Here is a 57,671-nt window from a genome sequence, read left to right as displayed (position 1 = left end):
TGGGCATATCATGAGCACAATAGTGCCATTCAAACCCCCAAAATTATTGAGATGATTCAACAAGGCTATTCCGTGGCACTCATTAGTGATGCCGGAACGCCATTAGTTAGTGACCCGGGCTATCAATTGGTACAAGCCGCGCATGCCGCTGGCGTCACTGTATCACCGATTGCTGGCGTGTCTGCTGCGATTGCCGCATTGTCAGTAGCTGGCTTGCCCTCTGACCGCTTTAGCTTTATTGGCTTTTTACCGGCAAAAAGCCATGGTCGCCAAAAGCAACTGACGGCATTGCAGGCACGTACCGAAACGCTGATATTTTATGAAGCGCCGCATCGCATTATTACCAGTTTAGAAGATATGGCAGCGATATTTGGGGCTGCGCGCAGTGTGACGTTTTGCCGTGAGTTGACCAAGACCTTTGAGACAGTACAGAAATCAACCCTTGGTGAATTGGTTGAATTTGTAAAAGCCGATGACAATCAACAACGTGGCGAGATGGTAGTGGTAGTCGCTGGCAATCATTCCGCACAGGATGATGACGATATCAGCGTACACGATACGTTATTGCAGCGTTTATTATTAGATTTGTCTGTTAAAAAAGCCGCCGCACTCGCCGCTGATATCACTGGTGTAAAGAAAAACGCTTTATATCAGCGTTTACTTGAGCTACAAGCGGCTCAGTAAACGCTACTGGCAATTTTTTTTTAACGTTATAGTTTTTTAATGTCACGCACTTTCAAGGTTACGTGTTTTTAAAATTACTGACTTTATAAATTGGTTTATTAATAGTGGTTTCATTTTTTTATAATAAAGCTGAGGGAAATAAGCAATGTACGATGTGATGGCAATAGGTAATGCGCTAGTCGACCATGAATATGTGTTAAGCGATGCGGCGTTAGATGAGACTGAACTGACCAAAGGTAATATGACGTTGGCAGCGATTGAAGAGCAGCAGCAGCTCTTGGCTTATTTTCAATTGGCAAATATTAAACCGACGAAACAAGCGGGCGGTGGCTCAGCAGCTAATACTATGTTTACCTTTGCCAGCTTGGGTGGTAAGCCATTTTATGCGTGCCGTGTGGGCGATGATAAACAAGGTACTTTTTATCTGCAAGATTTGCATAATGCTGGCGTGGCAACCTCAGAAAAGTCTATTCATACAGGTGGTGTGACTGGCTCTTGCGTGGTGGCGGTGACGGAAGACGGCGAGCGTACCATGCAAACTTATCTTGGCACCTCAAGTGATATCACCGCTGAAAACGTAAATTTTGATGCCTTAGTGAGTGCTGAGTGGCTGTATTTAGAAGGTTACTTGGCAATGTCTGAAAGCATTCAACCTGCGATGACCCAGCTGCGCCAACAAGCAGGCATTCATGGCACCAAAATCGCGGTGAGCTTTGCTGACCCAGCCGTCGTAAAATTTGCCAAAGACGGTTTGCTTAATATGCTTGGCAATAAAGTTGCGGTTATTTTCTGCAATAGCGAAGAGGCACGACTGTTCACGGACAAAAAACAATTGAAGGCTGCCGCACGTGCCTTACTTGAGCACTGTCAAATTGCCGTAGTCACCGATGGCGCAAATGGTGCTGTAATCGTGCAAAAGCCAGTGCAAGAAGATGGCGACATTATTATTCATGAAGTTGCGACACCAGCCGTTAGCGATGTGATTGATACCAATGGCGCAGGCGATAACTATGCTGGCGCGTTCTTATATGCGCTATCACAGCATTATAGCTTGCCAGAATGTGGGCGACTTGCCAGCGAAGTATCTGCGCAAGTGATTCAGCAGTTCGGTCCACGCTTGGCACCGCAAGACTATCAAGATATTGCGCGCCGCGTGTTAACCGTTTGACCGTTTAACCGTTTGAAAACTTAAACATCTAAGATTTAAATCATTAAAAACCCATATCAGATTGATATGGGTTTTTTTAGTGCTCACTTTTAAATTTTGTCTAAAACTAAGCAGCGGCTAATGCTTGTTCCAAGTCCGCCTTAATATCGTCAATATGCTCAATGCCGATAGATAGGCGTACCATATCTTTACTAACCCCAGCTTGTGCCAATTCTTGCTCGTTTAGCTGACGATGGGTGGTGGTTGCTGGATGGCAAGCCAATGATTTTGCATCACCGATATTAACCAGTCTGGTAAACAGCTGCAATGCATCAATAAAGCGCGCCCCTGCATCTCGATCTCCTTTGACGCCAAAAGTCAAAATCGCCGACGGCGTACCTTTCATATAACGCTGCGCCAATTCGTAATCTGGGTGCTCAGGCAAACCGGCATATTTTACCCATGCGACTTTTTCATGGTCACGTAGATATTCAGCAACCGCTTGCGCATTTTGTACATGACGCTCCATGCGTAAACTAAGCGTTTCCATCCCTTGCATGATACTAAAGGCATTTAACGGGCTAAGTGCCGCGCCTGTATTACGAAGGGGTGCAACACGTGCACGCGCGATAAATGCTGCAGCGCCAATATCTTTGACGAAATTCACGCCATGATAACTGGCATCGGGCGTATTCAGAATTGGAAAACGCTCCGGATAATCACCCCAAGGGAACGTGCCACTATCAATAATTGCCCCGCCAATGGACGTACCCGTGCCACTCATATATTTGGTTAATGAATGCACCACAATATCAGCACCAAAATCAAACGGGCGGCAAATCGCAGGTGTGGCAACCGTATTATCAATCACTAATGGCACACCGTATTCATGGGCAATATCACTGAGCGCTTGAATATCAACAATATTACCCAGTGGATTGCCGATACTTTCTGCAAAAACCATCTTGGTTTTATCGTCAATTAAAGCGCGGATAGACTCAGGATTACGGTGGTCAAAAAAGCGCACTTCAATCCCTTGACGCGGCAAGGCATGGGCAAATAAATTATAAGTACCGCCATATAATGTCGATACCGTAACAATATTATCGCCCACTTCACAAATGGTCTGAATGGTATAAGTAATCGCCGCCATACCTGACGCCACAGCAAGTCCTCCAATCCCGCCCTCAAGCGCCGCCACACGCTCCTCTAATACCGCATTGGTTGGATTCATAATACGCGTATAAATATTACCGGCTACTTTTAAATCAAACAAATCCGCTCCATGCTGCGTATCATCAAACGCATACGAGCTGGTATGATAAATGGGCACGGCAACCGCTTTGGTCGTCGGCTCTACTGTATATCCAGCATGAATGGCAAGAGTTTCTAAATGCTGAGAATTTGTTTTCGGATTTGTTTTTGGAATATCTGGTTGTCCATCACTCATTATCATTTCCTTATTATTAATAGAAAGCACTCAGTAAAGTGAGTCATTAAAAATATTGACTATCAATCATCTTTGAAAGATCAATTACCCAAACAATAGTCATAAAAAAAAGCTGAGTTAATCATAACCCAGCTCTCTTATGAAAGTAATAGCGAAAACCTAATCTATTAATGAATAATATTCATAAGTAGTAAGAAACATAATATTTCTCAGGACACCCTTAATCTTTATTTATAGTAGGCATTTTCAGTACGCGTATGATCCGTCTCATCAATAACTTGCGTAAGCTCCGGTATTTGCTGTTTTAGCTGAACCTCAACCCCTTGACGCAAAGTCATGTCGACCGCTGAACAACCTTGACAACCGCCGCCGAATTTTAATACCGCTGTTAAGCCAATACCTTCTTCATTAATCAGCTCAAGCAACTGCACATCACCACCATGCGCGGCTAATCCTGGATTAATTTCGGACTGCAAGACATAGTTGATACGCTCTTCAACACTGGCATCAGCACCCACTTTAGGCACTTTAGAGTTTGGTGCACGGAAGGTCAGCTGACCACCAAAACGGTCTTTATTATAATCAATCACGGCATCTTCTAAATATGGCACAGACGCGGCATCGATAAAGGCAGAAAAATGCTCATAGCTAAATTGTAAATCGGCACTGTCTTCTTCGCCCGGCTGATTATAAGCCATACAGCATTCGGCACGTGGTGTACCCGGATGCTCAACAAAAATACGCACGCCGATACCATCGGTATCTTGCTTGGAGAGCAAATCAGCCAAATAACCTTGGGCTGATTCGGTAATTGTAATACTACTTTTAATATCAGTTTGCTCAACATCTAATGCCGATTCATAATCAGTAGGCGCAGTAGCGGTTGGATTATTCTCACTCATATTGTGCTCACTCATAAGAGTTCCTTATTTATTTGGAGTAGACGTGATGACAGTCCATTTATGCTGGTTATTATAACGCACTCAGCGCTTAATTCCGACTGCGCTACTGTGAATTAAAGTTATCTTCTATCTATAGACAGATTTGGTTTTTCTGATGATAAGATAAAATGTATAGCTTCTATCTTAAGGCGGACATCGCGATTATCAAGCAGAGGATAAATAGCTACCAGATAAGAATGATACCGTCATTAACTTCAGCGGTCGTTACGTTTAACAATTGACAATACCCCTCATACTCCGCCACTATCTATAAATATTTTTTAACCTGAATACATCATTAACGCCAGCTACTTTCACCCTTACAACCCTCATAATTAATAATGAATACGATAATAACGTCAAAGGAGATTGCGTGAGTACTTCATCAAGCCCCAATTCAGAGAGCATCCTTAATCCAGAATCAGCTGTGATAACTGAAGATACGGCACAAAATATCGAACAAGATAGCAAGCATTATCAGTATCTAGTCTTTATCGGGCGTTTTCAGCCTTTTCATCGCGGGCATAAAGCGGTGATTGATGAGGCATTAAAACGCGCAGATAACGTCATTATGCTGATTGGTTCGGCGAATTTACCGCGCAGCTTACGCAATCCCTTTACTGTATCAGAACGCGCTGAGATGATTAAAGGCGCTTATTCACAAGATGACGCGGCGCGGATACACTGCGTGGGTCTAGACGATGCGCTTTATAATGACACGCGCTGGCTCCAATATGTGCAAGCGGCAATCAAAACAGTGACGGGCGACTTGACTGCCGATATTGGTTTAATTGGACATTCTAAAGACAGCTCTTCTTATTATTTGTCATTATTCCCCAACTGGGCATCGGTTTCTGTACCCAATTATCATAACCTCTCCGCCACGCCCATTCGTGATGGCTACTTGATGGGCGCATTGCCAATTCCTGAGCGTACCCCTGAATCAACCCGTCAAGTACTTAAAGCATTCAAAAAAACAGCCGACTATGCCTCCTTGCATGAAGAAGCAGGCTTTATTGATAAATATAAAAAGAAGTGGAACTCTGCCCCTTATCCACCAATCTTTATGACCGCTGATGCGCTGGTTGTACAATCAGGACATATCCTATTAATTGAGCGTCGTAGCATGCCCGGACGCGGACTATGGGCATTGCCGGGCGGATTTTTGGATGCCAAAGAGACTTTATTTGACGCCTGTATTCGTGAGCTGCGTGAAGAAACCTGCCTTAATATTCCTGAGCCCATATTGCGCGGCTCTTGTCACAGCCAACATACTTTTGATGACCCATACCGCTCGGCTCGTGGGCGCACCATTACCCAAGCCTTTTATTTTCAGCTAAAAAATGATGCCAATGGTCTACCTCAAGTGCAAGGTGGTGATGATGCGGCAAAAGCATTTTGGTTGCCGCTTGCAGAGCTAGATGCCACCATGATGTTTGAAGATCATTACGCCATCATTACCAAAATGGTCGGGCTATAGTATTAGCTATAAAACGGGCTATAAATTGTATTTTATTCACCTTGGCAATATCAATCAGTGCGGCAAATCAGTGGTAGCAAGAAATATCATTAATAAGTTAATAATTAGCCATTAATAAAACGACTATGAATAAATAATAAGCCGTACCTTTGTCACAATAAGCCATAAATAAATGGAGGAGTTTTTGGATGTATACCAGCAATCTTAATAATTTAATCCTCAATAGTGACAGCTATAAGACCTCGCATTGGGTGCAATATCCAGCGGGCAGTGAGTATTTATCAAGCTATATTGAAGCGCGCGGCGGTGACTATGATGTGGTGTTTTTTGGCTTACAAGCCTTTATTAAAGAATATCTCAGCACGCCCATTACTCATCAAGATATTGATGAAGCGGAAACCATTATTCAGGCGCATGGCTTAACGTTTAACCGCGCTGGTTGGGAGCTTTTGGTCGATAAGCATCATGGGTTTTTACCATTACGTATTGAAGCAATACCCGAAGGCAGTATCGTGCCAGTGTCCAATGTGGTGTGCCAAGTGGTGAATACGGATCCAGAATTTTATTGGCTGCCCAGTTATATTGAGACGGCATTGCTGCGCGCGATTTGGTATCCCTCCACCGTTGCCAGCGTGTCGCATTACTGCAAAGGCATTATTCGAGATGCGCTGGAAAAATCAGCTGATAATGTCGACTCATTAATATTCCGCTTGCATGATTTTGGGTCGCGTGGCGCGTCAAGTCATGAATCAGTAGCGCTCGGTAGCTTGGCGCACTTGGTCAATTTTGCTGGCACCGACTCTATGGCTGCTTTAGTTGCAGCAAGTCGTTGGTATCAAATGACCAATGACATGCCAGCGTTTTCGATTCCAGCGGCTGAACACAGCACCATGACCGCATGGGGACGCGAGGGTGAAACCGCGGCATTTGCTAATATGATTACGCAATTTGGTGGCGACGGTAAAGCCTTTTCTGTGGTATCTGACAGCTATGACTTATGGAATGCCATTGATAATATTTGGGGCGATAGCTTAAAAGAAGACGTCAAAAATATGGGCGGCACGCTCGTCATTCGACCTGATAGTGGCGAGCCAACCAAGGTAGTACGCGAAGCATTAGAGCGCTTAGCCGTAAAATTTGGCACGACTGTCAATAGTAAAGGCTATAAAGTATTGCCCGATTACGTGCGCATTATTCAAGGTGATGGTATCAGCCCGCAAAGCTTGGGTAAAATCATTGACGTGGTGTTGGCAGCTGGTTTTAGCGCGGAAAATATCACCTTTGGTATGGGCGGCGGCTTATTGCAACAAGTCAATCGCGACACCATGAGCTGGGCGATGAAAGCCAGCGCCATCTCTATTAATGGCGTGTGGAAAGATATTTATAAAGATCCAATTACCAGCCATTCTAAACGCTCCAAAAAAGGGCGCTTGGCATTAGTTAAAGATACTAGCGACAATGTATCCACTATCAAAGCAGATGAGTTAAATAATAAACAAGACAATTTATTACGCGACATCTATGTTGATGGTCAATTATTAATTGATGACAGTCTGACTACGATTCGTGAGCGTGCCGGATGGTAGGCGCATTAGCTCGTAAACTGACCGCTAACAAATCGGCTAAAACAGCACAGCAGCCAGCAGATAAACCGGCAGATACTATAGAAGGTCAAAAAGCCACCAAAATAACGGTTCATGCAAAACATGCCGTTCTTGCCCCACTTTACCTCTATCAAGGGCGCAAAGTGAAGCGAAATACAGTACGCTTGCCTGAGCCAGAAGGCGCGAGATGTGGCTATATTGAGTTGCGTGCTACTAAAGATGCCGTTATAGACAGCTCGCCTACTTCTAATTTGCCTGCTAATTTACCTACATTAAATATCATGATTGTTGGTGATTCAGCTGCCGCCGGCGTTGGTAGTGCGACTCAGCAGCAAGCATTATCTGGTCATCTGCTACCTGCTTTGCAGCAGCAGCAAACTATCTATAACCAATTTCAAGCACTAAACTGATGCCTACAAGCGACCACTGGGCATACCAGCTTTGATATTTCGCGAAGGCTTTATATCCTTGCCCCGCCTAGCCAACCTGTTGATGTGATGGTCATCAGCGTTGGGGTAAATGACACCACGGCTAATATTTCAGCCGCCAAATGGCAACAGCAATTAGCAGAGATTATTACCATTGCTCAGCGTAAATTCGGTGTGCGTCAGCTGATATTTTGTAGCCTACCACCAATGGCACAAATGCCTGCCTTGCCCGCCCCGCTGAGTCATTTTATAGGGGCAAAAGCCACCCAGCTTGATGCCGTGTTACAGCACGTTTGTCGTCAGCACATTAGTCAGCAGAATAAGAGCGTGCACTATATGGCAGCAGATTTTGCTCAAATGGCAGCAAACCATGCTCATGCGATTAATGCCCATCCTGACGCGCCACTTGATAAGGCAGCCATGTTTGCTAGTGACGGCTTTCATCCCAGCAGCATTGCCTATCGCTATTGGGCAGAACAGCTTGCTGAGCTGATTGGCACCTTACTTGATAACCCATCTCATAGCGCTGAAACAATATAACGTAAGATACGTCAGCTACAACGCAAAAAAACCGCTGATCACTCAGCGGTTTTTTTTCATTCAGCAAAATACATTTATACGATAAGTATAAATTATTCAGCAGAATCAGTATCAGCTTTCTTGTTACGACCACCAAAAGCGCCGAAACGTTTGTTAAAGCTGGCAACACGACCTTCAGTAGACGTTTTGCGTTGTTCGCCAGTATAGAATGGATGCGACGCACTTGAAATATCAAGTGGGTAGTATGGATATTCTGACCCTTCGTATTCACGAGTGGTTTTGGTTTTAACTGTTGAACGGGTTAAGAAAAACACGTCAGCGTTAGTGTCATGAAATAAAACGTCATGGTAATCAGGATGGATATCTTTACGCATAATAAACTCTCTATGTCCGATGTATATACAAGACAGTAACCCATTGGCTATCAGGCTGCACATACGTAACTGAGGCACCAAGGACATCTACTAGTCTGGCAGCTGCGTCACTGGCTTATTCCAGCACCCAACACCACACCTCTGCTCACTTAGCCTTTCCCCAGCGGGAAAATCAAACCGCGATTTTAACGGTTTTTAGCAGTGGATGCAAGCGTAGTAAGCGTTACGACATTATAAATACTAAGTAAAAGCCATATAAAACTATTCAATCAATAACTCAAAATCTACTACTACTCACCTATCAAATTTGCTTAATCAGCTACTATTGTTAAGTTGCCTTTCATAAAGCTACTGACTTTTGCTAATAAATACGTTATAAAAGATAAGCACAGTTTGCCCAATATTATTAAAAAAGTACCAATGATACTGACTCACTATTTTTCTAACGACTTATAAAGGACACTTTTTATGACTAACTTTATGACTAAATATCTGTCTAACGCCCTACTGTCTAACAATCTGCTACCTAAAACCCTGCTACTTAGCTCAGCGTTGATAGTGACGAGCATGGCAAGTGCCGTTTTGCCAACCAACTGGCAGCTGGATAACTCGCATACGCGCGTCGGTTTTTCTGTTGAGCATTTAGGCTTTTCTACCACTATGGGGCATTTTGATAAAGTAGATGGCGCGCTGACTTATAATATAAAAGCGCCCAATAAGACTCAAATGAACTTTGTGATTGATACCAATAGTATTAATACCGCATGGGCGGCACGTGATGAACATTTAAGAAAAGACGAATTCTTTAACGTGGCGAAATATCCAACCATGACCTTTAAATCTACTAAAGTTGATTTTTATAATCCGCAGCAAGCTAAGGTTACTGGTGACTTTACCTTGCTGGGTAAAACCATGCCACTTACCTTAAATGTGACGCTTAAAAAGATTGGCAAAAGCCCAATGACTAAAGAGCCAGTGATTGGCTTTCGTGCCACAGGCAATATCGACCGTGCTGCTTATGGTATGACAGCATTTGCCCAAGGCATCACTACCAATGTACCGATTCAAATCGATGGCGAATTGATAGAGAAAAAAGCGAAATAAAAGTAAGTGATAAGAACAGCAACCATTAAAAAAGCAGCCTTTATATAGGCTGCTTTTTTTTGATGACATATTATTTTATCTAACGGATTAGCATCGAGCTGGTTATTATCTAACTGGCACTACATGCCAGACGCCGCCTTTATTATCGCCGTGCTTATCACCCATTTCTTTATCATTAGCGTAGAAATATAACGGTTTACCATTCATCGCCCATTGATATTTACCATCTTCACGTTTAAAGGCGGCAAATTGACCAGAGGCTTTAGCATTACTCGGTGCCATAAATGCAGGCCAAGCTACCATACAAACCGAACCACAGTCAGACTTATTCATTGAATCTTTGTCAAAGGTATATAATGTCATATGCTTGACTGAATCGACTAACATGCCATTTTTACTGGTCACTGGTGCCATATTGTTATTGGTACTATGAACATCGTGCATACCTGATGTGTCATTGCCTACCACATTTTTTAAAGTTGAACAGCCTGTTACTGCCAAAACACCTGTTAGAGCTGATAATAGCAAAATACGTTTCATGGTAATGTCCTTATAATTAGAAATAATAGCTCAGTTTTCAAAGGCAATCAGTACATCGCTTGCCTGCTATTGAAGGTGAATACTTCAGGATAAAATATAGCATAACCCTAAAAGATTCTGCTTTTATCATTGTCCTAACTTACAAAAGTTTATAAATATTACAAACCTTATAAGCAATGTAGATATCTTTATATCTCTAAAGTTGTATTCAAAAAATACAGGAAAAATCTATGGTGTTTTTCAGGTCTTTCTCTTCTCAAATTCAGCGTTAATGAACATTTTTTATAATTGATTATGATTACCTAAGCTTAAGTATCTGGCGCTGCCACTCACTGACAAAACTCACTCACCTTTTTACGTATTTACTGCGATACAACCATTTAGTTTTTATACAATGGTTTTGCTAATAGCAATTAGCACATTCCCTCCTGTTAATCTGCTGCTATTAATAAGTACACCTACACACATGATAATTAGATTAATACCTATATCAATAACTACCAATTTGGCATAGGTATAGGATGACAAGCAATATCAGCGTCCTATTGAAGTCTATAACAATCGCACTCATATCAATGCCAAGCTAATAACATATCAAACTTTAGAGAGTAGTGATAATAAAAATAATAAACACTTTGTCTTAAATCATTCGTGCGCAACCTACACTTAACACTATGATAACAATGGGTTGAGCGCACTATCTTTTTAGCACACTGGCTTTTTAGCAGACTTTGTACAGCAATATAGAAATACAGAATGTAAAAGCACTGAACATATAAGTACTTTTATATTTTGCACTAAGCTAATGCTTAAAATATCAAGGATATCACCCTAATATGACCCACTTGACTACCACGCTGCCATTAGAAGGCGATTATACAAACAGCTCAATTGCTGCCAACGCTATTAACCAGCCAGTCAAACGGGTTGGTATTTTGGGTGGCGGTACGGCGGGCTCGACGATTGCGATTCGCCTTGCTGCATTAGGAATTGAGACTTATTTGTTTGAGAAGCAAAGCTCTCTTATTAATGGTCCACCGATGTGCCATTTGCATGCTGGTGGTAATTTGTACCGTGAAATTCCTGATGAGGATTGTGTGGCGCTGCTGGAGCAATGTATCGATATTTTGCGACTTTATCCGCATACCATTGATGTGCGTCCGACAGTTTTTGCCGTACCCACGCGTGATGCTGGTTTGCCTGAAGATTTATTGCCGCGTCTTGATATTTTAACCGCAGCCTATCGCAAACTTATAGAACAAGACGCAGACAATAAAGTGTTGGGCGAGCCTGAAGATTATTATCAGTTATACAGTCATGCGCAATTGCTTGAGTTGTCTACACGTGAGCAAGTCGCCAAGCCAAGCTGCATTAACGAATGGATGATTCCAGTTGCCAAATATTTGGATTTAAACAAAGTAAAATTCCCGCTAATTGTGGTACAAGAATACGGCTGGAATATTTTTCGCTTAGCTGCTTCGGCACAATTGGCATTAGCGGAATACGACCATGCCCATGTGTTCACCAATACGGAAGTCAAACAAGTGGTAGCCGTTGATTGTACGGACTGTACCACAGCCGATCATCATGTGAGTAAATGGCGTATTGAGTATCAGCGGAATACATCCCAAGATAAAGACGCCAAAACCACTATCCATAGTCCTGAGTCTATCGAAGTCGATTATCTGATTAATGCCTGCGGTTTTCGTACTGGTATTATTGACGATATGGTAGGTATTGACGTCACACGGATGGTTGAGTTTAAATCTTCTTATATCACTCATTGGGGTGAGAGTGGTGGGCAGTTACCGGAGATTATCATTTATGGTGAGCGCGGTACGCCTGAAGGTATGGCGCAGCTAACGCCATATCCTGATGGCTATTTTCAGATTCATGGCATGAGTAAATTTATCACCTTATTTAATGATGGACTGGTTGCCTCAACTAAAGACAGTGCACAACCTGAGCTGCCAGCCCAATACGTGCATTATATTGAGGACGGTTGGGACAAAGCGCCATTACAAGCGCGTAGCCAACAGTCGATTGATTATGTGGCTGAGTTTGTGCCTACTTTTCATAGTGCGCGCACGGTTGGCAATGCGTTATATGGCGGTCAGCAAATCCCCGGTGAAGACGATACTTTACGGGTCGCGGATGTCAGCTTGTACGCGCATTTGCATTATGCACGCGCGGAGAATGTTAAAGCGTCCTCTACCCTAATTGCGGCAGATGAAATTGTGAATGAGCTCATAGATATGGGCATCATTAATGATAACGTGCCTGCCAATCGAGCGCGCTATGCTCATCAGTGGGCATATCTACTTAATACTAATCGGGCAACGGTTGATCAGGTTGCGCAAGATTTAGCGGAAGCACGCGGCTTTCCTATTGCTATGGCAAAAGTTAATAACAGTATTTGCGACGCCCTTATTAACCAGCCTCGTATTGGTCAATCGCCAATAAATGATATTAACAAAGCTAAAGGCTAGCGTCATTCCATAGCTAATTATCATTTTATATATGGTAGATATCGTTCTTTTTAACAACAGCAAACTATTTGCTAAAAATAAAAAACCGGTATAAAAGCGCTTTATTAGCCTTTATACCGGTTTTGTTACATGATGCAGTTAGAGTAATAAGATTAAGAATTACCCGCCATTTTTACCGTATCAACCGCGTCATCAATCTCAACGATTACTTGTAATAATTCAATCGCCTCTGCAATCGTATTGCAAACCACCAAACGATCAAGGTCTTGCTGCTTCATAAATCCTTGCTCAGCAGTATATTGCAAATGGTCAATCAAGCGGTCGTAAAAGCCATTAATATTTAAGATAATCATTGGCTTTTCATGCTGATATAGCTGTCGCCAAGTAGCAATTTCCATGATTTCTTCTAGCGTGCCAAGTCCACCCGGTAAGGTAATAAAGGCGTCGGCATACTCTGCCATAACCGTCTTACGGGTATGCATGGTATCGGTCAGATGCAAGCGCGTTAGGTCTTGATGGGCAATTTCATGCTTGAGCATAAAGGTTGGAATCACGCCCACTGCCTGCGCACCGCCTTTAATCACGCCATCTGCCACCGCGCCCATTAATCCAATACTAGCACCGCCATACACCAAACCCATACCATTTTCAGCTAAGGCATATCCCAAGTCACGGGCAGCTTGTTCATAAATCTCACTACCGCCCAAGCGCGAGCCACAGTAAACAGCGACCAATGGCATAGTAAGGCTTGCTTTATCCACAGCTCTTTCAATATGGCTAATATCTTGGCTAGTAATAACGTCATAATGGTGATTGTTGATTTTCATTTGCATATAATGACCTTAATTTATTATGAATTTTCGATAATTTTATAATGGTTGTGCGATAACCAATATTCTAACTAATGATAGAGCGTAAACAGTTCTCTTTTTTTACTTATACCCTGCTTTTACATATAAAAAACCCTGCATAAACTAATATTTTCTAAGCATTAACCATTATTGTTAGTACTGCTTATACTCATTTTTACATCGTTACGTCATGATTATCCTCGACATTTATCTTACCACAAGCCTTATGTTCTCATGTGACTAGCAATTTATTTCTACGCAATTACTACATTTTTTATTCATTGATTGCCAATAATAACGCTGGTATGTATGGCGATTAGATATATTTGATTATTTATTAAAAGGTTCATTATGCTACCGCCTACACCACGAACAGAAAGCTTGCTCAGTCAGTTGCTCAAAGCCATTATCATTATGGCGTGTTTATTAGCCATACCTTTATTTATTATGCCTCTGCTTAATAAGTCACCGTCTATCGTGATGGCGACGTGGCAAAAAATCACGTTATTACAAGAAGCATTACCAGCAGAGAATAGTTTGCCAAGCCCACTACCTGATAGGCATTTGGTAGATACGTGGGGCGGCGCGCGCAGTGAGGGGCGCTCACATGAGGGCATTGATATTTTTGCGCCGCGCGGTACGCCGATTCAGGCAACGACAAAAGGCGTGGTCAATAAAGTTGGCGACGATCGTCTGGGTGGTCGGGTGATTTTTATCATTGGTCCAGGAGGTGCGGCACATTATTATGCGCATCTGGAATCTTATGCCGATATCAGCCCTAATGACTGGGTCGATGCTGGTGATGTCATCGGTTACGTGGGTGACAGCGGTAACGCTAAAGGTACGCCGCCGCATGTCCATTATGGTGTCTATATCAATGGCAGCGCGGTCAATCCTTATCCGTTATTGGCAAGAAATAGCCAATAACTTGCTAAAATCAAGCTAAAACTGGGCGTAATATAGTCATCGTCCCTGATTCTATTACAACTAAACGACATGTTATGTTTTAAGCTTTACTTAAATTTTTAGGCAGTGTGTTTGTTATCGGTGCTGCACGTACATGTTTTAGAGGAAATAAGGCGCTAAAGGTTGCGCCTTCGCCTTCTACTGACGCAATATGTAAGTTCACATCATATTGATACAACACGTGTTTGACAATCGCCAGTCCTAACCCTGTACCGCCCGTTGCCCGACTACGACCACTATCAACCCGATAAAAGCGCTCCGTTAAACGGTCGATATGGTGCTGAGCAATCCCAATGCCATCATCAGTGACGGCAAATAGGCAACCTTCTGCTGTTTTGCTCCAGTTAATAGCAATATTACCGCCCTTTGGCGTGTATTTGATGGCATTAATGACAAGGTTCGATAAGGCACTATTTAGATACATCTCTGAGCCATATAAACCGTCACTAGTATTTATCTCTAAGTGAATCGTATGCCCATATTCTTGATTATAAACCATGGCATCATCGTAGATATGTTTGAGCATCTTAGTCATATCGATATCACGCAATTCGTGCGTTTCCTCGATTTCGATACGGGATAGCAGCAGCAAATCATTGACGATACGGTTCATACGCGCGGTCTGCTGGGTCATCAGTTGCATGCCACGTTGCCACTGAACTGGCATATCTAGCTGGTCAGAAAAATTCTCGAGATAACCCATTAATACCGTTAAAGGAGTACGCAGCTCGTGCGAGACATTTGCCACAAAGTCGCGGCGCATTTGCTCTAAATTCTGCAAACGTGTCACATCATAGATAATCAGCAGCTTTTCACTACCAAAATGGGTCAGCTCACATTTAAGATAACGCTTGGAATCGCGCCATGAGACGATATGTACGCCATCGTTTGGGGTGGTCAGGTTCTGATAGTAGCGCCGAAATTCAGGGGCTGTAATAAAATCAAAAATACTTGTGCCTTGATGACGGGGGTCTAGTACCAACAAGTCCTCTGCAGCCTTATTCCACCACTCCAAACCATCATTATCATTTAATAAAATCACCGCATCTTGTAGCGCCGTAAGCGAACTTCTGATTTTTTTGACCAGTCCCATGACTTTTTGTTGTGTCAACCGATTCTGCTTGCGGTTTTGATATAACTGATGCGCCACGATGCTTAGACCACCTAATTTATCAGGTGGCAGGGTATCTTGAGGCTGATTTAACCACGTATTAAAGCGATGCAAAGTATACATACGCCACCAGCTATAGAGTAATAATGCGCCAATGATACTTTCTAATAAGTGCGCCGTCGCTAAACCCAATAGCACACCTGCAATTACCCATAGTAGCAGCCAGCGGACATCTGCCCATAACAGAGCATATCGGGGTACCGTATGGAGATTAGTAGGTTCAGGCGTCATCATAGTCATATACCATATGTTATTGGGCAGCAGTAGGCATCAGCCGATTACTGTTGCTGATGTGACATTTTTTGTATTGTACGTGGCGATAAAATCGCGGGCTGTCTTACTCTGCTGCCATAACGTTAGAAAAACGATAGCCAGTACCGCGTACCGTTTGTATCAAGGTGTCACAGTCGTAAGGGTGCAGCAGCTTACGCAAACGGCGAATGTGCACATCAATGGTACGATCTTCAATATACACATGACTGCCCCACACCTGATCTAATATCTGCGCGCGCGTATAAACGCGCTCCGGATGACTCATAAAAAATGCCAACAGACGATATTCTGTAGGTCCGATATCGATAGGTTTATTATCCGCCGTCAAACGCTGGCTCTTGGCATCCAAGCTTAATTTACCAATCTCAATCGGTTTGTCAGCGCTTAATAAACTACTACGGCGCAGCACGGCTTTGATTCTAGACACCAGCTCACGTGTGGAGAATGGCTTGGTAATATAATCATCAACGCCAGCATCAAGCCCAAATACTTTATTATCTTCTTCACTTTTTGCGGTCAACATAATAACGGGGATTTCGGACAGTAGCTCATCCTTTTTAAGCATCCGGCAAAAATCAATGCCGCTTTTATCACCCGGTAGCATCCAGTCTAATAAAATCAATGCTGGTCTATGGTCAACCACTTGCTGATGTGCCTCTGGAATATCCGCTGCTTGCAAACACTCAAACCCTGCCATCTCTAACGTCATGACAATCATCTCACTAATCGCCGGTTCATCTTCAACGATTAAAATCAGCTCATTATTCATAGGACAGCCTTGTTGTTAACATCAAAAATTATTAAATTAAAAGTTATTGACCTAAAAAACTATTAAAACTCAAATGATTAATTTAAAAAGCTATCACTCTAAAAAATTATTAATAATAAAATTATAATGATAGACATCACGATTATAACCAATATTAGCAGCCAAAAAATTCATAGCAACGCGCCACTATCCTCTTATTAAACGACTTCTATATGACGGCTTGATGACAATTTGATGTTAACTTACTTCCAATAAAAAATTCAGTGGTCCATTATTGATACTCTCAACATCCATATCTGCGCCAAACTCACCGCTTGCCACATTGGGGTGCTGTGTTTTTGCGTAAGCGATGAGCTCGGCAAATAGCTCCTGCGCGGAATCAGGATGCATTGCCCCACCAAAGTCAGGGCGTCGACCATTATTGGTATTTGCCATTAAGGTAAATTGTGACACCAATAACAATCCACCGTTAACTTGCTGGACATTTTGGTCAAGCTTGCCCGCTTTAGCAAGATCATCCCTATTTTCAAAAATACGATAGGTAAGGATTTTATCAATCATCCGCTGCGCAGTTTGCAAATTATCTTCATGCCCAAGCCCAATATATGCCAATATACCATGCTCAATCGCGCCAACGCAGTGTGTATCGACAGTCACACTGGCACCGCTCACCCGTTGAATCAAAGCCTTCATCGATTGTCTCCTTAGTAAATTATGTTTCTAAGTTATGGTCATACAGACAGGCACCGACCATGATAAAATGTCACTATTCACCGCTTATTTTAAGCCACCCTTTATTTTATTCTAAAAATTATTTTGGTAGCCTTGATATGAATTTATTTACCACTATTCAGCAATTTGTACCGCAGCAGCAGCTGAGTGAAGTCGCTGGGCGTTTGGCAGCCAGCCGTCATCCGCTGGTCAAACGTGCTTTTATTCGCGGCTTTGCCAAAGCGTATGATGTTAAGCTAGATGAATATGAGCGTCAAAGCTTAAATGCTTATGAGAGCTTTAATGACTTTTTTACCCGTGAGCTAAAAGACGACGCGCGCGTCATTGACAGTACTGAATATGGCATTGTAAGCCCCGCTGATGGCGTCATATCACAACTTGGACAGCTGCGTCATCATAAGCTATTGCAAGCGAAAGGTCGCGATTATGATATCGGGCAACTGCTCGCCGATAAGGACGATGGCAGCTATTTTGCAGATGGGAGCTTTGCGACCGTTTATCTGGCACCAAGCAATTACCACCGCGTGCACATGCCGTTTGCGGGAACATTGACCAAAACGCGCTATGTGCCCGGCACCTTATTTTCGGTAAATAATACCACCGCTGCTAATGTACCGGATTTATTTGCCCGCAATGAGCGTTTGGTCTGTATGTTTGATACTGAATATGGCAAGGCAGCCGTCGTTATGGTTGGCGCGATGATTGTGGCTGGCATTGAGACGGCAGCGACTGGCAAAATTACCCGCACTGATGAGATTCAAGAAGCTGAGCATGATATGGAATTTGCACAAGGCGCTGAGCTTGGACGTTTTTACTTAGGTTCAACCGCGATTGTCGTATTACCAAAATCGGCAAATACAGCTTGGCAAGACAGCATGACTGCCAATATTACGGTAAAAATGGGTCAATTATTAGGCGTGGCAAACGCTGAATAAATGCTCATCATGAATAAAAAAACACCAAAAATACAGCCGCTGATATTAAGTGATTAGCGGCTGTTTTATAATGCTAGCATTTACGACATCAATATTCAAAAAATCAATAGTTTTACTGCTATTTAATCAAATTGCTAATAGTTTTAAAGGCAGGGTCTGCGCTACTGCGGCATAGCTCGAATAATATGGTCTCAACCGTTGTAATCACGCCGCCAGCACGGCGGATACGGCGCAGGGCAAGCTTTTTATCATACGGAAAACGTGAACCAACCGCATCGGCAATAATGACCGGCTGCATGCCATTGTCTAGTAAATCAAGCGCAGTTTGGAGCACGCAAACATGAGTCTCAACACCGAAAAGCAAAACAGTACCGCGATTCTGCTGCGCAAGATAGTGCCATGATTCGTCGGTATCACAAGCACTAAAGGTGACTTTCTCAAAGCTTTTGGCATTATCGCCTTCCAGCACTTCGCGCAGTTCAGGCAGAGTATCGCCCAAGCCTTTTTTATATTGCTCATTAAGCATAATCGGCACATCAAGTGCTTGTAGACCTTTTACCAAAGTAATGATTTTCTTGACGATACTTTCGTGGTCATAAATGTGTGGAGTCAGACGTTCTTGGACGTCAATAATCATCGCTTGGGTGTTCTCGCGGGCAATACGGTAGGTTTTATCAGAAATTACATTAGACATAGCACACTCCTTGTACGGCTGCCAAATTGGCAATCCAAAACTGTCTTTTATTAGACGTTATATGTTAGCAACACGCTTTTTCATCATTGGTATTCTAATAGATTACGCCACCTTATTTAGTCATATTTTGTTCAGTGCGTCAACGCCCATCTTGTCTCTTCCCTATTTATATGGTTTGTTCTTATTACGTGTCTCTTAATTGAATACCTATAAAGCAGCCATAAAAAAACCTCAGCCATGATAACTGAGATTTTTTTATGAATAATATTATGACTATAGTATTAAATTATCGAGTGATTGAATTTTTACACGCGCTCAATAATGGTGGCGATACCTTGACCGAGACCAATACACATGGTAGCTAGACCAATTTCAGTATCCATCTGTTCCATGGCATTAAGCAAGGTGACGGTGATACGTGCGCCAGAACAACCAAGCGGATGACCGAGCGCAATCGCGCCACCATTGATATTAATTATATCTTGCTTATCACTTAGTCCCAAGGTTTTGATAACTGCTAAGCTTTGTGCCGCAAAGGCTTCATTAAGCTCAATGGTTTGGATATCATCAAGGCTCATGCCAGCACGTTTCAGGGCTTTTTGGGTGGCAGGTACAGGACCGTAACCCATGATGGCGGCGTCACAACCGGCTATTGCCATACTGCGAATACGGGCGCGTGGTTTTAGACCCAATTCTTTGGCTTTTTGCGCGCTCATGATAAGCATTGCTGACGCGCCATCAGAGAGTGCCGATGAAGTTGCTGCGGTAACGGTGCCGTTGACTGGATCAAATGCTGGACGCAATTTTTGCATTTGTTCCATCGTGGCATCCGGACGAATCACTTCATCAACGGTACACAATTGCAAGCGACCGGCTTCGTCGTGACCTTCGATACCGATGATTTCATTCTTAAAACGACCTTCTAATGTCGCAGCCCATGCGCGGCGATGCGACTCAAGACCAAAGGCGTCTTGCTCTTCGCGGCTGATATTATTCATACGACCGAGCATTTCAGCGGTTAAGCCCATCATATTTGAGGCTTTGGCATAGTGCTTAGAGGCTTCAGGATTGAGGTCGACGCCATGCATCATGCCGACGTGACCCATGTGCTCAACACCACCAATAATAAAGGTGTCGCCTTGATTGGTCATGATTTGCGCGGCTGCCGTGTGTAGCGCCTGCATCGATGAACCACACAGACGATTGACTGTTTGACCGCCCGTGGTCTTTGGAATATCAGCCAATAAACCGATATTACGACCGATATTCAACCCTTGCTCAAGAGTCTGATTGACACAACCCCAGATGATATCTTCAACATCACGTGGGTCAAAGTCGTTACGCTCAACAAGCGCGCGCACCAAGTCAGCCGACATGCTATCCGCACGCACATGACGGAACATACCGTTTTTAGATTTGCCCATTGCTGAGCGCACGCCATCGACGATGACCACATCTTTTGGACTTAAAATTGTCATATTACATTCCTTTCAATTTTTTATTATCAGTGGCAGTACAGCGATATTTATCAGGATTTATGCATCATTAAATAACTAAGTAATTAAATAATCAGCAACCGTTAATAGATAGGCGTACTGCGCTTCATCCTATTAATGACAGCTCATTACACAGTTGGGTAAAAGGTCTCGCCTGCCGCAGCCATATCACGAATCTTTTGCGGGGCTTCATAAGCTTTACCAAGGTCTGCATATTTTTCACATAGTGCCAAATAGTTATCTAGACCCATTTGGTCGATATAGCGACATGGACCGCCACGGAACGGTGGGAAACCAACGCCCATAATCATCGCCATATCCGCTTCTGACGGCGTACTAACAATGTTATCTTCTAGGCAACGTACGGTCTCGTTACAGAACGCGAGCATCATACGGTCGATAATCGCTTGGTCATCGAAGGTCTGTGCATCATTATCAGTGGTGTCTTTTAACAGCGCATAAGTTGCGTCATCAGCTACTTTTTGTGGCTTACCACGTTTGTCCGTTTCATACTTATAGAAGCCTACACCATTTTTTTGACCTAAGCGTTTATTGTCATATAAATGCTCAATCGCGCCTTTATAATCAGGCTTCATGCGATCAGGATAGCCTTCTGCCATCACTTCTGCGCCATGTACACCGGTATCTAAACCGACGACGTCAATTAGATATGCCGGACCCATTGGCCAGCCGAATTTTTCCATAACTTTATCAATATGGACAAAATCAGCGCCTTGCTTAAGGAGTAAATCAAAGGCGCCAAAGTATGGGAACAAGACGCGATTGACCAAGAAACCGGGGCAATCATTAACTACAACCGGCACTTTGCCCATTTTAGAGGCTAAGGCAACGGTGGTCGCAATCGCTTGTTCAGAGGATTTTTTACCGCGAATCACTTCAACCAATGGCATTTTGTGCACAGGGTTAAAGAAATGCATGCCAACAAAGTTTTCTGGGCGTGCCAGCGCTTCGGCTAAATAAGTAATCGAAATCGTCGAGGTATTCGATGCCAAAATACAATCATCTTTAACCAAGCCTTCGACCTCGGCAAGTACCGCACGTTTAACATTTGGATTTTCAACCACCGCTTCGATTACAATATCAGTTTCACCAAAGTCACCATAGTTCAAAGTCGGACGAATACGGCTTAAGGTTTCGCCCATTTGAGTTGGAGTCATTTTGCCACGGTCAACCATTTTACCCAGTAGCTTACTCGCCTCTCCCATACCAAGGTCTAATTGCTCAGACTTGATATCTTTCATGATAATCGGCAAGCCTTTACTGGCTGCTTGATAAGCGATACCACCACCCATAATACCCGCGCCCAGTACTGCCGCTTCATCAATATCATGTGCTAATTTACTATGGGTTTTCGCTAACTTTTTAACCAATTGGTCATTTAAGAACAGACCAACCAAGCTTTCTGCTTGTGGGGTTTTAGCTGCTTTAGCAAAACCGGAAGCTTCGACTTCAATGGCTTTATCACGTGGCAAATTAACGTGTTTTTCCATCGCTGCAATTGCTAAGGCTGGCGCAGGATATTGCTTAGGATTGGCTTTAGCGAAAATCATCGCTTTAGCACTACTAAATGCCATGGTTTGCTCAAGTGGATTTAGCTTCACAGGATTGAGTTTTTCTTGACGCTTGGCTTGCCAATCAAGCTCACCTGAGATACATTTTTTGACCAAATCAATCGCGGCATCTTGCAATTCTTCAGGCGCAACTGTCGCATCAACCAAGCCTAGTTTAAGTGCATCGAGGGCTTTTTTAGGTGTGCCCGTGGCAATCAGCTCAAGCGCATTATCAATACCAATCACGCGTGTGGTGCGTACCGTACCACCAAACCCGGGGAAAATACCCAGCTGGGTTTCTGGCAACCCAATAATCGCTTTGTCGCTCATGACGCGGTATTCACACACCAAGGTCATCTCACAACCACCGCCGAGCGCTGCACCATTAATGGCGGCAACTTTAGGAAACGGCAAGTCTTCAAAACGGTTAAAGACGTCATTGATACCAATCAGCCACTCTTTAATCTCATCTTCAGGCTGCTTAAAAGAAGCAACAAATTCAGTAATGTCCGCGCCAGCGATAAACACGCCTTTACTTGAGGTAACAATCAAGCCTTTCACATCGTCGGCTTGCTCTAAGGCACTTACCGCTTCATCAAATTGTTTATTAGTCTCGCTATCAAACTTATTCACGCTCTCGTTTTCGGCGTTGTATTGCATATTGGCGATGCCGTCTTCTAGCATGCTCACCGTAATGCGATTTCCTTGATATATCATTTGAAACTCCTTTCTGTGTTTTAAAGATTGCATTTAAAATGCAACGTTTTAAAGATTGCGTTTAAAGTTGTAAGAATTATTTTAATAACGATATTTTAAAAACTGTGTTTAAAAATTTATGTCATAAAAGCCATATGTTAAAAGTAAAGTGAGTCATAACACTGCCAGTCAGTGTAGGCGGTTATGCCCCTAACTGTCACAAGCTAAAGCCAGACTCATAAGTCACTATTAATCTGACCGCAAGCATTTACCTTGCTGCCATTGTGCGTTACGAGACATCTATCCTTTTTCATCATACCCTTTCAGTATTTATCTTTAATTTCTATAAAAATCGACCCTATTCATCAAACCATATTCAGATGACAAGTTAAATCATCAATACGTAACCAAAACAAATGGCGCGTTAAGTGTGTCTATAAGCCCTATCCGCTATCATGTTACACTAGCACTATTTTTATTATTCACCTGATAACTGGTTGGGTTATGACTGTTTCTTCTGCACCGCGATTCGTTCCTTTTACTACTTTTGAGCATTTTCATAACACGCTGCGTTCGCAATTGGCGCAAGATATTGAGACCCTATTTGTTTATGCTGATTTGCCAAGTCCATTGGTCGATGCTTGTCGTTATGTGATGACGGGTCAAGGAAAAGCGGTGCGTCCATTATTGGTTGCCAGTAGTTTTATCAGTGTCAGCGCCAGTAATGAATGGATTACCGATATAGATCTGGAAGCAGAAGCTAGCACCGGAAACATACCAGGTAATTTGGATAAATTAGATAAGCTGGATAAATTGCTAGATGCTGATATCCATTACGATATGTGTCGACGTGCCGCGTTAGCGGTTGAGCTATTGCATACTTATTCATTGGTGCATGACGACTTGCCGTGTATGGACGATGACGAGCTGCGACGCGGACAGCCAACGGCGCATATTGTGTTCGATGAAGCAACGGCGTTATTGGCAGGGGATGTATTGCAGACGCTTGCGTTTGAAGTCTTAAGCGCAGAAATTCCGACGTTTGCGTCCTATGATGAGCAGATAACCAGTCAGCTATTAGCCGTATTTGCACCGCGCGCACGGCGGATGGTGGCAGGGCAAATGCTCGATATCAATGCCGAAGCCACAAGCAACATTACTCAAAATGAGTTAGAAGCCATCCACCGTGATAAAACAGGCGCGTTGATTGAAGCAGCAATGTTAATGGGCGGCATCTGCGCGCAAGCGACTGCACCACAACGCATGGCATTGCAAGACTGTGCGCAACATATTGGGCTAGCATTCCAAGTTCAAGATGACATTTTAGATGTCACTGCCAGCACTAACGACTTGGGTAAGCCTGCCGGTAGCGATGAAAAACTAGATAAATCGACTTACGTCAAATTAATGGGCGTTGATGTGGCAAGCGATTATGCGCAGTTATTATTTAATCAGGGACGCGCAGCCGTGATTCGTGAGCTAATTAATAATAGCGATAAAGTGGATAGCGATATAAATGACATCAATAATTCAAAAAGTAACGCGCTCCTTGAGCTGATTGACTGGCTATGGTCACGGAAAAAATAAACTATTAGCCAAAATTTTTACTGAATGATGGTAGTGATATAAAAAGATAAAGCTTTAAAAATAGCCGTATAAAGGAATAAAAAAAGACCAAAAAAGGACTTCTGCAAGGAGGCAGCGATGACTCAAGTTCGGGAACCGACACAAACCGATACTCAACGGATTTATCTCGGCACAGGTGGCTATAGCGATACCGATTTATTAGGCACGTTATACCCAACCGGCACCAAAAAAACTGATTTCTTACGTGAATACGCCAAACAATACGGTGCGGTAGAGATTAATAGTACTTTTTATGCGCCTATTGGACAAAAAGCCTTTGCGGGAATGGTCGATAAAGCCCACGTACAAGCTGAGAGTGAATTGCAGTTTGCCGTCAAACTCCATCAAGACTTTACTCATGCGCGTCGCGGCACACCTGAACACGCCAAGTCGTTTCTCACTGCCCTAACCCCGCTTATCGAAGCCAACGCTCTAGCGCCTTTATTATTACAATTCCCGCACGGCTTTGATCGTACTCGCGACAATCGGCTGTATTTAGCCAATCTCGTCAGTTGGTTTAAAAACTATCCTTTAGCAGTAGAGTTCCGGCATGCCAGCTGGCACACGCCGCAAGTGGTCGATAGCTTCAGCGAGCAAGGCTTGATTTGGTGCAGCGTTGATTATCCTAAAGTACATGGTCTACCGCCATCACGATTGCTATTTACTCAGCGTACTGGCTATTTGCGTATGCATGGTAACAATCTAAACTGGTGGGATGCGATGAGTGCTGCCGACCGCCATGATTATCGCTATAGTGAAGCGGAGATGCAGGACTGGGCGCAAGCGATTGCCAATCATCGTCAGCATTTTGATACGCTGTATATCTTCTTTCAAAACACGGTTAATGCCCATGCTTATTATAATATTGCGATGTTAAGGGAAGCGTTGGGGAAGTTTGAGTTTGAGGTGTTGTAATTTCAAGTATATTAAACAAATTTGAGGTCAAAAAATGAATTCTGATGAAGATAAGGAATATGACGCAATCCTAGTAGATACGTCTATTTTTGATAGATATGGTTTAAAATTGGAAAAAGGTTTAATAGGGAAATTAAAACAGTTTAAAGATAGCGATATAGATTACCTTTTGCCTGATGTCATAAAAGGTGAAATTGAAAGTCACTTGAAAAAGAAAGTTAAAAGTTCTCGTGCATCTTTGGAGAAAGCTCTTAACGATGCTGAAGACCATCTGTTTTTTGATTGTAGTAAACTTAATAGTGCAAAATCAACTTTAATCGATAGTAGAGAGGTTGAGGATATTGTTTTAAATCGTCTCGATAATTTTATAGCAAATACAGGGGCTATCGTTCTAGAATGTGGCAATTATATTTCAATAACAAATTTACTAAATCAGTACTTCCAAAATGAGCCACCTTTCGCAGAAACAGGTAACAAGAAAAGTGAGTTTCCCGATGCTATAGTACTATTAGCTACAGAAGCATGGGCAAAAGAAGAAGATATTCAAGTATTAGCAGTTGCCAGCGATAAGGATTGGAAAAATTACTGTGACACATCAGCCAATATTGACTACATTGAAGACTTAGCTGATGCTCTAAGCAAATTCAATAAAGCAACAGCACCTTTTGCCTTTTTATCTTTTTTAACATCAAAAATAGACAGCTCTGATGATGAAGCCGTAGTTTTTATTAATAAAATTTATGATGAAGTTAGGTTCTATTTTTATGATTTTATACCAGAAATAGAGGCATACTCTTCTCATTACTGGGAACAAGATTGCTCTCATGGATGGTTAACTGACTTTGAATTAACTGATCATAATTTTAAAATCGTAGATCACGATAAAGATTATGTGGTTTTAGAGGTAAGCGCAAACATTACAGTAAAAGTTGAAGTTGATTTTTCTCTTTCTCATTATGACTCTATAGATCGAGATTATGTATTTCTTAAAAATATTACTAGAGTAGTTGATAAGCAATTTACTTCTGAAATATTAATTACTATATGTGGTGACTTAACAGGCAGCTTATCTGACTTAGATATTGAACAGGTTGAAGTTGTAAATCCTATTACTTCAGTAGACTTCGGTACATTAGAAATAGATTACGGCAAGGAAGATTAGTGGTATATAAAAACCAAAAAAAAGGACGCCTCTCAGCGTCCTTTTTCAAATCAAATACTTGAGCTAAAGATTACGCTTCAACGCCAGCATCTTGACCTTGATATTTTGCGTTTGCGTAGTCCCAGTTCACTAGTTTGTCTAGGAACGTATCAACATACTCAGGACGACGGTTACGATAGTCGATATAGTACGCATGTTCCCACACGTCACAAGTCAATACCGCTACTTGACCATGCGCTAATGGGGTATCAGCGTTAGCTGTTTTAGCGATTGATAGAGTACCGCCAACTTTATCAGCAACCAACCATGCCCAACCAGAACCAAACTGCGTCATTGCCGCGTTTTTGAACTCTTCACGGAATTTATCATAGCTACCAAAGGCTTCTTCGATTTTGCCTTTTAGATCGCCAGTAGGTTCGCCGCCGCCATTGGTAGGCGTCATGCAGTTCCAATAGAACGTGTGGTTCCATACTTGCGCTGCTTGGTTGAACATACCTTGTTTGCTGTCATCTTTAGCAGTCGCTACGATGATTTCTGACAACGTTTTGTCTTCTAGACCAGAACCAGGTAGCAATTCATTTAGCTTGTTTACATAGGCAGCATGATGCTTATCATGGTGAAATTCTAACGTTTCAGCACTGATGTACGGCTCAAGTGCGTTTTTTGCATACGGTAATTCTGGTAGAGTAATCTGTGACATATTATTTTATCCTTGCTAGGTTAGCCGTTGATATTCTTTTTGAGTCGCGCAGCAGTCGTTTATTTCTTAACTGCATAACTTACAGACAACGCAAATGTGAACGCGATACCTCTAAGTATTATTGACACTTATGACCGCAAGTTATTCGGCTAAATTGGCTGAGTTTATTGTTAATGAAGGTTATCGCTCGATGCGCTATCGCACAAGGTCATGTATTTATAAAGCAATCGAATAACTGTTTTTAAGTTATTGTTAATTTTAAATAAACAACTTATAAGCTATAATTCACTGTAGCTTGCCGCCTATTATAGCAAAAATTATATACAAAATCAGTTACTGAATGTTATAAGGCCGATTAGTTTGCAATTAGCTGTTCAAAAAAGATGGCTTATACTTTATTAGTAACTTTCTAATCAAACATAACCTTTACAATACAGCCTTTATATCATGGACTTATCTTATGAGTAACTCGCAAGTTGAAAGTACTTCAAATAAAACGACTCAGAATAATTTAAACCAAAATGAATGGATACTTGCCAGCAATAATAAAGGCAAATTGACAGAGTTTAAAAGGCTATTTGCGGAAGCTAACTTGGATGTGATTATTATTCCTCAAGGTCAGCTAGGCATTGAAGACGCGATTGAAGATGGGTTAAGCTTTATTGAAAATGCCATTATCAAAGCCCGTCATGCCAGTCGTATCAGTGGCAAGCCTGCTATTGCTGACGATTCAGGGCTGTGCGTACCCGTATTAGGTAATGCGCCTGGCATTTACTCAGCACGCTATGCCGGTGACCATGGCAATGATGCTTTGAATAATGCCAAGTTGATAACTGACTTACAGCCTATCCGCGCACAGCAGCTCGGTAAGCCAATCGAAGGGTTATTTGTTTGTGTATTGGCAATGGTGTGCCATGCTGATGATCCTTTGCCGATTATCGCGCAAGGCTTATGGCACGGTGAAATCTTGGAGCAGCCGCATGGCGATGGTGGCTTTGGTTATGATCCGCTGTTTTGGTTGCCAGATTTGCAAGCCAGTGCCGCAAGTTTAAGCGCAGCTGATAAAAATCGCAACAGTCATCGCGGACAAGCCATTCAATCGTTACTGGCACAATTATCATCATAAAGCCAAATATATGCCGAACTTTGTGTCTATTGATGTGCCATTTGCCTAAAACAGATAATTTTTACTTTAATTAAGAGATAGATTATACTGGCATACTTTTAAAATTTTATTAAAATACCCTATTCATTCCATGGCAATCGGCTGACCGCCCACGTTTGCGCGCTTGATTGCCAGCCATTTCAATCCTAAAGGTGTAATCAACATGGCTACAGATTTACAGATCACAACCAACAAGCTGTCTAATAAAGAGACTCAGTTGACGGTTAAAGTTCCAGTCGAAAAGATTCAAAATAAAGTTGAAGGTCGTATCCGCCAAGTGGCAAAAACGGCGAAAATTGATGGTTTCCGTAAAGGTAACGTACCAATGTCGCATATCCGCTCTCAGTACGGTGCTGGCATTCAACAAGAAGTTATCAACGATGTGATTCGTGATACCGTTTTTGAAGCGATTAAAGCTGAAGACATCCGCGCTGTTGGTATGCCAAACATCGATGATGTTAAACTTGAAGACGACTTTTTAGTGTATCAAGCGACTGTTGAAATCTTCCCAGAAATCGACGTCCAAGGTATCGATGAGATTGAAGTTGAGCGTCACACCGCGCAAGTGAGCGAAGAAGACGTTGACACCATGATTGAAAACCTACAAAAGCAACGTGAAGAATTCGTTGAGAAAAAAGGTAAAGCTGATAAAGGCAATCAGGTTATTTTTGACTTTGAAGGCTCAATCGACGGCGAAAAATTTGAAGGCGGCTCAAGCGAAGACTTCAAATTGGTTATCGGTAGCAACCAGATGATTCCTGGTTTTGAAGATGGCATCAAAGGCATGAAAGCGGGCGAAGAAAAAGTCATCGAAGTGACCTTCCCTGAAGAGTACCAAGCTGAAGAGTTGGCTGGTAAAGCGGCACAATTCAAAATCAACGTGAAGAAAGTTGAAAAATCACAGTTGCCTGAAATCAATGAAGAATTCTTAGAATTGTTCGGTGTAAAAGAAGGCGGCGTTGAGAAGTTAAAAGACGACGTGCGTAAAAATATGGAACGCGAAATCAAAAATGCTGCGCGTAGCCAAGTAAAACAAGCTACCTTTGATGCGTTGTTAGAAAAGAACGAATTTGAAGTACCAAACGCGATGCTTGAGCAAGAAATTGACCGTCAGCGCAGCATGATGATGCAACGTTTCTCACAGCAGTTTGGTTCAAACGCTGAAAGCTTTGACAAAAACATGCTACCGAATGAATTGTTTGAAGAGCAAGCCTTACGTGCCGCACGCCTTGGCATTATCGTAGCTCGCGTTATCGATACCAAAGGTCTAGAAGTAGATCAAGCCCGTGTTGAAAGCTTTATCAAAGAAGCGTCAGAAAACTACGAAGATCCAAGTGAAGTGATTGAATACTACACCAATGACAAGCAACAACGTGCCAACATTGAGTCTGTTGTATTAGAAGACCAAGTGGTTGATTATCTGATTGAGCAAGGTAAAGTCACTGATAAAGAAGTCAGCTACCAAGACCTATTGGCAGCTCAGCAACAACAGCAAGCCATGTAATATCGCGTTTTAGTATTTTTACTAAAACAGCGGTTTTACTGAAATAGCGGTTCTACTTCTGTGTTATTTAATGCCTCAACAGCGTTTGTTGGGGCATTTTTATTGGCAAATTATTAAGCTATTAAAGGCTTAGCCCTTGATAAATGAGCGCAGACGCCTTATTAATAGGGAAATATTTATCATTTGTCACATTAAAACCTTACTATTATCACAGTAAAAAAGTTACTATTACTGCAATTATTTTTCGCAACATTTTCTTAATATTATTGAACATCATCACTGTTGAGCTGTTATTAATATAAAGCCTCTTACAACAGGTCGTACAACAGACTGATTTTCATCATTTAATTTACGTTTTCATGGATAGGATATTGCTATGACCGATTATGATCGCATCACCTCTAACCCACACTTTGATACCTTATTGGGCGCGCAAAATGCCCGAAACGCATTGGTGCCAATGGTTGTTGAACAGTCATCACGTGGCGAGCGCTCATTTGATATTTTCTCGCGCCTGTTGCGTGAACGTGTCATCTTTTTGACCGGTGAAGTCGAAGACAATATGGCAAATCTTATTGTTGCTCAGTTGCTATTCTTAGAAGCTGAAAACCCAGATAAAGACATTCACTTATATATCAACTCGCCAGGTGGCGTAGTAACTGCCGGTATGGCGATTTATGACACCATGAACTTTATCAAGCCTGACGTATCGACTATTTGCTTAGGTCAAGCCGCATCAATGGGTTCATTCTTACTATCGGCTGGCGCGAAAGGCAAACGGTATGCCCTTGCCAATTCACGGGTGATGATTCACCAGCCATTAGGCGGTTTCCGTGGTCAAGCATCGGATATCGAAATTCACGCCCGTGAAATCATTGAACTAAAAGCCAAGCTCAATCGCTTGCTGGCTGAACATACGGGTCAGCCTATTGAGCGCCTAGACAAAGATACCGACCGTGATAACTTTATGAGTGCGCAAGCAGCAAAAGATTATGGTTTGGTTGATGCGGTATTAGAGCGTCGCCCAGCGTCTTTGTAAGACTTTATCTTTAGAAGTCTTAGCTTTTGCAAGACTTATGGGATAAAAGCGGCTCAGTATTACAGTTAACCGTGATGACCCGATTCTTTGTAGTCAGTTTTCAATAACTGTTTTAGAAGGCAACTTTATAAGATAGCTTCACGCCATTTATAGTGAGCTATCTTTAATGCAGTACCTTTAGTAAGGTATTTCTAATAAGGTACCTGTGATGAAGTTGCCGTCTTGATACGTTTTATTGTCAGCTGACTATAGAAGCTTTAATTTTTAGGAGTGCCTTTATATGGCAGAAGATAAAACCCCGCATTGCTCGTTTTGCGGTAAAGCCAAAAGCGAAGTCAAACAACTGATTGCCGCTGATGATGCCAATATCTGTAATGAATGTATTGAACTGTGCACCGATCTGATTGCAGACAGTGCAGACAGCGAGCATGCAGATAGTGATACTGACAGCGCTTGGATTGATAAAAAATTACCAACGCCGAAGCAATTGCGCGCAAAACTCGATGAATATGTCATTGGACAAGATGCGGCTAAAAAAGCATTGGCAGTGGCGGTTTATAACCATTATAAACGCCTAAAAGTCAGTCAAACTTTTGCCAATGACCGCAAAAAAGCCAAAATTGGTGCTGATGATGCGATGGTTGAACTATCAAAAAGTAATATTTTGCTAATCGGTCCGACCGGTTCTGGTAAAACATTACTGGCGCAAACTTTAGCGCGTCTGCTTGATGTCCCATTTGCTATGGCAGATGCCACCACCTTGACAGAAGCTGGTTATGTGGGTGAAGACGTTGAAAACATCGTCCAAAAGCTATTGCAAGCGTCAGATTATGACGTGAGTAAGGCGGAACAAGGTATCATCTATATTGATGAGATTGATAAAATCAGTAAAAAAGGCGACAACCCGTCTATCACGCGTGACGTATCAGGCGAAGGCGTTCAGCAAGCGTTGCTTAAACTAATCGAAGGTACAGTTGCTGCTATTCCACCGCATGGTGGTCGCAAGCATCCGCAGCAAGAGCTGATTCAAGTCGATACCAGCAATATTCTAATTATTGTTGGTGGCGCATTTGCTGGTCTTGATAAAGTTATTCAGCAACGTACTGAAAAAACAGGTATTGGCTTTAATGCTGATGTCAGCTCGAAGGATGACAGTAAGCGCAGCTCTGATTTGTTACAACAAGTCGAGCCTGAAGACTTAATTAAATTTGGTTTGATTCCAGAATTGATTGGTCGTTTGCCGGTACTTGCTGCCCTAGAAGAATTGGACGAAGCGGCACTGGTACAGATATTGACTGAGCCAAAAAATGCCTTGGTAAAACAGTATCAGTATCTATTTGATATGGAAGGCGCTGAAATTGTCTTCACTAAAGAAGCCCTTGACGCAATTGCTAAAAAAGCCATGGCACGCAAAACAGGGGCACGTGGTTTGCGCTCTATCGTTGAAAATGTACTGCTTGAAACTATGTATGAGCTGCCATCAATGGAAAACGCTACCATGGTGACAGTAGATAAAGAAGTGATTAATGACGGTAAAGCACCGCACATTACCCTATCTACTGATGATGCAGATCAGGTAGCAGTAGAGTTATAATGCTATTTAGCGGATAAATGAAACATCCACGATAGCTGTGATTTGCAGTGGCTGTAGTTCTTAATCACTATAAATAAAAATAGCGCCCCAGCTTTATACAGCTGGGGCGCTTTTTTTATTTTTTAAAACTATTGGCAATCCATGGCTTTTATTAGTTAAAAATAAATTTAATCAATACTCAGTCACACGAACTTATTATTTTGTTGCGTTTCACAACATTTAATATTCAAGTTCTTGCTATAATAATGTTACAGATACCTTACTTGCTATTTATATTAAGGCAATTATGTATATCAGGATTGCTGTAAACTTATCAACGTTTTTATTTATATTAAAAGCAAAGTATGGACAGCATGGTGCATAACATAGCAGATAAAACCAATTTTACATATTATTTTTGATACTAAGGATATGCCAATGAAAAATCTTTCATCAGCCAAGCCCACAGTCCTTATGGCGGCTATCTTTGCAATCAGTGTGGCAGCAGTCAGCGGCTGTAGTAATGGCAATGACACTAAAGCGACGGATCGTGTAGAAGAAGCGGCAGCAATAGCGCGCGTACAAGCGCTAGAAGCGCGTGCTACTGAATTAAAAGGCAATATGCCAGCGGCATCTGATGGCAATGCAGCTACTACTGATACGGCGGCAGCCAGTGGAAAACCAGTGATTAAAATGCCGGATATCGCTACCATTCCGGATGATGAATATGGCGCAGCGGTACGTCGCGGCTTACAAATTGCCAATCATACCGGGCAAGAATTACCCAATAATGTGGGCAATAAACTAAATTGTACCAGCTGTCACTTGGGTAATGGCTCAGAGGCGTATGCAGCGCCTTGGAACAATATGACCAGCATTTATCCTGTGTATCGCTCGCGCGCTGGACGTATTAATGTGATTCAAGAGCGTATTAACGGCTGTTTTGAGCGCTCGATGAACGGTAAAGCGCTTGAGCTTGGCTCTGACGATATGAACGCGATGGTGGCTTATATGAGCTGGTTGTCGCAGGATATGCCGTTTGGCGTGTCACCTGAAGGTCGCGGCTTTGTCAAAGTTGATAAGAGCTTAACCCCAAATACAGACAATGGCAAAAAGCTGTTTGCAGAAAAATGTAGCGTCTGTCATGGTGCCAATGGTGAAGGTCAATACAAAGATGATGGCAGCTATATCTACCCTGCCGTCGCCGGTGATGACTCATTTAATGATGGCGCAGGTATGGCGCGTACTTATACCGCCGCCGCATTTATCAAAGGTAAAATGCCGTTTGGACAAGGCAATACCTTAACAGACCAAGAAGCAGTCGATATTGCTGGTTACTTTACTCATTTGCCACGTCCAGTAAAAGCCAATAAAGACAAAGACTGGCCAAAAGGCGATGCGCCAAAAGACGTACGCCGCTAAGCCCTGAACTGATGCCCTGAGCTAATACACAGTGTTAAGCATTAATGAATAAGTTCGTATCGTAAAAAAGCCCCACTATTTTAGTAACGGGGCTTTTTATTATAAATTTTTAATACATTGTACTATCAAAAATATTGCCATTATTAAGGCAATTTCATATCACCATCGACTAGCCAGCCTACTCGGCGCATCATATAAGCGACTAACCAAGCAATAATCGCAGGCAATACGAACATTAATAAGATAATTGCCGTCCATAATTGCGTGGTACTCATAACACCTTGCGACGCTTCAATCACGCCAAATACGCCCACTAATCCAGCCGTTCCCATACCTGCACCCGTTGCTGTACATGCTAGCCCAAAGCCCACTGTGGCAATAGGTCCAACAATGGCACTAGCGACCACTGCTGGCAATAAAATCAGGGGTTTTTTGAGTACATTTGGAATCTGCAGCATGCTGGTGCCCAGTCCTTGCGAAATAACACCGCTTACGCCATTGTCTTTAAAACTGGCTACCGCAAAGCCAATCATATGCGCCGCGCAGCCTACGACGGCAGCACCGCCTGCAACACCACCTAGTCCAATCGCAATACAAATTGCGGCGCTTGATGTTGGCATGGTTAATAAAATACCGACCACCACCGCAATGACGATGCCCATTAATAACGGCTGCAATGTGGTTGCCGCTTGAATACCTTGCCCAATGGTATCTACTGCCGCCACGATAGGCGGATTAAGCAGCGCACATACCGCTAAAGCCACGGCACAAACCATCAATGGTATCAGCAAAATATCAAGTTTGGTCTTACCCGCCACCCAAGTTCCTGCCCGATAAGCGAATACTGAAGCCAAATACGCACCAATCGGATTGCCGGGCAGCGCCACGAAGGTTGCCGGACCTGCTTCTTGCGGCATAAATAAAGTGCCTGCCATCAGCGCCTCAGAATGCGCGCCAAGCATCCCTGCTACCAAACAGCTGAGCATCACCAGCGTCGGCGCTTTAAGATAATAAGCAATGCCAACGCCAATACCAGCACCCATCAATACCGATGCCAGTTTGCCCACTGCCACCAGTGCTGGCAGATTGACCCAACCGCCAATTTGCGAGATGATTAGTCCAGCAATTAAGGTCACGAATAAGCCAAGCGCCATACCGGTAAAAGCATCGATAAAATACTTTTGAAAAAATGATTTAATAGCGCTGGTAGGTGGCACGGTAGAATCGGATACAGTCATATCAATGCTCTTAATTTAATAGTGCGCTTAATGTAATTTAGAATAAAAGGCTGAATATAAAGTGACATTGCAAAAGAGAACATACAAAAAAAATGTATAAAAAAAGCGTCTTAACCCGACGCTTTTTTAATGAATAAGTACTGCTAAAACAGCTGCTAAAATAATTGACGCTAAAACGAACGCTTAACGACGCTGCTCAACAATAATGGAATCAATACCATTATTTTGTAAGCGCTGCTGAGCCGTAGTAACTGCTTGACGATTATTCATCGGGCGCGAAATAACTTGATAAATAGGTGCACCATTACTGGTGGTGTTTTTGACCACTTTAGCATCGACGCCTGCCATTAATACTTGTGCGCGGCGACGATCAGCTTCGTCAGCATTGCCAAAGCTATTAATTTGTAAAATGTACGTTGCTGACGGCTGGGCTTTTTGAACACTTGCCGTACCAGCGCCTGCTGTATTCGACTTTGATTGTCCGCTGTTATTGCTGGTTGTATTACCGGAATTACCAGCAGGCGTTGACCCATCGTAGGTTTCATTTTCTTCAATAATAACGATATCCGCTTCATTATTACTATTAGCAGCGTTATTACGACTTGGCTCAGTGTTGCTGTTGTCAGGACTGACATCCGTATTTGCAGTGCTACCTTCAGGCTGAGTCAATACCACGTCCGGCTCAAACGTATTGCTACCTGCCTCATTACTACCCGCCTCGCCTAACGCTTCATCAGGAATGGTCGCCATTTCTTGTGTCGGTAAAATATCATAAAACTCATAATCAACATTATCAGTATCCGTATTTACACGCGGCTGAACTTGCTTATTAGCCTCTGCTACGCCTTTATCAGCGGGGCTAAAGTCAAACAATGGCGACAGATATAGAAATACCCCGATCATCAGCGTTAGTACCGCACCAACGAACATCCATAATAAGCCTGATACGCTACTGGTTTTGCGCTTTTCAGTGGCACCTTTGGGTTTTTTGGCTAACATGGATTGCACTCTCCCTACTGAGTCTGTCAATATTTCTGTCGATGATTTTATTAATAATTCTGTTAATAATAATGCGCGACTTTTATAACCAAAATTATAAAAGTCGCGTTTTAAATGAGTTTAGCTATGATAAATAACTCTATCTAAGTCGGTGCTAGATGCTAAATGTTATGTGCTAGGTGCTAACAGCTACATACTAGACGGTGCCGATAAGCCGAGTAAGCCCAGACCATTTGCCAATACTTGACGCACCGCTTTCGATAAGCGCAAACGTGCCTGCATCATGTCCAGCTCTGCTTGCGTCGGTATCTCACCTGAGGTTAAGCTCAATGGCAAGATACGATTGGTGTCATACCAACCGTGAAACAACGCCGCCAACTCTTTTAGATAATTGGTCAACACATGCGGCTCATAGCCCGTTGCTGCGCGTAATAAAGTAGCAGGATAAGCGGCAAGCAATTTAATCACTTCTTCTTCAGCAGGAGCCGTTAACAATGCTTGCTGCTGCGCGCCAACGGCATCATCGACAACCAGACCACTGGCAGCCAGCTTGTCTAACACGCGGCATACGCGCGCATGAGCATACTGAATATAATAGACTAAATTGTCTTTGCTTTGTGATTTGGCAAGTTCTAAATCAAAGTCAACGTGCACTTCAGGTTTACGCGCCACATAATAAAAACGCGCCGCATCATTACCAACCTCAGAACGTAACTCGCGTAAGGTAACAAATTTGCCTGAACGTGAAGACATTTGTACTTTTTCATCACCGCGCCATAACGCCACAAACTGCACCAACACCACATCAAGGCGCTCAGCATCAATACCCAGCGCAAGTAGTGCTGCTTTCACACGCGGTATATAGCCATGATGGTCAGCACCCCAAACGTTAACGACTTTATCAAAGCCGCGATCGAACTTATTTTTATGATAGGCAATATCAGAAGCAAAATAAGTGCTTTGACCGTTAGCACGGCGCACAACGCGGTCTTTTTCATCGCCAAAGTCGGTCGATTTAAACCAAATATTACCGTCTTTTTCGTAGAGATAGCCTTTTTCATCGAGCACTTGCAACACGGGTGCAATCTCAGCATCGATAGATCGTTCGCTAAACCAGCACTCGTAATTGACCCCAAAGTCACTAAGGTCATCTTTAATATCTGCCAAAATACTGGTCAACGCCGCATTTAAAAACAGCTCGTAACCATCGCCTAACAACGCTTTACTATTGGCAATCAGCCCATCAATATGCGCTTCTTTATCGCCCGATAATACAACTTTTTCGCCATCTGCATTAATTTCAAACACCGCATCAGCAGGTGCATCTTTAGCAATTTGCGCAAAAGAATGCACATAGCTGTTGCCATGCTGCGTAGTTACCGTGTTAGCGATATCACGTACATAGTCGCCTTGATAACCGTTTACAGGGAATACAATCGCTTCGCCATTGGCTTCTAGGTAACGCAAATAAGTACTGGTCGCTAGAATATCCATCTGCCGACCAGCATCATTAACGTAATATTCACGGGTAACGTCATAACCGACGGCTTGTAGCAAGTTTGCCACGCTCATGCCAAATGCCGCACCGCGACCATGACCCACGTGCAGGCTTGAAGTCGGATTGGCAGACACAAATTCTACTTGGACTTTTTGTCCTTCAAACTGGTTGCTTAAACCAAATCGCTCTTGCAGCGCAAAAATATCGTCTAATACGGCAAATTTTGCTTCGGCATTTAAAAAGACGTTAATAAAACCAGGACCTGCAATATCGACTTGGCGGATATCTTTATTCTCCGGCAGAGCATTAACGATTTTTTCTGCCAACGCGCGCGGATTGGTCTTTGCAGCTTTTGCTGCGGTCATGGCAATGTTACTCGCAAAATCACCATGGCTGGTGTCTTTGGTGCGGGTAATCTGACTGTTATTCTGCCAGTCGGCGGGTAACGCCCCTTCTTTTTTTAAAACGTTAATAGCATCGTCGAATAGTGAGGCTAACGTATCAATCTGGGCTTGTGACATAAGATTATAAACTCGGATAAATTATACGAAAAAATAATAAGTGATACGAAAAGATAAGTAACCTGTAAATATAACAAGCTTTACGCTGTATTGCACCATTTGCACCAAAAATAGGCTTAAATTCTTATATTTATGGCTACTAGTGATTACTGTTTGTGGCTACTGGTCGCTATTTTTAATATTAACAAAAATTAAAAGTAGTATTTTAAATAGAAGATTGTAGCATTCCTGTTGCCTAAGGACTGCCAAGCATTTATAGCGCTCATATTCCGCGCTATAATTGGGCTTTATTTTTGGAAAATACCGCCATGTTTGCCATTGCTGAAAGTACAGTCACCAGTTGGGGGCTGTATATTTTACTACCGATCTTTATTGCCTTTTTATTCTTTATTATTTGGGATCTCTCCAAACAATCTGGCGCTGGGCGTGCGGGTACCTTTTGGATGTTCTTAGCGTTAGGCGCAGGTTTTATTGGCTTTATCCTTAAAATGTTACTCGAAGTTGCTTTTCAAAAATGGTTTATTTAAACCCTTTGATCTAAGCTTATCGGGTAGTCATTTACCTATTTGCAATAATTGTTGCGCGCTTGGGTGCAGAGTAACCTTCAATGGTTTTGCTTGGATCAGTAGGATCAAGAAAATCGCTTAGTGATTGGTAGCTCATCCAGTCGGTTTGGCGCTGCTCATCGGTTGAAGTCACTGCCACATCGACGCAGCGCACATTGGTAAAGCCGACCTTTTCTAGCCAGCCTATTAATGCCGCAACCGATGGTAAAAAGTACACATTATTCATCTGTGCGTAGCGATCTTGCGGCACCAATACGCTATTGGCATCGCCATCAATGACTAATGTTTCTAGCACCAGCTCGCCGCCGTTAACCAGCTGACCGCGCAGCTGCTGTAAATGCTCAAACGGCGATTGGCGATGATAGAGCACGCCCATGCTAAAAACCGTATCAAACAGCTGACTGTGCGTAGGCAACGCCTCTAACGGCACAGGAATATAATGGGTACGATAACTGTTCTCAGCATTTGCATCAGCCGCGCCCACAAAATGTCGAAACGCCATAAATTGATGATAAAACAAACAGGACGGATCCACGATAATGACCGTCTCTGCGCCCGCACCTGCCATACGCCAACCGTGATAACCAGAGCCACCGCCTACATCGAGTACCCGTCGACCTTTTAGATTACCCAAATGCGGTGCAACTCGTCGCCATTTCCAATCGCTGTGCCATTCGGTATCAATAAAAATAGGCTGACTTTGTTCATGTATTGAGCCACTATCGGAATTTTGATTGCTATCTATTTCACCACTATCAATCTGACTGCTGCCAATTTGGAAAGGTCCTTTGCGCCACGGCATAAGTTGCTTAAGTAACGCCAGTGTTTGCTTACGCTCAGAATCACTTAACACCACATTAATAGTTAACGTATCGCTGTCTAGCGCCACACTCTCAGCAACTACGGTCGGCAACCGTGCCACTGCTGCTTGATACGCAGGCGCATGAGCATAGTTACTTCTATCCTTAATATGGCGTAACCATTCTGGCAATAAAGTGAGCCATTCATAGGCGCTCGGATGCGTTTGCGCCAGTGTTAATAAGGTTAAATACAACTCACGCTCAGCGCGGACAATAGTGTCATTCATCATAAAGCGGTTACCGAGATTGCTAGAAATTAAAATAAAATGGGTTAAGCATAAAACGTTATTTAAACGCTTCTGTTATTTAAACGCTACTATAGAGACGAAGTTTAAAAACTGAAACCACGTTAAATGACGCGCAAAGCCCACGTTATCCAAGCGCTCATGATGTTCATCCAAAGTATCTGTAATCAATACGTTTTCTAGCGCATTACGTTTGCCGCTGATTTCCATCTCGCTATAACCATTTGCCCGTTTAAAATCATAATAGCGCTCAACCAGCCACGCATCCGCTTGCTCATCAAAGGCATGGGTTTTTTCGGTTAATACTAAAATGCCACCGTTACTTAATGCGGCATAAATCTTTTCAAGAACCGCCACCCGATCTGCAGCCGGTAAAAACTGTAGCGTTAAATTGAGAATGACCATATCGCACGGCTCAAGCTCAAGTGCTCTAATATCCGCAGTGATAACTTCAATATCATGCTCAGGATAATTATTGGTCAATAAAGTTTGCGCCTCAGTTGTCATCGCAGGCGAAATATCGACTGCTTTAATCTGTAAATCGTGCGGCGCAAACTCGCCTGCCAGCGCCATACTAGCGCCACCAAGCGAGCAGCCCAAATCATAAATACGGCTTACGCGCTGACCATTACTGGTTTGTTGACGGTACTTGCAATGGCGACGCGCCAATATCGGTAACATGGCTAATACTTGCCCGTAACCCGGTACGCTGCGACGAATCATATCTGGAAAGCAAGCAACGACTTGCTCATCAAAAGAAAACCGTGCTGCCTTATCAAGGGGCGTGGTAAATAAGGTATCGTGTTGGATAGTCTCACGTTTGACAGCTTCGAGTTGGACAGTAGCGTCAGGCTGGTGGCTAGATTGACTCATGGAACGGCTCATTTTTATACGTAGCAAAGGCTTATTATAACATTACTGTTTGTTACTTATAATCTTCTGCCTGCCTGCTAAGCTAAATACAGCAGATTAAAGCAAATTTTTATCATTTTTATAACCAAGATTATTAATCCCAAATTCATAACGACAAAATAGGATCATTTATGCAAAATATTATTTTAGGTGGTGGCTGTTTTTGGTGCACCGAATCGGTATTTTTGTCTCTAAAAGGCGTACAGTCAGTAGTATCCGGATATATGGGCGGCGAAGCAGCAACTGCCAACTATCAAGCCGTTTGTGGCGGGAATACAGGACACGTTGAAGTGATTAATATCACCTTTGATGAGTCTATTTTACCGCTAGAAGTGCTGCTTGATGTCTTTTTTGGCACACATGATCCCACCACCAAAGACCGTCAAGGTAACGATGTTGGTAGCCAATATCGCAGCGTAGTATTTTATACTGATGAAACCCAAAAACCGACGATTGATCGCACCATTAATAAGCTGCGCGATATGGGGCTAAATATCGTCACGGAAGTGCATCCGGCGGTTGAATTTTACGAAGCCGAAGAGGTACATCAAGACTTCTTTAACCGCAACCCGACTCAAGCGTATTGCAACTTTGCTATTCCACCAAAACTTGCCAAACTTCGTAAAGAGTTCAGCCAATATATGACCAATTAGCATCATTTTTTGTGAAAAGCGCGGCTTGCTAAATAGGCGATGGTTAACTAATGATGGAGTCAATGAATGAAAATATTCGTTAGTCTTATGAGCTTAATCGCCTTGTTATTGGTTGTACTGCCGGGACCTCTACATAAATTTGATGTCATTAATTTAAGCACTGCTTTTATGGGGTTTAAATTTGGTATCTACGCCGGTGTTACCGTGCTTATTTTGCTCGGATTACAGTTCCTATTTATGCGTAAAACGACAACCATTGGCAGTGCCATAATCGCAATTTTATGTGCGGCTATCGCCATTGCCCTGCCACTGGTTATGATAAGTAAAGGCAAAAGCGTCCCGCCTATTCATGATATTTCAACCGACTTAGTCAACCCACCTGAATTCGTGGCGATTGCACCCTTGCGCGCGGACGCCCCAAATCCAGTGGCATATGATGGAGCCCAGACCGCAGAGCAGCAACGTCAAGCCTATCCTGAACTTGAAACCTTGAACTATGCACAATCAAAAACTGAGCTCATGAGTGCAATGGAGCAAGCTATTAATAATTTGGGTTGGGAGTTGGTGAATATTGACCTTAGCACAGGAATTATCGAAGCCACAGAGACAACCACATGGTTTGGATTTAAGGACGATATCATCGTACGTATTCATGATACAGGGGATGAGCGTTTGATTGATATTCGCAGCAAATCGCGCGTTGGTGCTAGCGATTTAGGCAAAAATGCAGCGCGTATTCATACTTTAATTAAAGAGTTAAACGCGGTGCTGTACTAAAAAAATAAACCTGTATTTAGCAATCAAAATTGATGAGGTAACTCATAAAAGATTCTTTTTTCACCTTAATTCTTTTAGCGTTTTTCTCATTTGATATAAGAAGCGTTATTTATAACGTCCATTGATAATTAAAACCATTCTAAGTAAAGGGAAGTATATGACACCTGAATTTTGGCAACAGCGCTGGCAAGACAAAAGAATTGGCTTTAATCAACCTGACGTAAACCCATTATTAATCAGCTACTTTAATCAGTTAGACTTGCCAGCCGGTAGCCGAGTATTGGTACCACTGTGCGGTAAATCCATTGATATGGTTTGGCTGGCTACGCAAGGCTATGATGTCGTGGGCATTGAGCTGGTTGAATCAGCGATTCAAGAATTTTTTGCTGAACAAGCAGTTGCTTATAGTGTTAGAGCCGATAGTAAGAATCCAAATAATAAATGCTACAAAGGCGAGATTGCAGGTCGAACGGTAGAGTTATGGGTGGCTGATATCTTTACGTTATCTGCCGCTACTATCGGTCACGTCGATGCGGTATATGATCGAGCAGCATTGATTGCGATGCCTAAAGAGATGCGCCCAAAATATAGCGAACAGGTCTGTCTGCTTAGTCAAAATGCCGCTCAGCTGTTATTAACGCTTAATTATGACCAAAATGAGTGGGCAGGACCGCCCTTTTCAATCACTCAAGAGCAAGTTCAGCAGTATTATGCTGCACATTACAGCATTGTGGAGCTGGAAGGTGAGCCATCAACTTTAAATGCTGCACCAGAGATGGCAGTGACTGAGCATGTTTGGTTATTAACTGAGTAAAAATAGCACTCATGTCGGTCATTTTTTAATCTATACTTATTCTTATAATAACAATTTGAGTCTTTATTTTTATCATAGTTGCACTACTATTTCACGCACTTATACAGTATGGTCATGCTTAGCAGCCACACCCTCTATTAATCTTGTTATCAATTTTTTCACTTCTGCTATACTTATTATTTATAGGATATCTCTATGCGTTTGTCTACTTTATCATTACTTAGTGCTGCCATTGGCATTAGTATCATGAGCACAGCCCAAGCCGCAAGTCCGCCAGCACCCAATTTATCGAACGCTGAGCTGCAACAATGCCTAAATACGCTAAAAAATAGCAGTCAGTTTCGCGGTGTTTCTGACTCTACTTTTGAACGTTATCGCCCAAGCCAGCCCGACCCTAGTGTGATTCAATCACTCAATTATCAGCCTGAATTTCGTAAAGATATTTGGGATTATTTATCGGTATTAGTCGATAAAGAGCGCGTTGATGATGGTATTCGCGCCAAACGTCAGTGGGCAGATACGCTGCGCCAAATTGAATCGCGTTATGGGGTAAAAGCTGAGCACGTGTTAGGCGTTTGGGGCGTGGAGTCTAACTTTGGGCAAACCCTTGGCAAAAAACCATTGTTTGAATCGTTAGCAACGTTATCGTGTTTTGATCGCCGTCAAAGCTACTTCCGCGGTGAATATGCCAATGCGCTTAAAATTGTCCAAAACGGTGATATCAACCCAAATGATATGACCGGTTCTTGGGCAGGTGCCTTTGGACAGACGCAGTTTATGCCCAGTACCTTTTTAGAATTGGCAGTCGATTTTGATGGTGATGGTCGCCGTGATTTGGTTAACAGTGTCCCTGATGCGCTCGCGTCTACTGCTAACTTCTTATCAAAGCGTGGCTACCGTTCAGGCGAAACGTGGGGTTATGAGGTGAAATTACCGAATGGTTTTTGGGCAGCGTCTAACCGTAAAGACAAAAAATCCATGAGCCATTGGCGCAGTCAAGGCTTAACCCTTGCTAATGGGGGCACGCTGCCTTCTGATTTGAGCAGCGCAGGATTGTTATTACCAGCTGGCAAAGATGGTCCAGCATTTTTAGTCGGTAAAAACTTTGACACCTTCTATTCTTATAATGCCTCTGAAAGTTATGCGTTAGCCATTGCTCATCTATCTGATTTGATTACCCGTGAGAATAGCAGTAAGACTGACTTTATAACGGCGTGGCCAACGGATGATGCTGGTATTAGTCGCCAACAAGCTAAAGATATCCAACAAGCACTGCTAAATGCAGGCTACGATATTGGTGGTGTAGATGGCATTATTGGTGATAATACTCGTACTGCAATTCAGCAGTACCAAACCAGCCGCGGCATTTTTCCTGCGGACGGGCGTGCTGGTCAAAAGTTCTATCGAATGATTGCCGGTAATACTGTCACCAGCAAAACCAATTCTTCAGATCGTATGGGTCAGCTGATTCAACAACAGACCATTACACCTACTCCTAGTGTGTCCACATTTCCCGCAGCGAGCCAAACGCCAAGAAAAAGCAATGTTCGCTATCGCCGCGTTGCTGGTGCTGATGGCGTTATCCGCTTGGTACGGGTGGATGAAGGTTCTTAACAGAAGATCCTAGTTTACTACTAACTAGCATCCTGTTAGCTAAGATAGATAAAAAAATCCACGCTCAGGTAGCGTGGATTTTTTATAGGGTAAGCCTGATAAACAATGCCTATTTAATAATTGGCAGTTAAACAATAGGTGGCGGATTGGGCTTACCGTTTTCCCCATCCCAATTTTCGCGAGCATTTTCATCGAGATCAGCAGGGGTTTTAGGCTCCCATTTACCATTCTCTCTCCACGTTGCATCGCCCCAATCGTCTTTCTCTTTTTCATCCCAGTCGTCATAGACTTTACTAGGATCAATCCCGCGGCGCTTCATGTCTGCTACTTGTTCTTCTAAGGTATGAAACTGCTCTGTATCATGCATGGTCTTCTCTAAGCCTTCTAATTCTTTTTTTAATTTGTCTCTGCTTGCATCATCCATTATAAACTCCTTCTTACTCATTATTATTAGTCGCCAAACTGCCGATCATAAACTGATTCTCTATTCAACTACCCTACTTGCTTTAGTTACTTAGTTGCTTTAGTGGGTGCTCCATTGAATCTTAAACGCTTTATTTATCTAGTAGCAGTTTAACAAATCGACCATTAGCTTCAGCTATGTCTTATTATCAACAGTACTATACTGCTATACAACCTGTGACACGTAGGTTTTATATTACAAAACGTAGCGAGCGCTTTTATGTTGTTAGCGACTGTATGGCATACAAACCTAAAAGCGACGATATCAACGGTGAGACTTGTAGAAGATAAAATAAAAAGATAATAGAGCCACTAAGCCCTTGTATGCCTCTACTAAAGCAATGAGTTATTGAGATAACTAATCGAGAGTAAGAGGAATGACATCTATTGCGGCATGATTAGGGCAGATTGACTGTCCCGATATATTTTTTTGGCATAATAGGTCAGCTTCCACAATTCTTGCGAGGGGCGCGAGCCAATTGCAGACAGTTCAATCCAATTGGCTGTCACCAGTAGTCGTTGCAATATTAGTAGATCATCTTGGCTTATCTGGCAGCGCGCAACGGCATGGACGTTTGGCATCTGTTGTTTGATCTCTGTCTCAACTTTCGCAGTGATCAGGCGATTGATGCTGCTTTTTAGCCCATAACTGGTGAATGCTAACGATATTTGCATCAACGCCTGTAATATCTCTTGCCACGTACAACGTAATGAGCTGCTCACATCGGTTAAGTTGCCCCCTTCATAAGCTTGAGCGGTGTAACTAAATTCAAACGTGTCTGTTGGGTCTAACGCTTCGGTTATGTTATCAACGCTTTCAAGCTTAACGGGGCTATGGTCGATGTTGGCAGACACAGATAAATGAGGCGTCGCCAACGATGGCACACTCGTGCGTAAGGTCGCTTTATCTCCAGCCGTCTCTCTTATCCAGCTTAACGCCGGATAATTTGCCAATAAAGTATCATAAGTATGGGTAAGCAATCGATCAATATCCAGATTGCTTGTATAGTAGTGAATACCGATATTCTGGCGTTCAACCAAGCGAATAAAGTCTTTTAGCTGCGGGCTGATATCGGCATTTTCGCGGTGACTTTTGATAAATATCAGCATCGGCTTAAGCTTTGCTTTGGCGCTCAGGTAGCTTAAGTGCATCTGACTCACACCCGTATTTTGCGTTGCCCCGTAGCTATCCCCAATGACCAATAACGTATAATCGCAGTTATCAATACATTGGCGACCATATAGTGCCGCCTTGGGCAGCTCCCCTGACACATCATAGGTTAAAAAAGCGCGCGCTTGAAAAAATATCGCCACACTATCCAATACCAACGACTGATCGTTAGCTGCACATATAACATGAAGGTGATGACGACGAGTAAGCAAAAAAAAACCTCTATGGCGTTGCTAGCAATAATGATTAGGGTATCAAAAAACTTCTTAACCTAAGCCTAGCATAGTCCTATGACAGCGCGAATATTTAAGACAACAACCGTCTATTATAACCTTGTTATAACAATGGATATAGCCTCTTTTAGGCTTTGTTATCATAAAAAATAAATATAGGCTTAGCGTAAATAATAAACTTGTCTGTCGACACCGACCAATTGTTGTACCAACACTATTAAAAACGCATCGTATTTACTGGCATAAAAAGTTAAGGGTAAGTTATTGGGCTGACTATTATCATCTATTGGTTTAGCCAATAGCTCATGCTCAACTAATAATGACTGCACACGGGCAGCAATAGCTTGACCTGAGTCCACTATCTGCATTGATAGCTGTTGTTTATCGATTTCAGCCTGTAAAAATGCTTTAAAAAAAGGATAATGGGTACAGCCTAATACCAGATAGTCTACCTGATTATCGGCAAAGTTTCGCACTTGCTCGCGTAAGCACGCTGCTGTCTCACTATTTTTGGGCATGCCTGCCTCTACCCAAGGTACAAGCATAGGGTCAAAATATTTAGTCACCGTCGTCTGATAAGGAATGGCTACTTCATTGATAACCTTATTTAATAAGGTACCATTTAGCGTGGCTTTGGTCGCCAGTACTGCCACATGACCGCTTTGACTGGCTAATACCGCAGGCTTTAATGCCGGAACCAAACCCACTATCGGTAACTGCGGATAATGACGGCGCGCGGCATCCAACGCATGAGCAGAAGCACTATTGCATGCAATCACAATCAGCTTACAGCCTTGCTCATACAACCAAGTTACAGCGGCTAAGGTTAGCGCCTCAATATCGCTACTATCACGATTGCCATAAGGCACATGCAAGGTATCGGCATAATAGACATAACGTTCAGCCGGCAGCTGTTCCGCTAGATGGTTATAAACGGACAAACCGCCCACCCCAGAGTCGAATAATCCAATCGGGGCATTGCGTTTATGGTCAGTCATGCGACTATCAGGATGAACAGATAACACTTGCGAACTCATGTGCGGCTCGACCCAGCAAAAGGATAATATATGTGGGCTTATTTTAGCACCATTTCCTCATCTTATAGCGTTCCGTTTACCTGACTATTCTGAATACTAAATCAAGAAAAATAAATCATAAGCTTTAACTTATAATCCTGGTAAGCCTATAATCAAAAACCTAGATTATTCATCAATCGGCATGGTAATGGTATAAGCTTGATTGCCACTGTATAAGGTTAAAACAGTGATGCCATTTTGCTCACTAAGCTCACCGATTTCGGTTAAATGATAAAAAGCATTGCGCCCAATCAGCGCCATTAATCCCTGCCGGACTGGCATATAAGGGCGAATCTCTGGCTCAGCATGATTTGTTTGCGCGGCGCTATGCTCATTACTTGCATGATAAGCACGTAAACTAATTTGATGCGCCTCATCCAAGCGCACCACATCGCCCGTGCTAGTGGTGAATTCTAGCCAGCTTACGTCATTCTCTGTGACGATACCGACATCATTGATGAACAGAGGCACATCTTCTACTTGAATACGCAGTAATTGTACGGGCGTTTTTAAAAAGTATTCACTCACACCATCCTTCTCTTCTTGCCATAAAATAGTAGCAAATAAACTAACCAATGACTCACGGGTCACTTTGCTGCCCTCGTGCCACCATTCGCCATTGGCTTTGATAACCAAATCCATATCAGCGATTTGAGTAGGATGCCAATCGGCAAGTGGGGGGATAGAGCGACCTTGACGGCTACCTGCAGCAGGTTTTAAATAGTGCTCTAACCCATCAAGACTATTGAGTGCCGTTAGACTGGGCGTCAAGCTATCCGTAATCTGCGTATTATCTAACTTATTCATCATTCCCAATCCTTTATTATTAGCCAAAGTTTGCCATATCTGTCGTTACTATTCATTTTAGTTTCGGGTATGATAAGGCAGAACCCATTTTATTCACCGTACTTTTCTGTTGCAGATTAATGAATGCAAGTATTTATAAAAACTTATTCATAAAAACTGACTGATAAAATCCTAGCCATTAGGTTAACATTGGATGCCATAAATGCCTGTCGTGTTTATAGGACTTTTCTTTTATAATGAGTAACGCTCTTTGAGCCGAATAGCAGTGCCCTTATAGTTTTTTGTGAGCTTGTAGCGCTATCTACTGACTATTTATCACTTTTTTTGTTCTTATTATTCTCATCATTACTTTGCTGATGACCATTGCTTTTTTATAATTCTATTAGCAACAATATCGTTAGTAGTGAGCCCTTTATTGACCACGCTGATACAACCATTTTGTACACGCGGCGCGCGATCTAGAAATAATGAGTGATACCCGTTATATTATCCAATGGAACCGCTGGTGATATCCGCAGATTAGCCACTATACGTTTAGGAGTAGGTATGCAAGAGCAAGACAATCAACCCTTAGCCCCTGATGTTGATAGCATCAATACTGAAGACACAACCCTACAACAGGGCGCACCTGAAGCCCTGTCTACTGAACCAGTAGCGGTTAATGAGGCAGCACCGTCTACCAGCGCTGAGCCAGAAATTGAGCGTGAATCGATGGAATTCGACGTGCTGATTGTGGGCGGTGGTCCTGCTGGTTTATCAGCCGCTATTCGTCTGCGCCAATTGGCAATAGATGCCGGTAACGAGGACTTTACGGTTTGCTTGGTCGAAAAAGGCTCAGAGTTTGGCGCGCATACCTTATCCGGTGCGGTTATGGAAACACGGGCGCTTGATGAGCTGATTCCTGATTGGAAAGAAAAAGGCGCGCCATTGAACGTGCCCGCTATTCAAGACCGTGTATATATGCTGGGCTCAGCCACCAAAGCCACCAAGCTTATGGATTCAATTGTACCAGAGAGCATGCACAATAAAGGCAACTACATCGTCTCTTTAGGCAATGTCGTGCGCTGGCTGGCGCAGCAGGCTGAAGAGCTTGATGTGATGATGTTCCCTGGTTTTTCTGCCGCAGATATTCTGTATAACGTCGATGGCTCAGTCAAAGGTATCTTAACGGGCGATATGGGCGTGGCAGCTAATGGCGATGCTAAGCCCAGCTTTGAGCCAGGTTATGAGTTATTGGCAAAATACACCATCTTCGCTGAGGGCAGCCGTGGGCATTTGGGCAAGCGTCTGATCAGTCGCTTTAGTCTAGATAAATACTCTGACCCACAGCATTATGGTATTGGTCTTAAAGAGTTGTGGGAAGTACCGGCTGAACAACATGAGCAAGGTGTGGTCATGCACGGTTCAGGTTGGCCACTCAGTGATACCGGTTCGACCGGTGGCTGGTGGTTGTACTTTGATGAAAATAACCAAGTCAGCTTTGGTTTGATCGTCGATTTATCTTACTCCAATCCTTACCTGTCACCTTTTGACGAGTTGCAACGACTTAAGCTGCATCCGCTCATTCGTAACATTTTAGAAGGTGGTAAGCGTCTGTCATATGGCGCACGTGCTTTAACTAAAGGCGGCTTTAATTCCTTACCAAGACTGACTTTTCCGGGTGGTGTCTTAGTTGGTGATGAAGCGGGTTTCTTAAACCCTGCCAAAATTAAAGGCACACATACGTCCATGAAGTCAGGAATGCTGGCAGCCGAGGCCATTTATGAAGCGGTAACAGCTGAACGTCAGCATGATGAAGTGCTTGATTATACCTTGAAATATAAGCATTCTTGGCTGTACGAAGACAACCGCTTGGCACGTAACTTTGCTCCAGCCCTGCACAGAATGGGCACTTGGATGGGTGGTGCATTTAACTTTATTGAGCAAAGCGTGCTTGCTGGTAATATGCCATTGACCATTCATGATACCTTACGTGACTATGACCAGCTTGAGCGCGCAGCACATGCTTATCAGCCGGATTATCCGAAGCCAGATGGCAAATTGGTTTTTGATAAATTATCGTCCGTATTTATCTCAAATACCAACCATGCCGAAGATCAGCCATCCCATCTAAAGCTGACCGACCCCACCGTACCGATTTCGATTAACTTGCCTTTATATGCTGAACCGGCACGCTTATACTGCCCAGCTGGCGTTTATGAAGTGGTAAAAGATGCAGAAGGTGCTAAGTTTGTTATCAATGCGCAAAACTGCGTGCATTGTAAAACGTGTGATATTAAAGACCCCTCGCAAAACATCACTTGGGTAGCACCAGAAGGTGGTGGTGGTCCAAACTATCCTAATATGTAAGAAGAAGCCTAGTTAAATCTTTTGACAGACCATAAAAATCGCCCTTGGTAAATAAATAACCAAGGGCGATTTTTTATTACGCTTTATTCAATACTCACAAATGCAATCAAACGGTCCGCTTAATCTGTCCAAGCGTCGCGATTGGCTTCGTTTTTAAGTTTAACGAAATTGTCAGGATTAAATTTGATTTGCTCGCCCGTTTTACCTTCCTTAATTTGCCGCTCATAGTCACGCAGGATTCTAAGCGCAACCGGTGACAGGATGACAATGGCGACTAAGTTGGTTAGCGCCATGAGCCCCATCGACAAATCAGCAAAGTTCCAAATAGCCGGCAAGCTGGCCACAGCGCCAACAAACACCATGCCGAGTACTAAGAAACGAAACACCATGATCATGATTTTAGCGTTTTTTTCACCCGATATGAATTCAAGATTGGACTCACCATAACTGTAATTGGCAATGATAGAGGTAAAGGAGAAAAAGAAAATCGCAATGGCAACAAAGATAATACCCATATCACCGACATACTGCGACAGTGCCAACTGCGTGAGCTGAATCCCTTCTTGTTCCACCCCAGGATTGACCACACCCGACAAAATAATAATCGACGCGGTTGCCGTACAAATCACCAGCGTATCGATAAACACGCCCAGCATTTGCATGAATCCTTGTACCGCTGGATGGTCAGGATAGCTCTGCGCGGTTGCCGCCGCGTTCGGCGCTGAACCCATACCGGCTTCGTTAGAGAACAGACCACGCTTGATACCGTTAATCATGGCCTGCGCAATACCATAACCGATCACACCGCCTGCTGCTTGCTCAAAACCAAACGCCGATTTTACAATCAAAGCGATCGCTGCTGGAAACTGGCTAAAGTTAGTAATAATGATAAATAATGCCAATAAAATATATAAAATAGCCATGACCGGCACCACTTTACCGGCAATACGCGCCACTGAGCGCAACCCCCCAAATACCACTGGTGCCACCAATGCCACCAGTACCAAACCAGTTATCCACGTTGGTATCCCAAACGCTTCATTGGTTGCTTGTGCGATGGTATTGGATTGCACACCATTGAATGCCAAACCAAAGGCGATCAATAGACAGATAGAGAAGAATATCGCCATCCAGCGCTGACCCAAGCCTTTTTCGATATAATAAGCGGGTCCGCCGCGGAACACATTATCTTTATGCGGCACTTTATATGCCTGCGCCAATGTAGACTCAATAAAGCTGGTCGACATGCCTACTATAGCCGTCATCCACATCCAAAACACCGCACCCGGACCGCCTAAATAAATCGCAATCGCTACCCCAGCCAGATTACCTGTCCCCACACGAGCAGCCAGCGAGGTCATCAGCGCCTCAAAAGAACTGATACCACCATCTTTACGCCCTTGATTGGAGGTACGCAATAACTGCCACATGTGACCAAAATGTCGAAACTGCATAAAGCGCGTGGCAATTGTAAAATAGACACCGGCACCAATCAGCACAAACATCAGCAGTCCATACCATGGGTTGCTGGCAATCAGCCAATCATTATTGCCCCATATAACACTGACGCCATAATTCACCGCGCTATTAAACCAACCTGCTAGTCCCTCGCCCATAACCTGATCCTCGCTATCTTTAAAAATGAATCTGCTCACTACCAACCAGCTACCTACAATACTAGATATACAAACAAGCCCCTAAATTCGTCTTAATGTTGCTTGCTTAATTCCACTGAACCAAAGTTACTTCAATCAGCTGATTATCATTGCTTATAACGCTTTAAATCCCTGTTTCTTACTACTATTAAGGCATTCGCCCCAGTGGCTGTGAGCAGTATGTTGCTACATTTTAACTGACTCTGAAGCATTTAACTGTTTCAGAGTTTTTTTGGGCAATTTTTTACAGCATCTTTAACATAATAACAAGGTATAAGCGGCAATTTTTACAGATTTTAGTTTATCTTTATCATTGTTTCTTTACTGGTTGCTGTGTTCTTTAATAGCACTGTTTTATATATAACAGACAAGAACTTAACCGAATATAGTTTTGAGTTTCCTGCTATCTGTAGATAATCGAAATATTAACCTGACAAGTGCAAATACTTCTTAACAAAAGTATTGAGAATAACCACCTTTCCATCATCTAAATAATTAATTACAAAAAGTAAATTAAAATTACTTATTGTGAATTAGCCAAATTTTGTATATATTCATAATTAAGACAATAATTATCGTTTTAAGCGATATTTGCACGTATATGATCAAATGATTGGTTATTGTGGTCAGGAAGACAAGAGATAAGATGACAATGGATTGTCAGCATAACCAGCTCTCCTATGTTAAAAGCCAAAATACAGACTATAAAAGTCTGCTCATAATGGATGTCTCTGTTTATATTTTGCTAATTTTCTCTGTCATTTAACATTGCTTTTTTATCTTTATCTCGAACATTTGATAATTGATAATTTAAACAATGAAAAATCCCATTTGGAACAGCCGTCCATCATTGGACAAAACAACAAGGAGTTGGTTATGGATGATTCACAAGTACAGCGAATTCTCAATAATCCAAAGTTTCAAGAGATGGTCAGCAAAAAACGCAGATTGAGTTGGACATTAACCGCAATCATGCTAATCGTCTATGTCGGTTTTATGCTGTTGGTTGGCTACAATAAGGAATTTTTAGCCAGCTCGTTTAACGGCGGTATCACGACTTGGGGCATTCCCCTTGGCTTAGGTATCATTGTGCTGTCTTTTATACTGTGTGGGGTATATTCCTATATCGCAAATAACACGCTTGATCCGCTAAATAAAGAGACCCTCGCAGAAATTGAGGCCATCGCACACGAAAAAGGAACCCATTAAGATGAAAGGGATGTCACTTAAAGCGATGTCAATCGCATTTCTAGGGTTAGGTTGCTATACCATGGCGGTTGCTGGTCCTGATCTGGGTACTGCAGAACAACAAGCGACCAATTGGCCTGCAATCATTATGTTCATGATCTTTGTCGGCTTTACACTCCTTATTACTAAATGGGCGGCTGGACAAACCCAGTCAACTGCAGACTTTTATACCGCAGGTGGCGGAATCAGTGGTTTTCAAAATGGCTTAGCGATTGCCGGTGACTATATGTCAGCCGCATCCTTCCTTGGTATTTCAGCTTTAGTGTTTAGTTCAGGCTTCGACGGCTTGCTTTATTCACTTGGTTTCATGGTTGGCTGGCCGATTGTATTATTTTTGATTGCGGAACGCTTACGAAATCTGGGTAAATTCAATTTATCAGATGTGGTGTCCTTTCGCTTAGAAGAAAAGCCGGTGCGCACACTCGCTGCATGTAGCTCATTAGTGGTGGTGGCTTTTTATCTGATTGCACAGATGGTCGGTGCTGGACAGTTGATTAAGCTGCTATTTGGCTTGAACTATAATATTGCCGTAGTCGTAGTGGGCCTATTGATGACCGCTTATGTGCTATTTGGTGGCATGCTAGCAACCACTTGGGTACAAATTATTAAAGCCGTCATGTTGCTAAGTGGTGCGACTTTCATGGCATTTATGGTTATGAAATCCGTTGATTTCAGCTTTAGTAATATGTTCACTCAAGCAATCGGCGTGTATAGTGAGGCCCATAAAACAGGAATGGGTGAGGCTCTCAAAATTATGGGACCGGGCAAACTCACTGAAAATCCAATCGATGCGCTATCACTTGGTCTTGCGCTCATGTTCGGTACCGCAGGCTTACCGCATATCTTGATGCGCTTTTTCACAGTAAAAGATGCCAAAGAAGCTCGTAAATCTGTTGTGGTTGCCACAGGATTCATCGGTTACTTCTACTTATTAACCTTTATTATTGGTTTTGGCGCGATTCTTTTTGTTGCTAACAACCCACAGTTTCTTGACGTTGCAAAAATGGCCATGACTGGTAAATTAGAGTTGGTTGGCGGTAACAACATGGCGGCAATTCACTTAAGTGAAGCGCTAGGTGGCGATTTATTCATGGGCTTTATCTCAGCTGTCGCGTTTGCAACCATCCTTGCGGTAGTAGCAGGCTTGACGCTTTCAGGGGTGTCGGCTATTTCGCATGACTTATATGCCAACGTATTCAAAAAAGGTCAAACTACCCCTGAATCTGAAATGAAAGTATCAAGAATGGCCACTTTAGGGTTAGCGGTCTTTGCGATGATTTTAGGGATTTTGTTTGAAAAACAAAACGTTGCATTTATGGTTGGTTTAGCCTTCTCAGTTGCAGCTTGTGCCAACTTCCCTGTGCTAGTACTGTCTATGTTCTGGAAAGGTTTAACCACCCGCGGTGCAGTAATTGGTGGTATTGTCGGTCTAGTAGGCGCTGTTGGCTTAATCGTGTTATCAAAAGCTGTTTGGGTTGATACACTTGGCATCTCTGAAACCGCACCTAACCCATTTAATGGTCCAGCATTGTTTGCGATGCCACTATCATTCCTATGCTGCTGGTTCTTCTCAGTTACTGATAAATCAGCCCGCGCAGAAAAAGAACGTAAAGCATTCGATGCTCAGTTTGTTCGTTCACAAACAGGCATTGGTATCTCTGGTGCATCTGACCACTAATCAACTATAGATTATAGTGAAGACTCTATTTTAAGTCAGAGAAAGCCCTCAATAAATGAGGGCTTTTTTATTACTAGTTAAATATCTTAAAAGTTCGCGCCGAATGCCAAAAGCAATTGATGCTAAAAAACCTAAACAGATAGATTACCTTGTTTAAAAAATATGACTATATCAATTAAAAAGCACATTAATCAAAAAATAAAATTACACGCATGTGTATTATTGAAACATTATTTTTCAATATCTACTTTCATAGCGCTAAGCAATATTAGCGTAATGATGCTTTGAGTTTGCGCCTAGAAATAATCCAGCGCATAGACCGCCAAAGTGCGCTGCAAAGGAAATATTCTGCTGTGGCATCAAGCCTTGTTTAATCGTCAGCCAGTAGCCTGCACCCATCACCAAACACGCCAACAAATAGCCCCAACGTCGTGCAAATACTGCTCCGCCAATCATAAATCCCAACATTGCAAAACAGAGCCCTGATGCACCAATGTGAATGGACAATGCTGAGCCAAGTAACCAGGTCATGACACCAGAGCCGACAATAAGCTTAAAAATAGTACGATAAGCATTGTTTTCAAACAGCCCAAATAAAAATAATATCTGCAATAAAACCACAGTATTACCTAATAAATGTGGCACATTATCATGCATCGTCCATGACGCAAATATCCCAGCCATACTACCAATATCTAGTGTTCGAGGGACAATTCCAAATATATTCCAAAGTCCAAACAGCACCATTTTATTAACAATAAACATAACCCACATTGGTACAAGGACGATAGCGTATGCGCCAACAACCTGTTTTAGGCGTTCTATGACTAATGACCATATCGCTTGTCCGTTCATAGCTCGTAGAATTCCTTATTCATTAAACATATCTGCTCTGTACTCTCCACTATAAGCATATATTTTATTTCATAAAAAAAGTAAATCTTTATTATTAAAGCACCACTATCATTGCTATACAAGGAAGCCGACAAGGATATTTTTTGCTAACGAGAAGCGGTTAAAACCGTCTGTTTGGTCGGACTAAACGTAAGCGATGACACAGCCTCATCAGTTGTCAATAAACTATTAGTATGCAATAAAGAAGTGGAATGATAAGGGACCAACGCTGTCGGTATAAAGTCACGAGCAGCATTAATATGCTGAATTGAATCATCAAAAAAGATATGCGGAGCAAAAGTCTTAAGCACTGCTGTTTTTTCAAGACCACCTAAGAAAAACGCCATATCGACATCAACACCCCACTGTCGTAACGTTTTAATTGCCCGTAGATCTGCAGGCGAATTTCGCGCTGTGACTAGTGCAATCTTTATTGGGCAATGTTCCACCCGGGCTGGTAAGCGCTCTTGCAAGGCTGACAACTTAATTAACAGCTCAGCATAAGGACCTTTTTCTATCGGCAAATCACGCATACGTGCCTCGCGCTCATGAAAAGCTCGCAATCCTTTTTGTTTATAGAGCAACTCTCCTGAGTCATCAAACAATACCGCGTCCCCATCGAAGGCAATTCGCAGCTGCTCTGTATCAAGAGTATAAGTATTCACCGGAGTGGCATCAAGTATCGCACAAGCACAAATATTACTATCTGTTACTTGCTGCGCATCTTCACGATTGGTGGTCAAAAATAAATCGACCTTAAAATCAGCAATATAAGGCGCGACAGGGCTGCCTGAAATAAAAGCAGACCGCGAAATATTGAGACCATGCTCACGAATCGCATTCAGCACCTGTACACCTGTATCGGGGCTGCTTTTAGAAATAATCACCACCTCTACCAAGGGTGTATTAATATTTGAATCTTCAAGCTCAGGATAGTAATTATTCAAATTCAAAAGCGCTTTGATAAGTGGGTAACCTGCACCGATGGTTAAAGCGTCGTCTTCACGCTCTGCCATATAATCTCGAAATTCTTTTACCGCGCTAACGGGACGCTGTTTGAGCAACTGTAAAAGGTGGTTTTCAGATTCGGATAAATCAAACAAAGCAGTTGCTGATATGGCAACTATTAAAGTATTCGTAAGGTCAATTGCCATAGCTTATTATTCTCTATATTTTATGTTAAATCAAAAACGTTATTCAGTGTAGCAACGAGTGGTTGCAGAGTAAGTAGACTTTTATTAACCTTTCATGATAAAAAACATGAGTTATTACCAAACACTGCACAAGCAAAACCCCCCTCCGCTTTCGCGAAGGGGGGTTTAACTTTGAATAGAGAGCTGACGATGACCTACTCTCACAT

Annotated in this window: 49 protein-coding genes and 1 pseudogene (1 of these 50 running past the window's edge); 26 read left to right on the top strand and 24 right to left on the bottom strand. The window is 42.7% G+C overall.

What is annotated here, in order from left to right:
- Positions 1–684, top strand: the 3' portion of a protein-coding gene (gene rsmI, locus AAEY78_RS10420) for a 16S rRNA (cytidine(1402)-2'-O)-methyltransferase (protein ID WP_352339278.1). The gene continues 303 nt to the left of window position 1, outside the view; only the last 684 of its 987 coding nucleotides appear in the window; its start codon lies off the left edge, out of view; its stop codon occupies positions 682–684.
- Positions 685–829: 145 nt separating this feature from the next.
- Entirely contained in the window at positions 830–1,852 is a 1,023-nt protein-coding gene (locus tag AAEY78_RS10415; RefSeq protein ID WP_352339277.1) for an adenosine kinase, read from the top strand.
- Between the two features lie 106 nt (positions 1,853–1,958).
- On the opposite strand, the gene AAEY78_RS10410 is transcribed toward AAEY78_RS10415, so the two are convergent.
- Together AAEY78_RS10410 and nfuA are read right to left on the bottom strand one after the other, a co-directional pair.
- Positions 1,959–3,281 carry an O-acetylhomoserine aminocarboxypropyltransferase/cysteine synthase family protein gene (locus AAEY78_RS10410; RefSeq protein WP_352339276.1) on the bottom strand — a complete coding sequence of 441 codons (1,323 nt, stop codon included), beginning with the start codon at positions 3,279–3,281 and terminating at the stop codon, positions 1,959–1,961.
- A gap of 227 nt (positions 3,282–3,508) precedes the next feature.
- Positions 3,509–4,183: a Fe-S biogenesis protein NfuA gene (gene nfuA, locus AAEY78_RS10405; protein ID WP_220464428.1), complete on the bottom strand. Its 675-nt coding sequence runs from the start codon at positions 4,181–4,183 to the stop codon at positions 3,509–3,511.
- A gap of 469 nt (positions 4,184–4,652) precedes the next feature.
- On the opposite strand from nfuA, the gene AAEY78_RS10400 reads away from it, so the two are divergent.
- The 4 genes and pseudogenes from AAEY78_RS10400 to AAEY78_RS10385 all read left to right on the top strand — a co-directional run.
- Positions 4,653–5,702, top strand: coding sequence for a bifunctional nicotinamide-nucleotide adenylyltransferase/Nudix hydroxylase (locus tag AAEY78_RS10400; protein WP_352339292.1), 1,050 nt, complete (start codon positions 4,653–4,655; stop codon positions 5,700–5,702).
- A gap of 188 nt (positions 5,703–5,890) precedes the next feature.
- Positions 5,891–7,288 (top strand): nicotinate phosphoribosyltransferase, encoded by a 1,398-nt coding sequence (locus AAEY78_RS10395; RefSeq protein ID WP_352339275.1) that lies wholly within the window; start codon positions 5,891–5,893, stop codon positions 7,286–7,288.
- Positions 7,282–7,716 (top strand): hypothetical protein, encoded by a 435-nt coding sequence (locus AAEY78_RS10390; RefSeq protein ID WP_352339274.1) that lies wholly within the window; start codon positions 7,282–7,284, stop codon positions 7,714–7,716. Before AAEY78_RS10395 ends, AAEY78_RS10390 begins: the two co-directional genes overlap by 7 nt.
- Before the next feature lie 21 nt (positions 7,717–7,737).
- Positions 7,738–8,274: pseudogene (locus AAEY78_RS10385) on the top strand (SGNH/GDSL hydrolase family protein); the annotation flags it as partial.
- Between the two features lie 92 nt (positions 8,275–8,366).
- Here the strand turns inward: AAEY78_RS10385 and AAEY78_RS10380 are convergent.
- The gene (locus tag AAEY78_RS10380) at positions 8,367–8,648 is read right to left on the bottom strand and encodes a type B 50S ribosomal protein L31 (RefSeq protein ID WP_062533921.1); all 282 of its coding nucleotides are present in this window, start codon (positions 8,646–8,648) and stop codon (positions 8,367–8,369) included.
- Positions 8,649–9,116: 468 nt separating this feature from the next.
- On the opposite strand from AAEY78_RS10380, the gene AAEY78_RS10375 reads away from it, so the two are divergent.
- A complete protein-coding gene (locus AAEY78_RS10375; protein ID WP_352339273.1) occupies positions 9,117–9,752 on the top strand; it encodes a YceI family protein in 636 nt (211 codons plus the stop codon).
- Positions 9,753–9,857: 105 nt separating this feature from the next.
- Here the strand turns inward: AAEY78_RS10375 and AAEY78_RS10370 are convergent, their stop codons facing one another.
- Positions 9,858–10,292 carry a COG4315 family predicted lipoprotein gene (locus tag AAEY78_RS10370; RefSeq protein ID WP_352339272.1) on the bottom strand — a complete coding sequence of 145 codons (435 nt, stop codon included), beginning with the start codon at positions 10,290–10,292 and terminating at the stop codon, positions 9,858–9,860.
- An 836-nt stretch (positions 10,293–11,128) separates the two neighbouring features.
- Between AAEY78_RS10370 and AAEY78_RS10365 the strand changes: the two genes are divergently transcribed.
- On the top strand, positions 11,129–12,781 hold the full coding sequence (locus AAEY78_RS10365) for an FAD-dependent oxidoreductase (RefSeq protein ID WP_352339271.1): 1,653 nt from the start codon (positions 11,129–11,131) through the stop codon (positions 12,779–12,781).
- Positions 12,782–12,933: 152 nt separating this feature from the next.
- Here AAEY78_RS10365 and AAEY78_RS10360 read toward each other — a convergent pair whose 3' ends face one another.
- Positions 12,934–13,614: an LOG family protein gene (locus AAEY78_RS10360; protein ID WP_352339270.1), complete on the bottom strand. Its 681-nt coding sequence runs from the start codon at positions 13,612–13,614 to the stop codon at positions 12,934–12,936.
- Between the two features lie 369 nt (positions 13,615–13,983).
- Between AAEY78_RS10360 and AAEY78_RS10355 the strand changes: the two genes are divergently transcribed.
- Positions 13,984–14,559, top strand: coding sequence for a M23 family metallopeptidase (locus AAEY78_RS10355; protein ID WP_352339269.1), 576 nt, complete (start codon positions 13,984–13,986; stop codon positions 14,557–14,559).
- Between the two features lie 79 nt (positions 14,560–14,638).
- Here AAEY78_RS10355 and phoR read toward each other — a convergent pair whose 3' ends face one another.
- The 3 genes from phoR to dtd form a co-directional block, all read right to left on the bottom strand.
- A complete protein-coding gene (phoR, locus tag AAEY78_RS10350) occupies positions 14,639–16,003 on the bottom strand; it encodes a phosphate regulon sensor histidine kinase PhoR (RefSeq protein ID WP_352339268.1) in 1,365 nt (454 codons plus the stop codon).
- 103 nt (positions 16,004–16,106) lie between these two features.
- Positions 16,107–16,811, bottom strand: coding sequence for a phosphate regulon transcriptional regulator PhoB (phoB, locus tag AAEY78_RS10345; RefSeq protein ID WP_352339267.1), 705 nt, complete (start codon positions 16,809–16,811; stop codon positions 16,107–16,109).
- A 237-nt stretch (positions 16,812–17,048) separates the two neighbouring features.
- On the bottom strand, positions 17,049–17,504 hold the full coding sequence (gene dtd, locus AAEY78_RS10340; RefSeq protein WP_352339266.1) for a D-aminoacyl-tRNA deacylase: 456 nt from the start codon (positions 17,502–17,504) through the stop codon (positions 17,049–17,051).
- 137 nt (positions 17,505–17,641) lie between these two features.
- Between dtd and asd the strand changes: the two genes are divergently transcribed.
- Positions 17,642–18,478, top strand: a complete 837-nt coding sequence (gene asd, locus AAEY78_RS10335) for an archaetidylserine decarboxylase (protein ID WP_352339265.1) — start codon at positions 17,642–17,644, stop codon at positions 18,476–18,478.
- Positions 18,479–18,596: 118 nt separating this feature from the next.
- Here the strand turns inward: asd and AAEY78_RS10330 are convergent, their stop codons facing one another.
- From AAEY78_RS10330 to fadB, 3 genes are all read right to left on the bottom strand, one after another.
- Positions 18,597–19,172: an isochorismatase family protein gene (locus AAEY78_RS10330; RefSeq protein ID WP_352339264.1), complete on the bottom strand. Its 576-nt coding sequence runs from the start codon at positions 19,170–19,172 to the stop codon at positions 18,597–18,599.
- 305 nt (positions 19,173–19,477) lie between these two features.
- Complete coding sequence (gene fadA, locus AAEY78_RS10325) at positions 19,478–20,650, bottom strand: acetyl-CoA C-acyltransferase FadA (protein ID WP_352339263.1); 1,173 nt, start codon at positions 20,648–20,650, stop codon at positions 19,478–19,480.
- A gap of 146 nt (positions 20,651–20,796) precedes the next feature.
- Entirely contained in the window at positions 20,797–22,956 is a 2,160-nt protein-coding gene (fadB, locus tag AAEY78_RS10320) for a fatty acid oxidation complex subunit alpha FadB (protein ID WP_352339262.1), read from the bottom strand.
- Between the two features lie 483 nt (positions 22,957–23,439).
- Here fadB and AAEY78_RS10315 point away from each other — a divergent pair, with 483 nt between their 5' ends.
- From AAEY78_RS10315 to AAEY78_RS10305, 3 genes are all read left to right on the top strand, one after another.
- Entirely contained in the window at positions 23,440–24,522 is a 1,083-nt protein-coding gene (locus tag AAEY78_RS10315) for a polyprenyl synthetase family protein (protein ID WP_352339261.1), read from the top strand.
- Positions 24,523–24,639: 117 nt separating this feature from the next.
- Positions 24,640–25,476, top strand: coding sequence for a DUF72 domain-containing protein (locus AAEY78_RS10310; RefSeq protein WP_352339260.1), 837 nt, complete (start codon positions 24,640–24,642; stop codon positions 25,474–25,476).
- Between the two features lie 34 nt (positions 25,477–25,510).
- Positions 25,511–26,638 (top strand): PIN domain-containing protein, encoded by a 1,128-nt coding sequence (locus AAEY78_RS10305; RefSeq protein WP_352339259.1) that lies wholly within the window; start codon positions 25,511–25,513, stop codon positions 26,636–26,638.
- A gap of 70 nt (positions 26,639–26,708) precedes the next feature.
- On the opposite strand, the gene sodB is transcribed toward AAEY78_RS10305, so the two are convergent.
- Positions 26,709–27,338: a superoxide dismutase SodB gene (gene sodB / locus AAEY78_RS10300; RefSeq protein WP_062533947.1), complete on the bottom strand. Its 630-nt coding sequence runs from the start codon at positions 27,336–27,338 to the stop codon at positions 26,709–26,711.
- Positions 27,339–27,798: 460 nt separating this feature from the next.
- Here sodB and rdgB point away from each other — a divergent pair, with 460 nt between their 5' ends.
- From rdgB to AAEY78_RS10275, 5 genes are all read left to right on the top strand, one after another.
- Entirely contained in the window at positions 27,799–28,464 is a 666-nt protein-coding gene (gene rdgB / locus AAEY78_RS10295) for an RdgB/HAM1 family non-canonical purine NTP pyrophosphatase (RefSeq protein ID WP_352339258.1), read from the top strand.
- 202 nt (positions 28,465–28,666) lie between these two features.
- Entirely contained in the window at positions 28,667–30,007 is a 1,341-nt protein-coding gene (tig, locus tag AAEY78_RS10290; RefSeq protein ID WP_352339257.1) for a trigger factor, read from the top strand.
- A 376-nt stretch (positions 30,008–30,383) separates the two neighbouring features.
- Positions 30,384–31,046: an ATP-dependent Clp endopeptidase proteolytic subunit ClpP gene (gene clpP / locus AAEY78_RS10285; protein WP_352339256.1), complete on the top strand. Its 663-nt coding sequence runs from the start codon at positions 30,384–30,386 to the stop codon at positions 31,044–31,046.
- Between the two features lie 280 nt (positions 31,047–31,326).
- Positions 31,327–32,640, top strand: a complete 1,314-nt coding sequence (gene clpX, locus AAEY78_RS10280) for an ATP-dependent protease ATP-binding subunit ClpX (protein ID WP_352339255.1) — start codon at positions 31,327–31,329, stop codon at positions 32,638–32,640.
- A 417-nt stretch (positions 32,641–33,057) separates the two neighbouring features.
- Entirely contained in the window at positions 33,058–34,041 is a 984-nt protein-coding gene (locus tag AAEY78_RS10275) for a c-type cytochrome (protein WP_352339254.1), read from the top strand.
- A gap of 143 nt (positions 34,042–34,184) precedes the next feature.
- Here AAEY78_RS10275 and AAEY78_RS10270 read toward each other — a convergent pair whose 3' ends face one another.
- From AAEY78_RS10270 to argS, 3 genes are all read right to left on the bottom strand, one after another.
- Positions 34,185–35,279 carry a PTS sugar transporter subunit IIC gene (locus AAEY78_RS10270; RefSeq protein WP_352339253.1) on the bottom strand — a complete coding sequence of 365 codons (1,095 nt, stop codon included), beginning with the start codon at positions 35,277–35,279 and terminating at the stop codon, positions 34,185–34,187.
- A gap of 183 nt (positions 35,280–35,462) precedes the next feature.
- Positions 35,463–36,278, bottom strand: coding sequence for an SPOR domain-containing protein (locus tag AAEY78_RS10265; protein ID WP_352339252.1), 816 nt, complete (start codon positions 36,276–36,278; stop codon positions 35,463–35,465).
- 189 nt (positions 36,279–36,467) lie between these two features.
- On the bottom strand, positions 36,468–38,297 hold the full coding sequence (gene argS, locus AAEY78_RS10260; protein ID WP_352339251.1) for an arginine--tRNA ligase: 1,830 nt from the start codon (positions 38,295–38,297) through the stop codon (positions 36,468–36,470).
- A gap of 308 nt (positions 38,298–38,605) precedes the next feature.
- On the opposite strand from argS, the gene AAEY78_RS10255 reads away from it, so the two are divergent.
- Complete coding sequence (locus tag AAEY78_RS10255) at positions 38,606–38,824, top strand: DUF2788 domain-containing protein (protein WP_352339291.1); 219 nt, start codon at positions 38,606–38,608, stop codon at positions 38,822–38,824.
- Positions 38,825–38,855: 31 nt separating this feature from the next.
- On the opposite strand, the gene cmoB is transcribed toward AAEY78_RS10255, so the two are convergent.
- Together cmoB and cmoA are read right to left on the bottom strand one after the other, a co-directional pair.
- The gene (gene cmoB, locus AAEY78_RS10250; RefSeq protein ID WP_352339250.1) at positions 38,856–39,953 is read right to left on the bottom strand and encodes a tRNA 5-methoxyuridine(34)/uridine 5-oxyacetic acid(34) synthase CmoB; all 1,098 of its coding nucleotides are present in this window, start codon (positions 39,951–39,953) and stop codon (positions 38,856–38,858) included.
- Between the two features lie 72 nt (positions 39,954–40,025).
- Complete coding sequence (gene cmoA, locus AAEY78_RS10245; protein WP_352339249.1) at positions 40,026–40,853, bottom strand: carboxy-S-adenosyl-L-methionine synthase CmoA; 828 nt, start codon at positions 40,851–40,853, stop codon at positions 40,026–40,028.
- 158 nt (positions 40,854–41,011) lie between these two features.
- Here cmoA and msrA point away from each other — a divergent pair, with 158 nt between their 5' ends.
- From msrA to AAEY78_RS10225, 4 genes are all read left to right on the top strand, one after another.
- Positions 41,012–41,533: a peptide-methionine (S)-S-oxide reductase MsrA gene (gene msrA, locus AAEY78_RS10240; RefSeq protein ID WP_352339248.1), complete on the top strand. Its 522-nt coding sequence runs from the start codon at positions 41,012–41,014 to the stop codon at positions 41,531–41,533.
- A 66-nt stretch (positions 41,534–41,599) separates the two neighbouring features.
- On the top strand, positions 41,600–42,310 hold the full coding sequence (locus AAEY78_RS10235; RefSeq protein ID WP_352339247.1) for a DUF1499 domain-containing protein: 711 nt from the start codon (positions 41,600–41,602) through the stop codon (positions 42,308–42,310).
- A 157-nt stretch (positions 42,311–42,467) separates the two neighbouring features.
- Positions 42,468–43,124, top strand: a complete 657-nt coding sequence (gene tmpT / locus AAEY78_RS10230; protein ID WP_352339246.1) for a thiopurine S-methyltransferase — start codon at positions 42,468–42,470, stop codon at positions 43,122–43,124.
- Between the two features lie 195 nt (positions 43,125–43,319).
- Positions 43,320–44,738, top strand: a complete 1,419-nt coding sequence (locus AAEY78_RS10225) for a lytic murein transglycosylase (RefSeq protein WP_352339245.1) — start codon at positions 43,320–43,322, stop codon at positions 44,736–44,738.
- A gap of 127 nt (positions 44,739–44,865) precedes the next feature.
- On the opposite strand, the gene AAEY78_RS10220 is transcribed toward AAEY78_RS10225, so the two are convergent.
- The 4 genes from AAEY78_RS10220 to AAEY78_RS10205 form a co-directional block, all read right to left on the bottom strand.
- On the bottom strand, positions 44,866–45,162 hold the full coding sequence (locus AAEY78_RS10220) for a hypothetical protein (protein ID WP_352339244.1): 297 nt from the start codon (positions 45,160–45,162) through the stop codon (positions 44,866–44,868).
- Positions 45,163–45,584: 422 nt separating this feature from the next.
- Positions 45,585–46,583 carry a DUF4062 domain-containing protein gene (locus tag AAEY78_RS10215; protein WP_352339243.1) on the bottom strand — a complete coding sequence of 333 codons (999 nt, stop codon included), beginning with the start codon at positions 46,581–46,583 and terminating at the stop codon, positions 45,585–45,587.
- 182 nt (positions 46,584–46,765) lie between these two features.
- Positions 46,766–47,641, bottom strand: coding sequence for a glutamate racemase (murI, locus tag AAEY78_RS10210; RefSeq protein WP_352339242.1), 876 nt, complete (start codon positions 47,639–47,641; stop codon positions 46,766–46,768).
- A 165-nt stretch (positions 47,642–47,806) separates the two neighbouring features.
- Positions 47,807–48,490: a DUF1285 domain-containing protein gene (locus AAEY78_RS10205; RefSeq protein ID WP_352339241.1), complete on the bottom strand. Its 684-nt coding sequence runs from the start codon at positions 48,488–48,490 to the stop codon at positions 47,807–47,809.
- 708 nt (positions 48,491–49,198) lie between these two features.
- On the opposite strand from AAEY78_RS10205, the gene AAEY78_RS10200 reads away from it, so the two are divergent.
- Complete coding sequence (locus AAEY78_RS10200) at positions 49,199–50,836, top strand: electron transfer flavoprotein-ubiquinone oxidoreductase (RefSeq protein WP_352339290.1); 1,638 nt, start codon at positions 49,199–49,201, stop codon at positions 50,834–50,836.
- 119 nt (positions 50,837–50,955) lie between these two features.
- Here AAEY78_RS10200 and AAEY78_RS10195 read toward each other — a convergent pair whose 3' ends face one another.
- Positions 50,956–52,452 (bottom strand): alanine/glycine:cation symporter family protein, encoded by a 1,497-nt coding sequence (locus AAEY78_RS10195; protein WP_352339240.1) that lies wholly within the window; start codon positions 52,450–52,452, stop codon positions 50,956–50,958.
- A gap of 915 nt (positions 52,453–53,367) precedes the next feature.
- On the opposite strand from AAEY78_RS10195, the gene AAEY78_RS10190 reads away from it, so the two are divergent.
- Positions 53,368–53,700 (top strand): DUF485 domain-containing protein, encoded by a 333-nt coding sequence (locus tag AAEY78_RS10190; protein ID WP_352339239.1) that lies wholly within the window; start codon positions 53,368–53,370, stop codon positions 53,698–53,700.
- A gap of 1 nt (position 53,701) precedes the next feature.
- Complete coding sequence (locus AAEY78_RS10185; RefSeq protein ID WP_352339238.1) at positions 53,702–55,417, top strand: cation acetate symporter; 1,716 nt, start codon at positions 53,702–53,704, stop codon at positions 55,415–55,417.
- A gap of 258 nt (positions 55,418–55,675) precedes the next feature.
- On the opposite strand, the gene AAEY78_RS10180 is transcribed toward AAEY78_RS10185, so the two are convergent.
- Together AAEY78_RS10180 and AAEY78_RS10175 are read right to left on the bottom strand one after the other, a co-directional pair.
- Complete coding sequence (locus tag AAEY78_RS10180; RefSeq protein ID WP_352339237.1) at positions 55,676–56,272, bottom strand: rhomboid family intramembrane serine protease; 597 nt, start codon at positions 56,270–56,272, stop codon at positions 55,676–55,678.
- A gap of 146 nt (positions 56,273–56,418) precedes the next feature.
- Positions 56,419–57,465 carry a 5'-nucleotidase gene (locus AAEY78_RS10175; protein ID WP_352339236.1) on the bottom strand — a complete coding sequence of 349 codons (1,047 nt, stop codon included), beginning with the start codon at positions 57,463–57,465 and terminating at the stop codon, positions 56,419–56,421.
- Positions 57,466–57,671: the final 206 nt, after the last annotated feature.

It is taken from the genome of Psychrobacter sp. 16-MNA-CIBAN-0192 (assembly GCF_040309565.1).
Lineage (GTDB): Bacteria > Pseudomonadota > Gammaproteobacteria > Pseudomonadales > Moraxellaceae > Psychrobacter.
The sequence above is the reverse complement of the archived record's forward strand: the minus strand, read 5'-3'. Positions and strand labels throughout refer to the sequence as shown.

Bases quoted from the DNA above. Each gene is read 5' to 3' on its own strand.
- AAEY78_RS10415 (WP_352339277.1), top strand. From the start codon at position 830: ATGTACGATGTGATGGCAATAGGTAATGCGCTAGTCGACCATGAATAT.
- AAEY78_RS10410 (WP_352339276.1), bottom strand. From the start codon at position 3,281: ATGAGTGATGGACAACCAGATATTCCAAAAACAAATCCGAAAACAAAT.
- nfuA (WP_220464428.1), bottom strand. From the start codon at position 4,183: ATGAGTGAGAATAATCCAACCGCTACTGCGCCTACTGATTATGAATCG.
- AAEY78_RS10395 (WP_352339275.1), top strand. From the start codon at position 5,891: ATGTATACCAGCAATCTTAATAATTTAATCCTCAATAGTGACAGCTAT.
- AAEY78_RS10390 (WP_352339274.1), top strand. From the start codon at position 7,282: ATGGTAGGCGCATTAGCTCGTAAACTGACCGCTAACAAATCGGCTAAA.
- AAEY78_RS10380 (WP_062533921.1), bottom strand. From the start codon at position 8,648: ATGCGTAAAGATATCCATCCTGATTACCATGACGTTTTATTTCATGAC.
- AAEY78_RS10375 (WP_352339273.1), top strand. From the start codon at position 9,117: ATGACTAACTTTATGACTAAATATCTGTCTAACGCCCTACTGTCTAAC.
- AAEY78_RS10370 (WP_352339272.1), bottom strand. From the start codon at position 10,292: ATGAAACGTATTTTGCTATTATCAGCTCTAACAGGTGTTTTGGCAGTA.
- AAEY78_RS10365 (WP_352339271.1), top strand. From the start codon at position 11,129: ATGACCCACTTGACTACCACGCTGCCATTAGAAGGCGATTATACAAAC.
- AAEY78_RS10360 (WP_352339270.1), bottom strand. From the start codon at position 13,614: ATGCAAATGAAAATCAACAATCACCATTATGACGTTATTACTAGCCAA.
- AAEY78_RS10355 (WP_352339269.1), top strand. From the start codon at position 13,984: ATGCTACCGCCTACACCACGAACAGAAAGCTTGCTCAGTCAGTTGCTC.
- phoR (WP_352339268.1), bottom strand. From the start codon at position 16,003: ATGATGACGCCTGAACCTACTAATCTCCATACGGTACCCCGATATGCT.
- phoB (WP_352339267.1), bottom strand. From the start codon at position 16,811: ATGAATAATGAGCTGATTTTAATCGTTGAAGATGAACCGGCGATTAGT.
- dtd (WP_352339266.1), bottom strand. From the start codon at position 17,504: ATGAAGGCTTTGATTCAACGGGTGAGCGGTGCCAGTGTGACTGTCGAT.
- asd (WP_352339265.1), top strand. From the start codon at position 17,642: ATGAATTTATTTACCACTATTCAGCAATTTGTACCGCAGCAGCAGCTG.
- AAEY78_RS10330 (WP_352339264.1), bottom strand. From the start codon at position 19,172: ATGTCTAATGTAATTTCTGATAAAACCTACCGTATTGCCCGCGAGAAC.
- fadA (WP_352339263.1), bottom strand. From the start codon at position 20,650: ATGACAATTTTAAGTCCAAAAGATGTGGTCATCGTCGATGGCGTGCGC.
- fadB (WP_352339262.1), bottom strand. From the start codon at position 22,956: ATGATATATCAAGGAAATCGCATTACGGTGAGCATGCTAGAAGACGGC.
- AAEY78_RS10315 (WP_352339261.1), top strand. From the start codon at position 23,440: ATGACTGTTTCTTCTGCACCGCGATTCGTTCCTTTTACTACTTTTGAG.
- AAEY78_RS10310 (WP_352339260.1), top strand. From the start codon at position 24,640: ATGACTCAAGTTCGGGAACCGACACAAACCGATACTCAACGGATTTAT.
- AAEY78_RS10305 (WP_352339259.1), top strand. From the start codon at position 25,511: ATGAATTCTGATGAAGATAAGGAATATGACGCAATCCTAGTAGATACG.
- sodB (WP_062533947.1), bottom strand. From the start codon at position 27,338: ATGTCACAGATTACTCTACCAGAATTACCGTATGCAAAAAACGCACTT.
- rdgB (WP_352339258.1), top strand. From the start codon at position 27,799: ATGAGTAACTCGCAAGTTGAAAGTACTTCAAATAAAACGACTCAGAAT.
- tig (WP_352339257.1), top strand. From the start codon at position 28,667: ATGGCTACAGATTTACAGATCACAACCAACAAGCTGTCTAATAAAGAG.
- clpP (WP_352339256.1), top strand. From the start codon at position 30,384: ATGACCGATTATGATCGCATCACCTCTAACCCACACTTTGATACCTTA.
- clpX (WP_352339255.1), top strand. From the start codon at position 31,327: ATGGCAGAAGATAAAACCCCGCATTGCTCGTTTTGCGGTAAAGCCAAA.
- AAEY78_RS10275 (WP_352339254.1), top strand. From the start codon at position 33,058: ATGAAAAATCTTTCATCAGCCAAGCCCACAGTCCTTATGGCGGCTATC.
- AAEY78_RS10270 (WP_352339253.1), bottom strand. From the start codon at position 35,279: ATGACTGTATCCGATTCTACCGTGCCACCTACCAGCGCTATTAAATCA.
- AAEY78_RS10265 (WP_352339252.1), bottom strand. From the start codon at position 36,278: ATGTTAGCCAAAAAACCCAAAGGTGCCACTGAAAAGCGCAAAACCAGT.
- argS (WP_352339251.1), bottom strand. From the start codon at position 38,297: ATGTCACAAGCCCAGATTGATACGTTAGCCTCACTATTCGACGATGCT.
- AAEY78_RS10255 (WP_352339291.1), top strand. From the start codon at position 38,606: ATGTTTGCCATTGCTGAAAGTACAGTCACCAGTTGGGGGCTGTATATT.
- cmoB (WP_352339250.1), bottom strand. From the start codon at position 39,953: ATGATGAATGACACTATTGTCCGCGCTGAGCGTGAGTTGTATTTAACC.
- cmoA (WP_352339249.1), bottom strand. From the start codon at position 40,853: ATGAGCCGTTCCATGAGTCAATCTAGCCACCAGCCTGACGCTACTGTC.
- msrA (WP_352339248.1), top strand. From the start codon at position 41,012: ATGCAAAATATTATTTTAGGTGGTGGCTGTTTTTGGTGCACCGAATCG.
- AAEY78_RS10235 (WP_352339247.1), top strand. From the start codon at position 41,600: ATGAAAATATTCGTTAGTCTTATGAGCTTAATCGCCTTGTTATTGGTT.
- tmpT (WP_352339246.1), top strand. From the start codon at position 42,468: ATGACACCTGAATTTTGGCAACAGCGCTGGCAAGACAAAAGAATTGGC.
- AAEY78_RS10225 (WP_352339245.1), top strand. From the start codon at position 43,320: ATGCGTTTGTCTACTTTATCATTACTTAGTGCTGCCATTGGCATTAGT.
- AAEY78_RS10220 (WP_352339244.1), bottom strand. From the start codon at position 45,162: ATGGATGATGCAAGCAGAGACAAATTAAAAAAAGAATTAGAAGGCTTA.
- murI (WP_352339242.1), bottom strand. From the start codon at position 47,641: ATGAGTTCGCAAGTGTTATCTGTTCATCCTGATAGTCGCATGACTGAC.
- AAEY78_RS10205 (WP_352339241.1), bottom strand. From the start codon at position 48,490: ATGATGAATAAGTTAGATAATACGCAGATTACGGATAGCTTGACGCCC.
- AAEY78_RS10200 (WP_352339290.1), top strand. From the start codon at position 49,199: ATGGAATTCGACGTGCTGATTGTGGGCGGTGGTCCTGCTGGTTTATCA.
- AAEY78_RS10195 (WP_352339240.1), bottom strand. From the start codon at position 52,452: ATGGGCGAGGGACTAGCAGGTTGGTTTAATAGCGCGGTGAATTATGGC.
- AAEY78_RS10190 (WP_352339239.1), top strand. From the start codon at position 53,368: ATGGATGATTCACAAGTACAGCGAATTCTCAATAATCCAAAGTTTCAA.
- AAEY78_RS10185 (WP_352339238.1), top strand. From the start codon at position 53,702: ATGAAAGGGATGTCACTTAAAGCGATGTCAATCGCATTTCTAGGGTTA.
- AAEY78_RS10180 (WP_352339237.1), bottom strand. From the start codon at position 56,272: ATGAACGGACAAGCGATATGGTCATTAGTCATAGAACGCCTAAAACAG.
- AAEY78_RS10175 (WP_352339236.1), bottom strand. From the start codon at position 57,465: ATGGCAATTGACCTTACGAATACTTTAATAGTTGCCATATCAGCAACT.